Consider the following 57671-nt stretch of genomic DNA (forward strand, 5'->3'; position numbering starts at 1 on the left):
CTGCGTGGCCATCGTGACCGGCGCCGGCCGCGGCATGGGCCGCGGCGTGGCCGAGACCCTGGCCCGCCAGGGTGCAACCGTCGCAGTCAACGACTTCTTCCCCGAGCGCGCCGAAGCCGCCGCTGCCGAACTGCGCGCCGCCGGGCTGAAGGCCCTGGCCGCGCCCGCCGACGTCACCGACTACGATGCGGTGCAGAAGATGGTGGCCGCGGTGCGCGAGCAGGCCGGCATCGTGGACATCTATGTGTCCAACGCCGGCGTGCCGACCACCGGCATGGGCTACGGCAAGTTCCTCGAGTCCCGGCCCGAGGACTGGGAGCGCTTCGTCAAGCTCAACATGTACGGTCTGATGAACGGCTGCCACGCGGTGCTGCCGGGCATGATCGAGAAGAAATGGGGCCGCATCGTGGCCATCACCTCCGAGTCCTGGCGCGCGGCCGTGCCGATGGGCATCGCTGCCTATGCGGCCTCGAAGGCCGGCGTGGTCGGCTTCGTGCGTCAGCTCGCGGCCGAGGTCGGGCGCAAGGGCGTGAATGTGAACGCGCTGTCGCTGGGCACGATGAACAACTGGGAAGGCTCGGAGGAGCTCGCGCGCAAGAACTGCATCATCCCGCGCGCAGGTTCGCCCGCCGATGTCGGCGCCGGCGTCGCCTACCTCGCCTCGCGCGAGGCGGAATGGGTCACCGGCCAGATCGTGCCGCTGAACGGCGGCGGCATCACCGCCTGAGTCGCTACCTCCTCAATCGCCCCTTCTCTGGCCGGGCCCCGCCCGGTCATGCAAAACGCCCCATCGGTCCCGGACGGAACCGATGGGGCGTTGTCTTGTGGGCACGCCGACCGGCGCGCACCGAACCGCCTCAGGCCAGGCGGAAGCGTCCCGACAGATCGTCCAGCGTGCGCGCCAGCGCATCGAGCCCGGCGGCCGACTCGGCGCTGCGGGTGGCGCTTGCCGAGAGGTCGCCCGTGCCGCTGGAAACACTCTCGATGCGGCGCACGATCTCGCGCGTGGACTCGGCCTGCGCCTTGATCAGCTCGCCGATGCTGCCCACGGCCTCGAACACCGCATGAGTGCCTTCGCGGATGCTCTCGACCGACACCTCGGCGTCGCGCGACAAGCCCTGCCCCGCAGCCACCCGCTCGACGACCTGCTTCATGCCGGCGGAAACGCCGCGGGTGCGATCCTGGATATCGCTGATGGTGACGATGATCTCCTGCGTCGACGCCGCCGTGCGTTCGGCCAGTTTGCGCACCTCGTCGGCGACGACGGCGAAACCGCGCCCCTGTTCGCCCGCACGCGCGGCCTCGATGGCGGCGTTGAGCGCCAGCAGGTTGGTCTGCTCCGCCACCTCACGGATGACATTGACCACGCCGCTGATGCGTTGCGACAGCTGCTCGAGTTCCTGGACCTGGACGGCGGTGGTGTCAACCACCTCGGCCACGCGATGCATCTCCCGGGCCATGCTGCGGATGAACTGCCGGCTGTCCTCGGCGCGGGCCGAGGAGCGCTCGGTGGTCTGCAGCGACAGGCTGGCATGCGTTTCCACCTGGTCGATCGAATGGACCAGGGCATTGGCCGCCTCGGACATGCGGTTGAGCGCCTCTTCCTGCGACAGCGCGTGCTGCGAGGCCGTCCCGGCGATGCCCGACATCTGGCGCGCCTCCACGCCCAGTTGCTTCACCTCGCGGCGCAGGTCGTCGACCAGGCCGTGGAGCCGGTCGCGCATGTGCCCGATCTCGCCGAGCAGCACGCCGAACTCGTCCGAACCCAGCGCGGGCACGCTCACCGAGAGGTCGCCATCCGCGATCGAGCGGGCGACACGCGACGCCACGCCGAAGGCGGTGCGCAGGCGCCGGAGCGTACTCACCGCGATGAAGACCCCGCACAGCGTGCCGATGACCGAGAGCGCCAGATAGGCGCTTATGGTGGCGTGGTAGCGCTCCTGCGCGGCCTCGTACATGCGGGCGGTGACGTCGGTCTGGTGGGCATGGAGCGCGGCCAGGGCCTCGCCCGTGGCATCGCCCGCCGGTTCGCCGCCCTGGACGAAGGCGCTCATGTAGGTCAGGCGGAAGTGGCCGGTGCGCAGCGACGCCAGCACCTCGTCGACCTGCGCCAGCCACTCCCGGTAGTGCCCCTCGAAGGCGGTGAACAAGGCCTCTTCCTCGGGGTCGCGCAGCCGCTCGCGCTGCGCCTGCAGCAAGGTCTCGATCTCGCGCGTGTTGCGGTCGATCTGCTCGAGGTAATAGGGCAGCGGGCGCTCGTGCGCCGAGGCCAGACCGCCCTCGGGGTCGAGCTGGAAGGCGAGCGGGATCAGCCGGCGGTTCGACAGCAGCCGCAACTGGATCGCCTCCAGCCGCCCCAGGGTGGCGATGTTGATCTCGTGAACCTCGCGCAGGGACTCCTTGGCCTGGTGAAGTCCGTACCAGCCGAAGGCCACTGCCGCGAAGAACAGGAAGCCCGCGACCGCGGCCCAGATCCACAGGCGCTGTGCAATGCTGAGTTTCGTCACGTTGTCGTGCCCTCGTCAGCCCGCCGCACGCACCCGGTTCAGCGCCGGATCGTTCGGTGCGTTCAGCACGCACATGGTCCCGGCCGGGTGATAGATGTAGGGCACGCAGCGGTTGCAGTTGATGCAACCCGATGCGCGGGCCTCGCCACGCTGGAATTTGTTGACCAGCTGCGGGTCGTGGATCAGCGGCCGTGCCATCACGACCGCGTCGAAACCCTCGGCCATGGCCTGGTTGGCGTTGTCCAGCGAACGCGCGCCGCCCAGGTAGCCCAGCGGCACATCGACCGCGGCCCGGATCCTGCGCGAGTACTCGAGGAAGTACATCTCGCGGAAGCTCACCTTCGGCGTGCCGAACTGCGACAGCTTCATCATCAGCCCGGTCATCCAGCTGCCCTTGAGCACCTTCTTCATCTCGTCCATGTTGAAGTTGCTGCCGAACATGAACCAGCCCGATTCGATGTTGCGCCCGCCGGACAGCACCAGCAGATCGGCGCCGGCCTGCTGCAGCAGGCGCGCGGTGACGATGGCATCCTCGACCGTCGCCCCGCCCGGCACGCCGTCGGCGACGTTGATCTTGGCCAGCACCGCCATCTGTTGGCCGACCTTTTCCTTCACCCGGCGCAGCACCTCGACCGGGAAGCGTGCGCGATTCTCGGCGCTGCCACCGTACGCGTCCTTGCGCTTGTTCGAGAGCGGCGAGATGAACTGGTTGAGCAGGTAGCCGTGCCCCATGTGGATCTCGACCGCGTCGAAGCCGGCCTGGCGGCACAGCTCGGCCGCGTCGACGAACTGCTGGACGACGAGATCCATGTCGGCGCGGGTCATCTCGCGCTGGAAAAGGTTGCCGCGCATCAGTCCGGCCTTGTTGAGGCCGCCCGAGGCGCTCATCGTCGGCCCGTCGACCTTGATCGAGGTGACGAAGGAGCCGCCGTGGGTGAGCTGGTAGGAGATCGCCCCGCCTTCCGCATGGACCGCGTCGGCCAGTGCCCGGAGATCAGGCAGGATCTCGGGGCGCATCCACACCTGGTTGGGCAGGGTACGGCCGACCTTGGCGACCGCGCCGTAGGCGACGGTGGTGAGGCCGACGCCGCCGGCGGCCATGTCGCGGTGATGCTTGACCAGGGCCTTGGTCGGCGCCCCCTGCCACACCATGCCCTCGTTGGCGCCGGCACGGATGAAGCGGTTGCGCAGGGTGACGGGCCCCAGCTTGAAGGGGGCGAACAGCTTGCTTGTCTCGTTCATGGATGCCTCGCTGGATTGGGCGGCATGGGCCGGTGACGGCGCACGCTCACGCAGGAACACGCACCTTGGTCCGCAGTTCGTTCTTGGCGACCTTGTTCGACGCATTGACCGGCAGCGCGTCGAAGAAGCGCACGAAGCGCGGCACCTTGTAGTTGGCCATGCGCTCGCGCGACCAGGCGATGAGCCCGGCCTCGTCCAGCGTCTCGCCGGGCCGCAGCACCACGCAGGCGCAGCCGACCTCGCCCATGCGCTCGTCGGGCACACCGATGACCGCCACCTGTGCGATCGCCGGATGGGTGGTGAGCGCGGCTTCGATCTCGGCCGGGTAGCAGTTGAAGCCGCCGACGATGAACATGTCCTTGAGGCGGTCGGTGATGCGCAGGTAGCCGCGCTCATCCAGCGTGCCGACGTCGCCGGTGTGCAGCCAGCCTTCGGCGTCGATGGTCTCGGCTGTGGCCTTGGCGTCCTCGAAGTAACCCTGCATGACGTGGAAGCCGCGCAGGCAGATCTCTCCGGCCTCGCCCGCGGACAAGGGACGATTGTCGGCATCGACGATGCGCACTTCGGTGCCCGGGATGGCGTGGCCGCTGGTCAGCGCCACGGTTTCGGCGTCGTCGTCGGCCGCGCAGATGGTGGCGAGCCCGCCGCATTCGGTGAGGCCGTAGGCCGTCAGCACGACCTCAAAGCCGAGTTCGCGGCGCATGCGCTCGATCAGCACCGGCGGAATGGTGGAGGCGCCGGTCACGGCGACGCGCAGGCTGGACAGGTCGGTCTGCGCCAGCTTCGGATGCGCGAGCATCGACAGGTAGAGCGTGGGCGGTCCGGGCAGCACGCTGATGCGGTCGGCCTCGATGCGGCGGAACACCGCTTCGGCATCGAACACGGGGTGCGGCAGCACGGTGGCGCCGGCGATCAGGCAAGTGACCCAGCCGGCCTTGTAGCCGAAGGTGTGGAAGAAGGGATTGACGATCAGGTAGCGGTCACCGGCGCGGATGCCGGCGATCTGCACGTATTCGCTGAAGGCCTGGATGATCTGGCGGTGGGCGCTGACGACCCCCTTGGGGCGACCGGTGGTGCCGGAGGTGAACATCAGGTCCGACATGTCGTCGGGCTGCACCGCCTGCGCGCGCACGCGCGCCTGCGCCTCGCTCACGCCCGCCCCGCCGGCGAGGAAGCCTGCCCAGTCGGTGTCGGCATGGGCGCCGGCCTGGCCGATCGCCACCACCCGCTCCAGCGTCTCGGGGCGACAGTCGGAAAGCATCGCCGGGTAGTCGATGTCGAGGAAGCGGTCGATCACGAAGAGGATGCGGGCGCGGCTGCGCCCGATGATGTCCGCGGCCTCGGCGCCCTTCATGCGGGTGTTGATCGGCACCATCGCCGCACCCGCGCAGTGGATGCCGAGTGCGGCGATGATCCATTCGGCGCCGTTGGGCGCCCAGATCGCGACCCGGTCGCCCGGTGCGATGCCGTGGGCGATCAGCGCGCGGCTGACGGCGAACACGCGCGCGGGCAGGCTGGCGTAGTCGATGCGGGTGTCGCCGTCCTCGATGAAGGTGCGCTCGCCATGGCGTTGCGCGGCTTCGAGGACGAGTGCCGGCAGCGTGCGCGCAAACGGCGGTACGAAATGTGCGGTCATGATGTTTCCGGTGATAATGCGGCCGCTCAGATGCTCATGACAAACTGGCCGCTGTCGACGCGCAGCTCGATGCCGTTGACCGCGCGCGAGGCGTCGTCGGCCAGGAACAGGATCGCGGCGGCCACGTCCTCGGGCAGACAGGCGCGGTTCATCGGGTCGGCGTCGATGGTGAAGCGCGTCGGGTCGATGCCCTTGGGGTACGAGCCCGCGGTCATCGGCGTCATGATGCCGTCGGGGTGGATGGAGTTGCAGCGGATGCGGTACTTGGCCTTGCGGCAGTGTGCGGCGACTGCGCGCGTGAGCCCGGCGATGGCGGCCTTGGAGGCGCCGTAGGCGGCGTAGTCTTCCTTGGCGGCGATGCCGGCGATCGAGGACATGTTGATGATCGAGCCGCCACCGCCCTCCTTCATCAGCGCCACGCCGGCCTTGCAGCCGAGGAAGACGCTGTCGGCGTTGATCCGCATGAGGCGCTGCCAGTCGTCCAGCGTGGCGTCCTCGATCGAGCCCTTGACCAGGATGCCGGCGTTGTTCACCAGGATGTCGAGGCGGCCAAAGCGCTCGCGCACCGTCGCCATCACTGCGTCCCAGTCGGCGGCCGAGGCGGCGTCCTGGCGGATGAAGACGGCCTTGCCGTCAAGACCGGCGGCCAGCGATTCGCCCGCATCGACGTTGAGGTCGGTGAACACGACCTGTGCGCCCTCGCGGACGAAGCATTCCACCGTCGCGCGCCCGACGCCGCTCGCACCCCCGGTGACGAGCGCCACCTTGCCTTCGATTCGTCCTGCCATGTGCAATGTCTCCTGAATTACGGTCAAGCGTTGGCTGCGATGTGGTGTGCCGCGATGTAGCCGAAGGTCATCGCCGGCCCGATGGTGGCGCCGGCGCCGGGATAGGCGGTGCCCATCACCGAGGCCGAGGTGTTGCCGATGGCGTAGAGCCCCTCGATCGGCGTGCCGTCGGCGCGCACCACGCGGGCCTGCGCATCGGTGAGCAGACCGCCCTTGGTGCCGATGTCGCCCGCATCCATGCGCATCGCGTAGAACGGCCCTTTCTGGACCGGCGCGAGGCAGGGGTTGGGCTTGACGTTGACGTCGCCGTAGTAGCGGTCGAACACGCTGTCGCCGCGGCCGAAATCGGCGTCCTTGCCGCTACTGGCATAGGCGTTCATCTTCGCCACGGTCTCGCGCAGTCCGGCCGGGTCGACGTCGATCTGGCGTGCCAGCTCATCGAGCGTGTCGGCCTTCCAGTACACGCTGCCGAGCCACTCCTTGCGCAGGCGGCTGTCGGGCATGATCTGCGCCGGCATCAGCGGGCCCATCGCATAGTTGAAGCGGAAGTGGGCATCGAAGATGCACCACGCCGGCACGTTCTTGCCGCCGGTGGCGTCGCGGTCCTTGTACATCGCGTCGCCGAACTCGAGATAGCCCTGAGCTTCGTTGCAGAAGCGCTTACCCAGGCTGTTGACCACGATCGCGCCGGGGAAGGCCCGCTCGGCAAACACGCCGCGCGGCTTGTCCTCGCCGACCACGGCAATGGTCGGCGCCCACCATGCCCATTCGAGCAGGTCGGTGGCGGCGCCGGCAGCCATGCCCGCCTCCAGCGCGGCGCCGGTGTTGTTGCCCGGCGGCGTGGCGCTCCAGGCGGTCTTCGTCGGCTGCGGCAGGTACTTCTCGCGCAGCGCCTGGTTCTGCTCGAAGCCGCCGGCGCCGAGGATCACGCCACGGCGCGCCGTCAGCGTCAGCGCGCGACCTTCGCGCACCACACGGACACCGATGACCCGGTCGCCATCGAGCACCAGCTCGCGGAAATCCGTCTTCAGCCACAACGGCACCTTGCGGTCCAGCAGCGAGGCGCGCAGCGCGCACACCAGCGAGCTGCCGAGGCCGGCGCGGCGGTCGAACTTGCTCTTCTTGCGCCACTTGAAGTCGAACTTGTAGCGCAGCATCAGGCCGAGCACCTTCAGCCGCCAGCCGCGCTCGCGTGCCATGGCGACGTGGGCGTCGCGCGCGGTCCACGCGATGCGCCCCATCAGCAGCGTCGAGGGCGAAGGCCGGCGCAGGTTCTCCAGCTCGTCGCCGAGCGTGCTGGTGTCGAACAGCTCGGGGTCGAGCGAGCGCCCGCCGGGCAGCGCGCCCGGCAGGTGCTGGTAGTAATCGGGGTACTTCTCGGCCACCGCGTAGCGCACCCGGGATTTTTCCTCCAGGTACTTGATCATCTCGGGCGCATGGTCGAGATAGGCGCGCACCTTGGTCTCGTCGGCCTTGCCGCCGCCGGCGGCGAGGATGTACTGCAGCGCCTTGTCGTAGCTGTCCTTGCCGCCCTTGGCCGCAAAGTAGTGGTTGTTGGGGATCCAGATGCCGCCCCCGGAGATCGCCGAGGTACCGCCGAACTTTTCGCTCTTCTCGACGACGAGGACCGAAAGGCCCTGATCGGCAGCGACCACGGCCGAGGTCATCGCACCTGCTCCCGAGCCGACGACGATGACGTCCCACTCCGTCCGAGACTGATCTTGCACGCTCACGCTCCACCCCTGATCTTGTTGGAATGTGAGCGATGGTGGCGGCATGGCGGGCGGGGATCATCGTCAATGCGGACTAGACGACGAACGTCAGCCGCCCGCAGGAAAGAATCGTTCAATCGGAGGATGCACCGCCGCAGCCTTGCCGGGATCATCGTGCACGCAGACACACACGACAAGGAAGCCCACATGAGCATGAACACAGCCCCCTCCTCCCACGCCACCCCCACCTACAGCCCCGGACACCCCTGCCCCGTCGAGGACGTGCCGCAGTGGGACATCGAGACCGACGTGGCAGTGATCGGCTTCGGCGCCGCCGGTAGCTGTGCCGCCATCGAAGCGCGCGCGGCCGGCGCCGACGTGCATGTGTTCGAGGTCGCGGCCGCGCCCGGCGGCAGCGCCTCGTGGTCGGGCGGCGAGGTCTATGTCGGCGGCAGCGGCGGCACCCGGGTGCAGAAGGCCCACGGTTTCGAGGACAGCACCGAGGATCTCTACACCTACCTGATGATGGCCGGCGGCCCCGGCGCCGACGCCGAGCGCGTACGCGTCTATGCCGAGGGCGCCGCGGCCCACTTCGACTGGCTCGAGGCGCAGGGCGTGCCGTTCAAGGGCACCTACCTGCCGGGCAAGTGGATCGAACCGACCACCGACGACACCCTGCTGTGGTCGGGCAGCGAGGCCGCCTGGCCGTTCAGCGCGAAGGCGAAGCCGGCACCACGGGGCCATACCGCGCAGTTCAAGGGCTGGGGCGGCGGCAAGATCCTGATGGAAAAGCTGTGCGCGCGGGCCGAGGCCCTGGGCGCAGTGGTCCACTGCAGCAGTCGCGCCCTGTGCCTGATCGTAGACCGCGCGCGCGCGGTGGTCGGCGTGGTGGTGCGCATCGAAGGCGAGACACGGTACGTGCGAACGCGCAAGGGCGTGATCCTGTGCGCGGGCGGTTTCATCGTTAACCGCGAGATGGTCGAGCGCTTCGCGCCGGCCGCGCTCGCCTGCAGCGAGGTGGTGTCCGGCGGCAACGATGACGGCTCGGGCATCCGCATGGGCATGAGCGTGGGCGGCGCCACCATCCACATGGACCAGTTCTTCGCCACCATCCCCTTCTTCCCGCCCGAATCGCTGGTCAAGGGCATTTTCGTCAACAAGCGCGGCGAACGCTTCATCAACGAGGACGCCTACCACGGCCGGGTCGGCCATTACGTGCTGCGCCAGCCGGAGGGCAAGGCCTGGCTGCTGGTGGACAACGAGATCTTCGGTCGCCCGGTGATCCAGCCCGACATCGAAGTCGCCGCGGTCGGCGAGACCTGGGAGGAAGTGGAACGCGAGCTGGACCTGCCCGCCGGCAGCCTGGTGCGCACCGTGACCGAGTTCAACCGCCATGCCGCCGAAGGCCAGGACCCGCTGTTCCACAAGGCATCGAACTGGCTGCGCCCGCTCACCACGGCCCCTTTCGCGGCACTCAGCTACTGCGTCGGCGACCTGAAGGCCCACGCCTTCACCATGGGCGGCCTGCACACCCGGCCGAGCGGCGAAGTGCTCGACGCCGACGGCCAGCCGATCGCCGGGCTCTTCGCGGCCGGCCGCAGCGCCTGCGGCCTGCCACGCTGGGGCGAAGGCTACAGTTCGGGCATGTCGCTGGGCGATTCGACCTTCTTCGGCCGCCAGGCCGGACTGGCCGTCGCCACCCGCCAGGACACCTGAGGGATCCGGGCCGCTCGCCGATGCACCCGCGCATTACCCGAGCGCTCTACCCTACTCCCAGGCCGGGAACCAGGGAACCGTGCCCCTTGATGCCCTGAGAGGCCGCCAGAGCAAGCAACAGCGTCGATCGCCCGCTGGTGGCCTCGACCGGTCACTTGCTCTGGCGACGGGCGAAGAACAAGGCTGCTCCGAACGCCCGGGCTAATCCGCGCGCCTCAGCCAAAGCGCAGGCCAATGCGTCGCCCAACAGCAGCGATGATCGAACCCCGGCACCACATCCACACGAGGTCGCACGGCGGCGGGGAATCGATCGGCAAAGGCGTTAACCAGCGCTGGGGTAATGTTGCGGTCGTCCTCGCCGACCAGGTGGAGTTGGGGTACGTCGACCAGTCGGCCCACTCCATCGGCAGGATTGAGCGAGGCCGCCAGCGGCTCCAACCGATGCAGCATCGCCCACGCCGCGTGGTCGAGATTCCCAGCCACTGTTACCAGTTCATTGACATCATCGCGTCGTGCCGCCACCAGCGCCGCCAGCCCGCCGCCGCCGGAATAGCCGACCAGGACCAGCCGCCTCGCGCGGAAGCGTGTTTTCAGCGCATCAATCGCGGCACTGGTCGCCGCAACCACTTCAGGCGCGAAACGGGCTTCGGCCCAGTAGCGACTGGCGCAGCCCCTTATTGCAGGAGCGCCGTACTGGCAGGGGCGCGCAAGATAGGCCGCCGCGCCATCCGGCTGGGACAGCGCCAGCCGCAAGGCAAGGGGATCGCGCGGGCTCGGATCGTCGGAAAGCTGCGAGCTTGAGATCCAGGCCAGACCGTCGCCTTCTAGGTAGACCGTCAACTCATCGGCGGCAACGGGTAGTGGAGGTAGATAAGCGACCAGATCGAAATCGCCTGCAGGCAACACAGCCGCCACCCAGCCTTTCGCCGCGGCCAGCGCATCTGCATGGTCGCGTCGCGCAGCCGGCGACGGGATCGCTGCGCAGGCGGCAAGCAGCAAGCAACAGATCGACGCGATCAATCTCATTTGCCCCCCTCGTCCCCAGGCCGGAAAAACAGGGAGCCGGGGCAAGCCCCGGCTCCCTGTTGCACGAGCATGAAGGATCAGAACGTCCAGCGTGCCTTCACCGACGCGGTCTGGTTGATGAAGCTCTCGCGGTACTCGGCATCGTAGCGACCTGTGATCTCGACCCCTCCGGTCCTGAACACGGCGCCAAGGCCGCCACGCACGAGCCACGGCTCAAGCTCGAGGCCACGGGTGACGAAGGCCGCTCCCGGCGCACCGACGAACGCGGCGGTGACAGTTGCCCGTTCGTTGATCGTGTCATAGCCGACGCCCAGGTTGGCGAGCAAGGACGCACGCTCGCTGAGGCGATGCTCGAGCTTGCCATCCACGCTGATCACCAGCGCCTCGGTACTACGGCTGTCCACATCGAGGTTCAGCACCCCTGCACCCTTTTCGGTGTAGGCGTCGTCCTTGATCCAGCTGTAATCGACGCGGACCGACGGCGTCAGGCTGGTTTGGGCGCCGAGCGCGTAACGACGTCCGATGCCGAGGCCGAGGTAGGCGGTGTCGCTGGTGAAATCGGCCTCGGCCACACGCGCGGCAAAGGTGATCTTGCGACGCCCCTCGTTGCGGTTGCGGCCAATACCGGCCAAGAAGTCGATCTCCGTGCGCTCGTCGAGGCTGTAGCTGCCGTAACCGGTGAGCTGGAAAACGTCGATCTCGGCACTTTGCGGCGTAGCGCTCGAATTGCCGTCAACGTCGCCCTTGGCGTACGCAAAGGCTGCGCCGACGCGCAGCGCCGACGACAGTTCGCCATCGACCCCCAGCGCCACGCCATAGGTCCGAGCCTCGTAGCCCGTTACCTCGCGGCGGTCCTTCTGGTCTGCCCAGGAGCCGAAGGGCTTGAGCCAGAGGTGCTCGTCGCCGAGAAATTCGTCGCCGGAAGAGAGGCCGCGCCGGCTGTCGATGCGCGACTGCAGCACCCGGCCGATATCCCCCATGACGTTTTGCGCCGCCTTGGTGGTCCCACCACTGAGCAGCGGCAACGTCTGGCTAGCCGCAACCGCAACGTCCTGCTGGGTCGTCAGCGGCACGAACAACAGGGCCAATGGGCCTGTCGGGTTGGTGGCCAGCACGTTGTCAAGCACGTGAGCGGCGCCCAGCGCGGGTGAATTACCGAACGCGTTCACGCTACCGACGATCGTGGCTCCGCCTCCGCCACCGGTATCTCCACCGCCGGTATCTCCACCACCGGTATCTCCGCCGCCACCGACCGTGGTCACGATCAGGCTCACATCGTTGGCGCCATAGCTCACCCCAAAATCGAAGAGCACACTGTTGTCCGACACCGAGCTGAAGCTGCCGCTTACTCCACCGTCGGCGTGTATCACCGAGGAGAGCGTGCCATTGGTGAGACCGACCGCCGACGCTGCATCGACGGTGAGACGACCACCGAGTATGGCTGTGCCTGCAGCGTCTATCTTGCCGTAGCTACTCATGCTGCCCACTGCGACGCTCAGGGTATCGGTGGAGGAAAGGTTACCGCCCACCATCAGCGTCTTGCCGGCCGCAACGGACAAGGTGCCGGCATTGCTGAGATTGCCACCGATAGCGACGGAACCCACGCCGAGGCTGCCCCCCGACAATACTGCAACCGCACCGGCCAGACCGGCACCATCCGCCAGGTTCAAAGCGCCACCATTTACGTTAGTAGCGCCGGTGTAGGTATTGTTTGCCGTCATCATCACCGTCCCACCAGCGACCATCACGCTGCCGCTGCCGCTGATCGCATTGGCAACGGTGATGACATCCGAGCGATTGAAGGTGAGCGTGCCGTTGTTGCTCACCACGCCACCACCCAGTGCACCGCTGGTGCCGCCGTTGCCGACCTGCAGCGCCGCGCCGCTGTCGATGGTGGTACCACCGCCATAGGTGTTGGCACCGGTCAGCGTCACCACGCCGGTTCCAGTGGCGACCACCGCACCGCTGCCGCCAATGGCGTTGGCAACGGTGATGGCGTCCGAACGATTGAAGGCGAGCGTGCCGTTGTTGGTCACCGCACCGCTGCCCAGTGCGCCGCTGGTGCCGCCGTTGCCGATCTGCAGCGTGGTGGCGCTGTCGATGGTGGTGGCACCGCTATGGCTGGTACCGGTGACAACGGTCGTGCCGGCGCCGCTGAACGTCAGATGGCCGCTACCGGTGAAAGCGCCGGAGAAGACGTCGGAGTGCCCCCCGTTGTCGATGGAGCCACCGCTGGCGCCCACCGAGATCGCACGGGAACTGGTGAGGTCCGCGGTCGTCAGCAGCGTGCCCCCGTCCAGGGTGAGCGCGCTCCCGGCCGCACCGAGCGCGCTGTCGGCGGCGATGCTGAGCGTGCCCTGTTTGACGATCCACGGCGTCGCCGCGGTAGTGGTATTGACCAAGGCCCAGGTGCTGGTCCCGGTCTTGGTGAAATTCTGGAAGCCTTTGAACTGTGCGGAATTGCCGATCTTGGAGGCGTCGAAGCTGCCGTTGGTGCCCCCGCCCAGCGTGAGCGTGTCGCCGCCGTTGGTGCTGCCACTGGTGCTGACGACGTTGCCGGTGAAGGTGCCGCCGGACAGGATCACCAGTTCGTTGCCGCCGCCCGAAAGCGACACCGCATTGGCCCGCGTTACGCCATTCCCGTGCAGCCCGCCGCTGATGACGCCGCTGTTGGTAATGGTCGAATTGCCGGTGGAAATGACCCCGGCACCACCCGCCCCCGCCGCACCCGAATAATAGCCCGGCCCCCAGGTACCGATACCGGCGACACCACCGGCGCCGCCATTGCCGCCGGCCAGACTTCCACTATTGATCAAGGTGAAACCCGCCCCGGCCACCGCAGCAGCACCCGCTCCGCCGTCACCACCATATCCGCCGTACTTTGAGCTGGTGGCATTACCGCCTCGACCGCCGTCGCCGCCACGCCCGCCAGTCACGTTCGTGGCGTTGGTCAGGGTGAAGCCGGTGCCTGTAATGCCAGTAACGCCCGCCCCCCCCGCGCCCCCTATTCCACCCGATCCACCGTCTGATCCCGCCGCGCCGGCAGCGCCGTTGCCCAGTGCCCAACTACCGGCGCCCGACAGCGTCAGGTTGCTGCTGCCTGCACTGATCGACTGCCCGGCAACCACGGCCGTGCCAGCGTTGGTGATCGTCGTGGTCCCGGTAAGGGTGGGCAGCGGGCTGGACGGTGTCAGGTCGAGCGAGCCGCTCAATTCGATCGTGCTGCCCGCATCGGCGTTGGCATCGGTGATCGCCTGGCGCAGCGAACCGGCGCCGCTGTCGTTATCGTTCACCACAGTGTAGGTCGCCGCCGTGGCCGCCTGGGCGACCAGCGCCAGCAGGCCCAGCGACAGTGCCCGGCACACCGGCTTCAGCAGCGGACTGGCGGCCGGTCGGGCGATACCGGCGAACACCGGGCGCGATGCGGGCGAGCCGCCGGCGCAGACGTGCGCCGATTCGGGCACGGCCTGAAGGATGCCGGAACGGCGATTGCGGACGAGGCGGTAGGCAAGCTTGTTCAACTTAAACTCCTTTGGTTTTCTTGTTGCGTCGCTGTTGTGTGCTGCCCGGCTTGTAGGCAGGGCTTAATCTGCTTTGGGGAATTCAGGCGTGCGGGCGCTCAGGCATCGTCGAAACGGCGGCGCCACACGCTGCGGCCGTGGGCATCGGTGCCGAGCAGGGCCAGGCCGCTCTGGCGGATCACGCGCAGCCCGGCAGGCGTGTCGAGCTTCGGGTTTTCCATGGTCGCGACCACGCCTTCCGGCGAGCCCGGCTCCCCGCCGTAATCAGCGGCCAGGGTCGCAAAGGTGCAGTCGAACAACTGCAGCGCCAGGCCCACGATGCGGCTGTCGGGCCGCACGAAGGTGCGGTAGAACCAGTAGGGCCGGCCGTCGGCGGGCAGGATGTCCGGGTAGAACGACGACACGCCGGCAATTTCGCCGTGCACGTCGAGCGCCACCGCGCCCACCTCGAAGGTGCGCCGCCAGGCGGCGAACGGGGTTCCGATGGCGCCGTGGTCGGCCCAGAAGCGGGCGAGCGCGGCACGCGTTTCGGCCGTGTTCCCGCCGCCGAACAGCCAGACGATGGAGTAACCGCGAAACGTGCGCAGCCTGCGGGCGGAATCGCTGAAAGGCATGTGGGACGGAGCTCCGGTCATGGGGCAGAAGCGACGGCGGCGAGACCGTCGTCGTTGAGGAAGAGCGCGCACCACACCCGCCACATGCGGATCGCCCGCGCCAGCTCCTGCGGCCGGCGCAGCGAACGGGTCGCGCGCGCCAACACGGTGGCATAGCTCTGGGCGTAGAGCCGGCATGAACGGCAATCGACGTTGGGCGTGCAGCACTTTTCGCTGCTGGCGCTGAAATCGGTGTTGTAGTGGCGTAGCGCGTTGGTCAGCCGCACGGCGCAATCGGCCGCCACGTCGGAACCGGGCAACAGTTCCGGGTACAGGCCGGCCGGGTCGTGGATGAGCGCGTTGTATTCATGGCTGTAGACGACCTTGCAGGTGGCGTCGTCCATCAGCCGCGCGATCGCGTCGTGTGCGCGGGCGAGATGCACCGGCTGCAGCACCAGGTTGTCGGCCGCGGAGCTGATCGCGTGGTAGCGGTCACCCGGGCCTTCGCCCTGTATGAAGCGGCTGTAGCGGGCGGTGGGGCTGTAGTGGTTGAAGGTCAGCGCGAGGTCGTTGTCCGCACACATCGCCGCGACCTCGCCGATCTCGTCGATGTTGCGCGCATTGAGCGTCATCACGAAGACCGCGCGCGGGTCGCCGCGGTAGTTGCGCACCTGCTTCTGCTGGACGTCGGCACCGCGCAGCGCCTTGTCCGTGGCCGCCCCTCCCCACACCGACACATGAATGCGGTACGGCACTTCGGCGGAAATCCGCTGGATCCCGTTGGTGAAGACCACGCCATAGGGCAGATGGCGGGCGGCAATCACCAGCTTGTGCTGCACCAACGACGGTTCGGCCCCGCTGAAATAGCCGTAGCGCACGCCCCGCGCCGCCTCTGCGGCGAAGAAGCGCTCGACCCCGCCCCCCTCGTCGGCATCGACATGGCCGAGGTAATCGTTACCGGAAAAGTAGAGACAGCCTTCGCAGCGCAGATTGCAGCGGGAGGTCAGGTCGTACTGACTTGGCCTCAGCGGCAAGGCGCGTTCGCGCAATGCCCGCCAGAACGCGAGATCGGCGGTAGAGGGCGCCTCCACCAAGGATGATCGCACCACCCCACTCACCAGGACATCACCGCAACGCGTCATACGATCCGCACCTTGCGGGTGTTCAGTGCCGGATTACGCCAGAAAGCGTCGTTCTGGAAACGCTGGAAGATATCCGGTGGCAGCACACTGGTCCGCGGTGTGGCCACCACGCGCTGCCGCACCGCATGCAGCCCCGGCGTGCCAGTGCGGGCGTCGAACTCGTCAGCCTCGAAGCGGACGTTATCGAAATCGTGGCGGAAGGCAGGTTCGCCGATGAAGTCGTAGATCGCATCGAGGACAAGCTGCGGCTTCGCCACCAGGGTGTCGTACTGGACCAGCATCAGGTTGGCCGCGTAATCACCGAAGAAGGCTTCCTTCAGCGCGTTGTACGCGTAGCCCACCAAGCCCTCACCGTTGGCGATGCCTTCCGCCCGGGAATACACGGTGCCGCTGGTCTGGTAGTTGAAGATCGACGACGGTGACAAGGCGTTGCGCTGGATCAGGCGCTCGACGCTGTCGATGATCCAGGGCAGGTCGCGCACGCAGGCGATCACCTTGCCCTGCGGAAACAGCGTGCGCAGCAGCGACATGCGCGCGCACCACACGCGGTTGGTGTCGAAGATCACTGCGGCCTCGTATTCCGGGCCGTAGTAGTGCTCGAAAACGCCGCGCAGGATGCGCTCGCGCTGAGCGTCGCTGAGGAATACCGCGTACTCGTTGCGCGCGCTCATTTCTTGTTGCAGGACACTGAGCATGCCACCCACGGGCCCGCTCATGCCGGCGTGAACACGGGGATTCTGGCGCAGGAGCGCAGCGAGCAGAGTGGAGCCGGAGCGAGGCAGACCCGATATGAAATGGATTGCAGACACGACAGGCGAAATGCAATGGTTGTTCGGATGGGTGGCACCGACACCTGCGCTCCGCCGCCTGACCCTTACAGGTGCAGCCGATTGCCCATGTCGGGTACAGCCCACGCAGTGTAACCAAAAGTGTTCGACGCGATGCTGTCGCAGCCGATTTCTCTACACATTTTAAATACTCGATATGTGATCAATTCATATGACGAATCGACTTTGCCGCCCACACGAGGTCGTAAACCGAGGCGGCCCAGTGACGCCCCATCTCGGCGAGCGCGCGCCTGCCGGAGCAAGCGCGCAGCCCTTGGAGGCTCGTGTCGGCCTTTGCCACCATGGAAACACCCAAGCGGATACGCCCCCGGGAGATGCCCACCCCACCACGTTCTTTGAGCAAACGCCGGAGAACTCACCCGCACTCAGCGGGTCACCTGCGCCTCCATCATCGCCAGGAACTGATCGGAGTACGGCGGCAGCAGACCCCACTCGCGGCGCGGATCGTAGGCCGGCGCCTTGAACACCGTGCGCGCATGGCTGAATTCGAGAAAGCCCTCGCGACCGTGGTAGTGCCCCATGCCGGAGGCGCCCACGCCGCCGAAGGGCGCGTCTTCCATCGCGGCGTGGAACATCGCCTCGTTGATCGTGACGCCACCCGACAGCGTGTGCTCGAGCACGCGCTTCTGCTCGCCCTCGTCCTCGCCGAAGTAGTACAGCGCCAGCGGACGCGGACGGCTGTTGATGTCGGCGATGACCGCGTCGATCGCGTCGTAAGGCTTCACGACGACCGCGGGACCGAAGATCTCTTCCTGCATGATCATCGCGCTCGACGGCGGATCGATGACGATGGCGAGCGGGCGGCGGCGCCCAGCCGCATCGGCCGCCAGCGGCGCCGGCGCGCAGTCCACCCGGGCGCCGGCACGGGCCGCATCGCTGACATAGGCGTCGACCCGGGCCACGTGGCGCTCGTTCACCACCGCGACCATGTCCGGGTTCCCCGCCACACTCGGGAACAGTTCGCCGAAGCTGCGCTTGAGCGCGGCGACGAAATCCTCGAGCTGCTCGCGGGCCACATAGACGACGTCCGGATTTACGCACAGCTGCCCGCCGTTGCTCGCCTTCGCGGCGGCGATGCGGAAGGCCGCGGTCGGGAGATCGGCGCTTCGGGCAACGATGGTCGGCGACTTGCCGCCCAGCTCCAGCGTCACCGGCACGAGGTTCTGGGCGGCGTTGCGCATGACCGCCTTGCCGACCTGGGTGCTGCCGGTGAACACGATGTGATCGAAGGGCTGAGCGGTGAAGATCTCGCCCACGTCAGGGCCGCCGGTGACGACGCCGACCTCGAGCGGATCGAACATGTCGACGACCGCCTCGGCCACGACCTGGGCCGTGCGCGGCACCACCTCGGAAGGCTTGAGGATGGCGCGGTTGCCGGCAGCGAGCACACTGGCGAGCGGACTGAACAGGGTGAACAGCGGCGCGTTCCAGGTGCCGATGATGCCCACCGTGCCCTTGGGCTGGTACATCACCCAGGCCTGGGCGCCCAGTTGGTCATAGGGCGGGAACGGCGTGCGCGGTTCGCTCGCCATCCAGGGCTCGAAATGATCGCGGGCATACTTCAGCGAGGTCAGCGAACCGAGCACATCGTTCATCAGCGAATAGCCCTTGGGACGGCCGCCGAAGTCCGCGTCCATGGCCTCGACCAGGGGCTTGTGGTACTTCACCAGCAGGTCGATCGCCGTCTGGATGCGGCGCTTGCGCTCCGCGGCACTGACGGCGCCAGCGGCATCGAACGCGCTGCGTTGTTGCTGGAGCAGGCCGACCAGGCCTGCGGCGGTAGTGATGATCTCTTTCGTCACGGCAATCGCTCCGGGTTGAGAGGCGGGATTTGACGCAGTTGCGCACGCTGCGAACTTAACCCGCGAACCCCGAAGCCGCGTAGTCCGATCGGACGATCGCCCCAGGCCGCGCCGGCAAAAAACGCTAGTCCGTTGGGACGATGACCCTGTCAGGGGCGAATTCCATACTCGGCGCCATCTTCTCTCCCGTCTTGCGAGACACGACATGACGACGCACAAGGGTTTCGACCCCCAGGCATTCCGCGCCGCGCTCGGCACCTTCACCACCGGGGTCACCATCATCACGACCCGCACCCCGGATGGCGAAGCGATCGGCATCACCGCCAACAGCTTCAACTCCGTCTCCCTCAATCCGCCCCTGGTCCTTTGGAGTCTGGCGAAGAATGCCCGCAGCCTGCAGGCCTTCTCGAGCGCGAAGCACTGGAACGTGCACGTGCTGTCGGCCGACCAGGAGCCGCTTTCGGGCCGCTTCGCCCGCCAGGGGGAAGACAAGTTCGCGGGACTCGAGCTGGACGACGGCATCAGTAAGGCACCGCTGCTGAAGGACTGCACGGCACGCTTCCAGTGCCGCACTGCCTTCAGCTACGACGGCGGCGATCACGTCATCTTCGTCGGCGAGGTGCTCGCCTACGACCACAGCGATCTGCCGCCGCTCGTCTTCCAGAGCGGCCAGTACGCGCTGGCCGCGCGCAAGCCACGCGAGGAAGTCCGCCTCGGGGCGACGCCGCCGCCCGAGTGCAGCTACACCGAGGACCTGCTCGGCTACCTGCTGGGGCGCGCGCACTACCAGATGCTGTTCGCCCTGCGCCAGTTGCTGAACACACAGGCCCTGGACGAGCGCTCGTTCTTCGTCCTGTCGGTGCTGTCGATCCGCGACCGCCTGACGCTGAACGAACTGAACGCCTTCATTGCATACACCGGCATGCTGGCCACGGACGAGTCGATGGCTTCGCTGGAATCGCAGCGCCTGGTCGCGCTCGAAACCCACGACGGCGAAGAGCGTTACGTCCTGACGGCCGACGGCCGCGAGGCCTCGCTGCGCCAGATCGCGCTGGCAAAGGCCGTCGAGGAAGACATCGCGGCCAAGCTCGGCGCAGGCGACGCGATGGCCCTGAAACTGCTGCTCAAGCGCCTGATCGCCAGCAGCGACCCGGGCATGCCCGACCTCTGGTCGCCACGCTGAGCGCCCGCTGACGACACCCCGAACGCTTAATCGAAAAGGACATCCCATGCCTCTCATCGACCGTTTCCGCCTCGACAACCAGGTCGCCATCGTCACCGGCGGAGGCCGCGGCATCGGCCGTGCCATCGCCCTGAGCTACGCCGAAGCCGGCGCCGACGTCGTGTGTGCTGCACGCACGCTGGCCGACGTCGAGGCGGTTGCGAACGAGGTCCGCGCCCTCGGCCGCCGTGCCCTGGCTGTTCAATGCGACGTCACCGACCTGCCGCAACTGGCCAGCGTGGTCGAGGCCGCAATGAACGAATTCGGTCGTATCACCCATCTGGTGAACAACGCCGGTGGTTCGGGGCCCAACGACCCGCTGAAGATGTCGGCGGAGAAGTTCGAGGGGGTGTTCCGCTTCAACGTCAGCTCGGCCTACGAGCTGACCCGCCTGTGCGTGCCGCACATGCGCGCGGCTGGCGGCGGCAACGTGGTCAACATCACCTCGGGCGCCGCTCGCTACGCACAACCCTATTTCAGCGCCTACGGCACCGCCAAGGCCGGGCTGAGCCAGCTCACCCGCCTGCTGGCGCAGGACTTCGCCCCCGACGTGCGCGTCAATGCGATCGCGCCGGGACCGATCATGACCGCCGCGCTCGACCGTGCCCTGCCCGCCAACATGCGCGAGGGCATGATCAAGAACACGCCACTGAAGCGGCTGGGCGAAGTCCAGGACATCGCGGCCGCCGCGCTCTACCTCGCGACCCCGGCCTCCGCCTGGGTCACCGGCAAGATCATCGAGGTCGACGGCGGCGCCGAGTCGAGCGTCTGGCCGGGCTGAGCCCGCCCCGGACACACGGCCCTCCTTCATTCACGGACGCAAGCATGGACAACACCCTGATCCGCCAGCTCGGCGATGAACTCTATGACGCGCTTCGCCAGCGCCGGACGCTGGCGCCGCTGACCGACCGCCATCCCGACATCGACGTCGACGATGCCTACCACATCTCGCTGCACATGCTGTCGCGGCGCGAAGCCGATGGCGAGAAGGTGGTCGGCAAGAAGATCGGCGTCACCAGCAAGCCGGTGCAGGACATGCTGAACGTGCACCAGCCCGATTTCGGTTTCCTGACGGATGCCATGCACTACCCCGACGGCGCCACGATCCCGATCGCGAAAGCCGGCCTGATCCAGCCGCGCGCCGAGGGCGAGATCGCCTTCATGCTGAAGGCCGACCTGCGCGGCCCGGGCGTGACCCGCGAAGACGTGCTGGCGGCGACGGCCTGGGTCGCGCCCTGCTTCGAGATCGTCGACTCCCGCATCGACGACTGGAAGATCAGGATTCAGGACACGGTCGCCGACAATGCCTCCTGCGGCGTGTTCGTCATCGGCGATCGGCACACCGACCCGGCCGGCCTCGACCTGGCGGCGGTCCGCATGTGCATGATGCGCAACGGCGAACCGGCCGGCGAAGGCCTGGGGTCGGCCGTTCAGGGCCATCCGGCCGAAGCCGTGGCCTGGCTCGCGAACACCCTCGGCCGCTTCGGCATTCCCTTCCGTGCCGGCGAGCTGATCCTGTCCGGTTCGCTGGCGCCGCTGATCCCCGCTCGCGCAGGTGACCGTTTCGAGATGGAAATCGAGGGACTCGGCCGCTGTTCGGTCGCGTTCTCCTGACTTTCGCGGCTTGCAGGTGCGCGGCGGCACACCCTCCCTCTTCCACGTGCCGCCGCGTGGCCTGCATCCATCGTTTTGCTGCATCGGGACGGCCGGTCAGGCCCCCACTCGGAGAGCTTAATCCATGAGCAAGAAGATCAAATGCGCCCTGATCGGTCCGGGCAACATCGGCACCGACCTGCTGTACAAGTTGAAGCGTAGCCCGGTGCTGGAGCCGGTGTGGATGGTGGGCATCGACGCCACCTCCGAGGGTCTGGCGCGTGCGCGCGAGATGGGCCTCAAGACCACCGCCGAGGGCGTCGACGGCCTGCTGCCGCATGTGCTGGCCGACGGCGTGCAGATCGCCTTCGACGCCACCAGCGCCTACGTCCATGCCGAGAACAGCCGCAAGTTGAACGAACTCGGTGTGCTGATGATCGACCTCACCCCGGCCGCGATCGGCCCGTTCTGCGTGCCGCCGGTCAATCTGGCCGAGCACGTGGGCAAGGGTGAAATGAACGTCAACATGGTCACCTGCGGCGGCCAGGCCACGATCCCGATGGTCGCGGCGGTGTCGCGCGTGCAGCCGGTGGCCTACGGCGAAATCGTCGCCACCGTGTCGAGCAAATCGGCCGGTCCGGGCACGCGCAAGAACATCGACGAGTTCACCCGCACCACCGCCGGTGCGGTCGAGAAGGTGGGCGGCGCCAAGAAGGGCAAGGCCATCATCATCCTGAACCCGGCCGAACCGCCCCTGATCATGCGCGACACGGTGCACTGCCTGACCGAGACCGAGCCCGACCAGGCCGCGATCACCGAATCCATCCACGCCATGATTCGCGAAGTGCAGAAGTACGTGCCCGGCTACCGCCTCGTGAATGGCCCGGTGTTCGACGGCAACCGCGTCTCGGTCTTCCTCGAAGTCGAAGGCCTGGGCGACTATCTGCCCAAGTACGCCGGCAACCTCGACATCATGACCGCGGCCGGTGCGCGCACCGCCGAGATGTTCGCCGAGGAGATCCTCGCCGGGCGCCTGAAACTGGAATCCAACCGCGCCGTGATGACGGCCTGACGAAGGAGATGAACATGGAACTTCGCAACAAGAAAGTCACCGTCCACGACATGACCCTGCGCGACGGCATGCACCCCAAGCGTCACCTGATGACGCTCGAGCAGATGAAGACGATCGCCATCGGCCTGGACGAAGCGGGCATCCCGCTGATCGAGGTCACCCACGGCGACGGCCTCGGCGGCAGCTCGGTGAACTACGGCTTCCCCGCCCACAGCGACGAGGAATACCTCGGCGCGGTGATCCCGCTGATGAAGCAGGCCAAGGTCTCGGCGCTGCTGCTGCCGGGCATCGGCACGGTCGATCACCTGAAGATGGCGCACGAGATCGGCGTCTCCACGATCCGGGTGGCCACCCACTGCACCGAGGCGGATGTCTCCGAGCAACACATCGGCATGGCCCGCAAGCTTGGCATGGACACCGTCGGCTTCCTGATGATGGCGCATATGAACAGCCCCGAAGGGCTGGTCAAGCAGGCCAAGCTCATGGAGAGCTACGGCGCCAACTGCATCTACGTCACCGACTCGGCCGGGCACCTGCTGCCCGACACGGTCAAATCCCGTCTGGCCGCGGTGCGCGATGCGCTCAAGCCGGAAACGGAACTGGGCTTCCACGGCCACCACAACCTCGCCATGGGCGTGGCCAACAGCCTGGCCGCGCTCGAAGTGGGCGCCACCCGCATCGACGCGGCGGCCGCCGGGCTGGGTGCCGGCGCGGGCAACACCCCGATGGAAGTCTTCATCGCGGTGTGCGACCTGATGGGGATCGAGACCGGGGTGGATGTGTTCAGGATTCAGGACGTGGCCGAGGACCTGGTGGTGCCGATCATGGACTTCCCGATCCGCATCGACCGCGATGCGCTCACGCTGGGCTATGCCGGCGTGTATGGCTCCTTCCTGCTGTTTGCCAAGCGCGCCGAGAAGAAGTACGGCGTGCCCGCGCGCGAGATCCTGGTCGAGATGGGCCGGCGCGGCATGGTCGGCGGGCAGGAGGACATGATCGAGGATACGGCGCTGAATCTGGCGCGGGCGAGACAGGCGGCACACGCCAGGGCATGACGACCAAGGCCATGGACACGCCTGCCACCGTGTCGCCGTGGAGGAGCCATGGCCTGCTGCTCCTGCTGGCAATGATGTATGCCGACAACTTTGTCGGCCGACAGATCATCGCGGTGATGATCGAGCCGATCAAGCACGAGTTCGGCGCCAGCGACACCTCGATGGGGCTGATCTCGGGCCTCGCCTTCGCAGCCGTCTTCGCAGTGCTCGGGCTGCCAGCCGGGCGACTCGCCGACCGTGTGCCGCGCGTCCTCCTGCTTTCGGCATCCTGCATCCTGTGGGGCATTGCAACCATCCTGTGCGGGCTGACCGGCAGCTTTCTCCTGCTCGTTCTCGCCCGCATGGCCGTTGCCGCCGCAGAAGCGCCTTCAGCGCCCGCGGCGCTGTCGTTGATCGCAGACCTCTACCCTCCTCAGCGGCGCGCATTCGCCATCAGCGTGTTCACCACCGCACCGACCTTTGCCGCAATCGTCGCGCTCAGTCTGGGCGCGTGGCTGGTCGACGCCTATGGCTGGCGCACGAGCTTCATCGTGGTCGGCCTTCCGGCAATGCTGATCGGGATCTTGCTGGCCTTTCTCGGACGCGAGCCCGTGCGCGGGCGATGGGACGCCCCGGTCACACACACGGCCGCGTCGGACATGCGCTCCACAGTCAAAGGACTGTGGGCTGACCGGCCGGTGCGTTACCTCATTCTCGCCAGTGCGACCGCAACCCTGGGCGGGACCTCTTTCGGCATGTGGAACGCGACCTTTCTGGTGCGTTCGCACGGCATCGCGCTGCAACATGCCGGGCTGCTGACTGGCCTCGTCGGCGGCATCAGTGCCGGCCTGGGTGCGATGTTCGCTGGCTGGCTGGCGGACCGCGCAGGCGGCCGTGGGCCGCAATGGCGTATCCGCATTCCTCTCATCGGGCACCTGATTGGCGTGCTCTCCCTGATCACCTACCTGTTCTGGCCCACTGACCTCCTGACGACCATTCTCGGCGTCCCCGTGCCCGAGGCCATGATCTGGTGTGCGCTGAACGGCTTCGCATCGGTATGGTGGCTCGGCCCCTCGTTTGCCCTCCTCACCACCTTGACCGTTTCGCGCAACCGAGCCGTTGCCTTCGCGCTTCAGACCTTGCTCAGCACCTTGCTGGGCCTGGGGATCGGGCCGCTTCTGACGGGGCTCATCAGTGACATCCTGCTACCGCATTTTGGCACCGACACACTCCGCTATGCCCTGCTGGTCAGCTGCGTCACGGCGGCATGCGCAATGCTCCTGCTGCTAAAGGTCGCCAGGGCGCTGCATTCGTCGGAAACAATCATGGGCCGCAAGTCGACAAGCGCAGCCTAAGGGCAAGCCCGTGGTTGGGATGAGCCTGCCTGAGCAGGCTCGCCGCCCCATCGACAGCGGCAGATTGGCAACGGTCGGCGCACAGACTGTGTTCCCTTGGGACACGAGGAGGCACTCCGCCCCTTGCTCGAAGAACGAGCCCTCTGCGCGCCTTGATCCGCCATGCAAGCTGCCCCGCGAATGGCAGCTGCCTCCCGCTGACCCGGTACACGAGTGCTTACCTCGTCGTTCCCGGACCTCTGGCAAGATCGCAAGCCCGGTGCACGAATTACCCGAACCACTGATCACGACTGGAGCTGCCAGGTTCTGTTTCGAGACGCCTTGCCAGCACCCATGAAAAAGCCCACCAACACCCGACGTGAGCAGGGTAGTGATGGGCTTCTCAGACTTCAGATCGGCTAGACCACTTAATGCGATTAGCTTCTAACCGACTGATTTATAAGGCTGGCGGAGACGGAGGGAGACGTTAGATTGAATGAAATTACTCTTTCAATTCAATGCCTTGAAGACATCTACTCAATGCCTTGTAACACCATCCTGTAACACCAGAACCAGCAGTGCTGGCGATGATGCCAATGATCTCCAGCAAGCGCAAGGGCCGTCGTGATGGTTTTAATTCGCATCAACGGAACGAACGCACCTTGTACAAGGGGAATCCGTCCTTTCGGAAGGGAACACCACGCTTCGACTGGACGCAGACTGCGCGGGGCCAATCAGCCCGCTGGCGTCCAGAGTCGCAAAAGTTCATCCCGCGCCACGAACCCTCGCCGTGCGAGACGCACGCAGGCGAGGCTGCGCATCTCGGGTGAGCGCCAGTGGATTGATGCTGGGCACCGGTGCAATCGTTTGTAGCCATTCTTGCCGTCCCAGAGCCCGAAGCACGCGCAAGAGCGTCTTGAGTGTCGAGCCCTGCCCGGCCTCCAGATTACGTAACGCGCGAACACTCACACCCGCGCGCTCCGCCAGTGTTTTTTGGTCCAGGTTGCGATAGAGGCGGAGGGTCTTGAGTTTCTCGCCCAAGTCGGTCTCCATCTCCTGTGGCGTCATGTGGTTCATCGCTATGGGTCCCCGAAATCCGTAACACAGCAACCGGAGCATCCTCTCACTGCCCCCCAAGGCACAGCCGAATGCGCTCCCCTCCGGCTTTTTTTGGTTCATCGCGCCTTTCCGGGGAAGGCGGCCTTGATCTTCAGGAAGAAATAGGCTGAATCCCGGAACCCGTAGGCCATACGCTTGATGACCTTAATGCGGTTGTTGACGCCCTCGAGAATGCTGGTGTTCAAGGGAAAGATGGCTGAGGCGAGGATGCCACGCCGGTACTTTCGGAGTCGCTTTGCAAAGGCGATCGCCGGCGCGATGCCGCTTTCGATCGCCAAGCGGTACCAGTCTTTCCATCTTCGGGCGCCGTCTCTGACCGATGGCGCAAACCAGATTTCCTTGATGGCGGTCTTCAGCAGATAGACGGTAGCCAGCGGTGCGTTGGCCGCCAGCAGTTCCTCGAGCTTGACCGCCTGCTCGTTGCCCAGGTTGTCGCGGTTGCGCAGCAGCAACCAGCGCGAGCGCTTGATGACCTGACGTTGTGCGGGCGCACTGCGCAAGGCATTGGCCTGATCGACGCGCACCCGGTCGACGACCTCCCGACCAAAGCGGGCGACGACATGGAACAAGTCATAGACGACTTCGGCGTTCGGGCAATGGGCGCGCACCTCCAGATCGAAGGCGGTGTTCATGTCCATTGCGACCGCCTCGATGTGCTGACAGCCCTCTTTGCCCAGCAATTCGAAGAAGGGCCGGATCGCCTCGCGGCTGTTGCCTTCGCCGACCCACAACACGCGCATACGTTCAGCATCCATGATCACCGTCGCGTAGCGGTGCCCCTTGTGCAGCGCGAACTCGTCCATCACCAACCGACGCACGCCCTGCGCATCGAAAGCGCCATACCGGGTCTGCAGACGCCGATGGTCGATGCGCTTGATGGTGTGCCAGTGCAAGCCCGTGAGTTGGGCGACGTGGGCGATCGGCAGGATCTGCACCAGCGCCTCGATCCAGGCGCGTAATCGGTGTGTGATGCGCTCACCCGTGTCGAGCCAGCTCAGGCGCTCGGCCGCCCGTGCGCCACACTGGTAACAGTCGAGGCGGCGAATCGGCACATCCAGCCAGACGCGTCGATCGAACCAGTCTCGATCGCGCACCCGGCGTCGCCGGCGCTCGTGGAGCAGAACACCGTCGCTACCGCAGCGCCCACATCGCGGGCGGTGTGAGGGGTCTTCAGAGAGGGTGAGAAGCAGCGAACCGTCGGCTCGCTCCTGGCATGAATCGACGAGGCGGCCTTCCCAGAAGACCACGCCCAACATAGCATCGCACATGACGGGGAAGAGGAAGGGGATCGGTTTGTTTGGCGACTGCCAATCTACCAACCTCAGAACCGTCAACCACTACTACCCCCAGATCGCGCGAAGAACCCTTTTTTTTGACGAAGTCACTCAAACGTATAGCAGGAGCGCAATAACAGGCAGCTTTACGCCTCTAGTCCAAGTTTATCCGCTTTTATAGGCAATATTTCGCCGCTTGTAGCACTGAGCTGCCCTACGTTTTCCGCCTTCCAACTTGCCGTCCTCATGCTGCCATTTCTTGCTGATCCTGCCGTTCGATCCAGTTCTGCAAGAACGTGGTCGGCGACAGATATCCCAAGCTGGAGTGGCGGCGGCTCCGGTTGTAGAACACGGCGATGTATTGGAACAGATCGCTCGTGGCCTCGTTTCGGGTCGCGTAGCTCACGCCATGCACTCGCTCATTCTTGAGGCTGTTGAAGAAGCTCTCAGTCGGTGCGTTGTCCCAGCAGTTACCCTTGCGCGACATCGAACCGCGCATGCCGTAGGCAGCCAGACGGGCCTGGTAAGCCTGGCTGGCGTACTGACTACCCCTATCGGAGTGAAATAACACGCCCGGTCCGGGCCGCCGGCGAAACCATGCCATCGACAGCGCATCGAGCACCAAGTCTGTCGTCTTGTGCTCATGGATGACGACCTTGCCTGCCGGGCCACATGACGGGCACTGGCGGGATACCGCCTTCGCTTTGGCGCGGACATGATACTCAGTCGCAGTCTCCCGGAAATCGACGACATCAAGGCCGGGAAGGTTCAGGATATTGACTGGCATGGCGGCAGGCGAAAGGAGCGAATTTTAGCGCTTTTGACCCGCTATCCCGTAGACATGAAAAAACCCCGGTAGCAGAACTGCACGGGGGTTAAAGTGGTTAAATGCCTTGAAACAAGATGTCTAAGGCTTGAACTATTTCAGTTCTTTTGTCCACAAGCGACGCAACAGGCCGCTTTAAGATTTGGCCTGGAACAGCCGCAAGACCTTGGGTAGCCATAACTACCAGTTCGCCTTCAATTTCAAAGACGGGGTTCAATGTCTTGGCATAGTCAGGAATTTCATCCTGAGCAACTAGCGGAACAACTACGCGAGTCGAAAAGTGGCTGATGATGTCTGATTGGACATCAAGCAGATACCCCGCTCCGTCAATGTTCCGATAGACGGTGTATTGCGCCATTAAAAACTCCTGTACTTTGCCAAAGGCAAGCCGTTCTTTTCAACGTACGCATTCCAGCAGTCGAACGCTTTCGCATTCTCGGCTACCCACTGTTCAGCACGCTTTGCAGCAACGGCTTGTGCAACACCGGCTTCAGCGGCCTGAGAGACGTTGATACGCAGCTCCTTGGCTTCCGCCAAAAGCGGTTCCGCCAACGAAACATTCGTAGCTTTCTTGGCTGCATTGGCATATGAGGCGGGATGTCGCATGATAGGCTCCTTTCCTACAGTATAGGATTAAGCATACTACGCATGCGCATTTAATTCAATATTGACGATGCGCATTGCGCTCGACAGGCTATTAACCCGGCAATCAAATAGATTTTGATATAATTCGGGCATGGAAAGGATCGATGCCCGCAAGCTTCCGCCCGAAGCCCTGGAACACATTCGTCGCCAAGCATTTGTACTGCGCAAGCAAGGCTACACATGGACGCACATTGCTGAAGTGTGTGGGGTTCATGTTGGGACCGTTTTGAAATGGGCACGCCGCGCGCAGGCCGACGACCTCGACGCCGTCATCAAGGGCGGGCAACGTGGTCGGCGCCATGGCTCGGGACGAACTCTGACGCTGGTTCAAGAGGAGCAGCTGCGCTTGAAGATCATCGGCTCGAATCCCGCCCAGCTTCAGCTTGAGTTTGCGCTGTGGAATCGTCGCGCAGTGATGCTCGCCATCAAGCAGCTCTTTGGCATCGACATGCCCATTCGCACCGTCGGTGAGTACCTTCGGCGGTGGGGTTTCACGCCGCAGCGGCCGGTCAAGCGTGCGCTTGAGCAGGATCCGGCCCGGCTCAAGGCGTGGCTTGAGGACGAGTATCCGAAGATCGTTGCGCGCGCCAAGACTGAGGATGCCGAGATCTACTGGGGTGACGAGACCGCCATTCGCCAGGACTCGCACTGGGTGCGCGGCTACTCGATGGCGGGGCTGACGCCTGAGCTTCGACTGCCGGCCGGTCGCCATGGATCGACATCGATGATCTCGGCGATCACCAACCAGGGCTTGGTGCGCTTCTCGTTCTTCGAGGGCGCCATTGATGCGGACCGCTTCATCGTGTTCTTGAAGGGCCTGATTCAGGATGCGCAGCGTAAAGTGTTCCTGATCGTCGACAACTTGCGCGTGCACCGCGCCAACCGTGTCCGCGAGTGGGTTGCCGAAAACACCGAGAAGATCGAGCTGTTTTACCTGCCGCCGTATGCGCCGGAACTCAACCCCGACGAGTATCTGAACCGGGATCTGAAAACGACGATACGCTCCGGGCCGATTGCCAAGACCGCCGCCGCACTTCTTGAGAAGGCGCGTACGTGCATGGAACGCATCGCTGCGATGCCGGATCGTGTGCGGTCGTATTTCAGCCATGAGTACGTTCGCTACGCTCAGTAATTTGGCTATTTGATTGCCGGGCTCGCGCAGGTGGTGCGCGTGTTCGGCCAAGCGCAGCCGCATCACGCCTACCTCTTCAGCAACCGGCGCGGCACGCGCTTGAAGGTGCTGGTCCACGACGGCTTCGGGGTGTGGCTCGCGTGCCGGCGCCTGAACCAGGGCCGCTTTCACTGGACCGAGGGCCAGGGCGGTGTCGCACTCACCCGGACGCAGTTCGACGCGCTGGTGCTCGGGCTGCCGTGGCAACGGCTGGGGGACGGCGGTGTGATCCGAACACTCTGAACACGCGCTATCGGCGGATGCCCCGATGGTGGCGGAGGCGTGCATCGGACATGATCGATCCATGCCGCTGCCCGCCGACCTCGATCAACTGGATGCCGACGCCTTGCGTCGCCTGCTCATCAAGCAGGAGCGCGAACTCGTGTGGCGCCAGACCAAGATCGAGCGGCTCACGCATGAGCTGGCGCTGCACAAGCGTCATCGCTTCGGCGTGAAGGCCGAGCGTCTGTCTAGGTTCTGTTCACATATATCGATATGAGATCACCGCACAAACGATCCGCACGAATGCCATGTAGCTGCATGCGAGCTTGTCGTAGCGTGTGGCGATCCGACGGTAATGCTTGATACGGTTGAAGAAGCGCTCGATCAGATTTCGCGCGCGGTACGCACAGCGGTCGTAATGCCTGGGGGCAATGCGGTTGGATCGAGGCGGGATGACTGCTTGGGCACCGGATGCTTCGATACTCATGACCAAGGCGTTGGCATCGTATCCTTTGTCGGCAACCAAGCTGGCGCACGGCATATCGGCAATCAAATCGTGCGCACACTCGATGTCGGCGACCTGTCCTGCGCTCAGAATCATGCGCAGCGGTTTGCCCAAGGCATCCACGGCAAAGTGCAACTTGGTCGTCACTCTGGCGACGGGCATGTACCAGGCATCTCAGAAGTGTCCGGACGGAAAACGTGCGCCGCGCGTTTAGATGCGACCGAGCGACTCATCGCTGCCAGTGTCGGGGATGCGGTTGCCGCCCTTCGACAACGTGCCGCAGTCCCGAAGCAGGCGTAGCCCCCGCCCTTCAGCAGGCCGTCCCGGGTCCACGCGGCCCGGTCCCAATGCTTGCATCGCGCTGCACAAGCCCTAGACTGCAATAACGCACCCCACTCAGCCAGCAGTCAACCGAGGCGCAGTATAGACACCATGCGTGATCGCCCCACAGCCGCCTCAACAAGGTTCGAATTGCTCGCTCGCGAGCTTGAGCAGCAGATCGCTGCCGGCGTGCTGCGCGCGGGGGATCGCTTGCCTTCCGTGCGCCAAGCTTGCGCCAGTCGGGGCGTGAGCCCCAGCACGGTGTTCAAAGCCTACTACCTGCTCGAATCTCGGGGCCTCGTGCGCGCCGCGCCACGGTCGGGCTACTTCGTTGCCGCACGCGCGGGCGGCGTGCTGCTCGCCGAGCCGGAAACGTCGGAGCCCCAGTCCGGATCGCAGCCCGTCGAGGTCAACGACCTGGTCTACGCGATCCTTGGCGCCGCACGCGCACGCGACATCGTGCCCTTCGGTTCCGCGTTCCCGAGTCCCGTCTTGTTCCCTCTCGATCGACTGCGTCGCGCGCTGGTCTCGAGCACAAGGCGGCTCGAACCCTGGAGCATGGTCGATGATCTGCCGCCGGGCAACCTGCGGCTCAAGCGCGAGATCGCCAAGCGCTATCTGCTTCAGGGCATGACTGTGGCTACCGACGAGATCGTGCTGACCCACGGTGCGATGGAGGCGCTGAATCTGTGCCTCAACGCGGTGACACGGCCGGGTGATGCAGTGGTGGTCGAGTCGCCGACCTTCTACATGGCGCTGCAGGCGCTGCAGCGCCTGGGCCTGCGTGCCATCGAAGTGCCAACCCATGTGCGCGAGGGCATCGATCTCGGACGCCTGGCGCAAGTGATCGAGCTCTACCGCCCGCAGGCCTGCTGGCTGACGACGACCTTCCAGAACCCGCTCGGCAGCCTGATGCCCGAAACGAAGAAGCGCGACCTCGTCGAACTGCTCGCCCGCCACGACCTGCCGCTGATCGAAGACGACGTCTGTGCGGAGCTCTACGAAGGCAACGTGGCGCCGCTGCCGGCCAAGGCCTACGACCGCCGCGGTCTGGTGATGCACTGTTCGTCGTTCTCGAAGTGCCTGGCTCCGGGCTACCGCGTCGGCTGGGCGGCGCCCGGCCGGCTGGCGCGCGAGGTCGAACGGCTGAAGCTGTTGACGAGCCTGTCCGGCTCGATCCCGGTGCAGGCGGCGCTGGCCGAGTACCTGCAGGAAGGCGGTTACGACCGCCATCTGCGCAGCCTGCGTGCGTCGCTGCAGGCGCAGCGCAACAGCCTGTTCGACGCCGTCAACAGGCTATTTCCTGACGGCACACGGGTGGTACGGCCGGCCGGCGGCTACTTCGTGTGGGTCGAGTTGCCCGTCGGGGTGGACGCGATGGCCCTGCACCGTGCCGCGCTGGCACAACGCATCAGCCTGGCCCCGGGGCCGATGTTCTCGGCGCGCGCCGAGTTCCAGCACCACATCCGGCTGACCTGCGGCCAGCATTGGGACGAGGCGCTCGAGCGCGCCATGCGCACGCTGGCACGGCTGGTCGATGACGCACCGCGCGTCGATACACCTTCGCATTCGTTGATCTGATCCGGTCGTCGGCGTTTCCAACTGCTCACACCACCGGCGCAGGCCGCTAGGCAGACTGAGGGCATGTTCAACCCACCCTTATCTGCGTATGCCGCATCACGATGCCGCGCTGACGCTGGTGAGCGCCCACCGCGTGCCACCCGCCTCCGAACGCTCTCTGCACGAGGTGCTGGACCGATTGGGTCCCTCGGTCTTTGCCGGCCTGCTCGATGCCGACGGCACGCTGCGCTACGCCAACCAGGCCGCGCTGCGGGCCATCGGCAGCACGCCGGCGCAGGTGCTCGGTCAGCGCTTCGAAGCCACCCCTTGGTGGCAGAGCTCCGAGTTGTCGCAGCTACGGTTGCGACAGGCGCTAGTCAGTGGAGCGCGGGGTGAGGCCTCGCGCTTCGACGTGCGCATCGCCACCCGCAGCGGCGACACGCTGGCGATGGACTTCTCGTTGCTGCCGCTCTTCGGTCCCGACGAGCGTGTGGCCTGGCTGATCGCTTCTGCGTGCGACGTGAGCGCGCGAGACAAGGTGCAGAGCCAGTTGCTGCTGACCCGCCATGCCGTCGAACAGGCCAACGACGCCTTGCTCCAGGTTGGGCCGGACGGCGCCGTTCGCGATGTCAACGCCGCCGCCTGCCGGCTGCTGGGCCTGGAGCGCGAGCAACTGCTTCGGCTACGTGTGCCCGACATCGACACCCAGATCGACGAGACGCAGTGGCCGCAGCGCTGGCACGAGTTGTGTGAACGCGGCTCCTTGCGTTTCGAGTCCAGCGTCCACCACCACGACGGCCATGAGATTCCGGTCGATGTCTCCGTCAGCCTGGTGACAAGCGGCGACACGTCCTTCTCCCATGTCTGCATCGAAGACCTGCGCGAACGCCGCGCCGCCGAGCGCCGCATCCGGCAACTGCTGCAGTTCGACGAGCTGACAGGGCTGCCGAACCGCCAGCTGCTGTTCGAGCGCCTGGGCGCAACCTTGCAGACGGGCGCCCAGACCGTGGTACTGGTGTTGGAGCTCGACCGGTTCAAGCGTATCAACGACGGTCTCGGCACCCACATCGGCGATGCCGTGCTGCGCGAAGTGGCACAGCGTATCACCGCCACCGTGCGCACCATCGACCTGGTGGCGCGTAGCGGCGGCGACGAGTTCGTGGTCGTGCTGCCGACCTCGTCGGTGCCGCCGATGCACACGGCGCAGGCGCTGCTCGACGGCATCGCCCGGCCGATGGCGATCGAGGGAAACGAGATCCATCTCACCTGCAGCATCGGCATCACCACGGCGCCCGCCGATGGGGACAACGCCGACACCCTGGTGCGCCGCGCCAACGCCGCCCTGCACCAGGCCAGGCTGCTGGGCCGCAACCAGATCTGCGTCTATGCCGGCGCACCGGACGATGAAGACCCTGCACGGCTGGCGCTGGAGACAGCGCTGCGGCAGGCGCTGCGCGACGAGCAGCTCGAACTGCACTACCAGCCCCAGGTCGACCTGGTGCATGGCCGCATCGTCGGTGTCGAGGCCTTGTTGCGCTGGCAACACCCGACGCTGGGCCGCATCGGGCCGGATCGCTTCATCCCGATCGCCGAGGAGACCGGCCTGATCGTCGCCATCGGCGACTGGGTGCTGCGTCGCGCCGTCGAGCAGGCAGCGGCCTGGCAGCGTGCCGGGCTGCTGCCGCTGCGCATGGCGGTCAACCTGTCGGCGCGCCAGCTGCTGCAGCCGGACCTGGCGCGGCGCATCGAAGGCCAGCTCGCCGCGAGCGGCCTGAACCCGCGACTGTTCGGTGTCGAGGTCACCGAGAGCATGCTGATCACCAACTTCGATCAGGCGGTGCAACACCTGCGAGCGCTGCGAGCGCTCGGCGTCGAGATCTCGCTCGACGACTTCGGCACCGGCTACTCGAGCCTGAGTTACCTGCGCCGGCTGCCGGTGGACGTGGTCAAGATCGACCGCTCGCTGGTGCCCGACGCCACTGCCCCGGCAGAAGATGTGTCGATCACGCGCGCCATCATCACGATGGCGCACCAGCTGCAGATGAAGGTACTCGCCGAAGGCGTCGAAAGCGAAGGCCAGGCGGCCCTGCTAGCCGCGAACCAGTGCGACCAGATGCAGGGCTACTGGTTCAGTGCCGCACTGCCGGCGGCAGCGGTCGAAACGATGCTGCGAGAAGGCCGGCAGATCGATCCGGCGCTGCTGGGGCGGCGGTCGCGCGAGCGCACCCTGCTGCTCGTCGACGACGAGGAGAACATCGTCGCCGCGCTGCGCCGGCTGCTGCGCGCCGAAGGCTGGCGCGTGCTGAGTGCCACCAGCGCCGAGCAGGCGCTGCAGCTGATGGCACGGCACGAGGTCGACGTGATCCTGTCCGACCTGCGCATGCCGAGCATGACCGGCGTCGAGCTGCTGCGCCGGGCCAGGCAGCTGTACCCGGAAACGATCCGGATGGTGCTGTCGGGCTACACCGGGCTGCAGTCGATCACCGACGCGATCAACGAGGGGGCGATCTACAAGTTTCTCGCCAAACCCTGGGACGACGAACAGCTGCGGACGCACTTGCGCGAGGCCTTCGCGTTGAAGGAGATGGCCGACCAGAACCGCCGCCTCGACCGGGAGGTGTAGGCTGCCAACCGGGAACTGGCTGACTTGAACCAGCGGCTGCAGACGCTGCTGAGTGCGCAGCGCGAGAAGAACGAGCGCGAGAAGAACGAGCGCGAGGTCGGCAGCCGCGAGGCGGCGCAGGAACTGCTGGATGCCGTGCCGGTGCCTGTGTTCGGCGTCGACGACGAAGGCCTGCTGGTATTCGCTAACGCGCCAGCCCAGGCCTTGCTCGGACTTGAGGGCGACCTGCTGGGCCGACCTGCGACCGAGCTGCTGCCGCAAACCTTCCAGCACCTGCTGCAAGGTGCCTCCATGCCGGTGATGCTGGCGAGGCGGCGCTGGTGGGCGATGAGCCAGCTGTTGAGCGGCAAGGCGCGCGGCCGCCTGATGGTGTTGCTGCCGCAAGCCGGAGCGTCGACATGACCGCCCCCACAACTCACGATGCGCCGCCGGTGGCGCTGACACACCTGTTCCGTCACAGCCTGCGCGACGGGCGGGTGCATCCGCAGATGCACATCGTGCAGCGCTATCGGCAGGAGGCGCCAAGATGACCACGGCCTGTCACCACATCGCCCGCGACGAGTTGATTGCTGCGCTGCGCGATCTGCCCCCGCTGCCTTCGGTCGTGCTCGATCTGATCACGTCGCTGGGCCATGAGGAACTCGGCACCTCGCAGTACGCCGCCAAGATCTCCCGCGACCAGGCGCTGGCTGCCAAGACCTTGCGCTTGGCCAACTCGTCGTTCTACGGACGAGGCAGGCAGGTCCGCTCGGTCTCCGAGGCGATCACCGTACTCGGCCTGCGCACGGTGCTGAGTTTGCTGGGGCGCCCCGGAATCGGCTTGGCCAGCAATGCGTTCTGCCCGCCATTGGCAAAGTCGGCGAGCCACCGGAAAACGCTGCGCTCATTCACGCCATACGCCGCCGCGACGCTTTGCACTGTCTGCCCCTCACGCACTGCTTTGACAGCCTGCTGCCGCATCACCTGCAAGGTGTGATGATCGAGGGCACGGCCGTCGGAAGGTCGTTTGCATTTCATGGGGCATATTATCGCTCACATGACACTACTTACGGGAACGTTAGTAACTGCAGCCATGTCCCCTCTTCGCGTCTGACATACTCGGCCGCGTTTGTCGAGGAGGCGCGGAAACGCCTGTATGCAAAGAACAGCAAGATCGCGGCAAACGCGTACTTGACGGCGGCTTCTCCGAGAGATCGAGGACTGGCCAGCAGCAGAAACCAGAGACCTGCAACGCCATAGAGGACTGCAACGACTCGATGCATGGGTATCCATTCCTTCCCGCGCGAGCAAATTCAGAATGAGAACGCCGAAGGCGAAGGCTACTCGAAGAAGGCCATCAAGGCAGCCTGCAGCGGCGAAGCTCAGCAACGGCAAGGGTCTCACCTATTGGTCGCCGCAACGATTCTGGCCACGTTCGGGGAGATCGCCCGAACTCACGCGGCAGCCAGGATCGAACATGGCCTCGTCACGAATGCTTTCAGGCTCCTACTCCGGGCCCGGAGTAGGAGCCTCCAACTCGTCTGGGGCGACGCACTTTCCTTTCTCCCCGTGAGCGAATCCGTACTTCGCGAACCGAGTCAGCATTGGGAGCTTCTTGCTGTCAGAGCTTGGGGGCCATTCCTCGACTCTGTAGCTTCTGAACAGCTTCCGCCTTCAACTGCTCCACCCACTGAATCGATTTACGGTTCGCAGTGACCATGCCCCCCTGATCGACCAGCCAAGCCTCGAAACTGCGGACAGGCTCACTCCCCCACTCGTAGCGAAGGACGGTACCGCACTTTGAAGCGTCCCGCGACGCGCCAAGGGCATCGCGAAAGACATCCTGCCGAGCATACTGCTCAAGTACCTTGACCGCATTCGGCGGAACCAAGGTTCCCATGGCGTTCGATGATGGGCCCCTCTGGCCGTTGCGCTCCTTCGACACGATGCACTGCGCCCTGCCCTCCTCATCCCAATGCACAACAACACCACCTCCCGCTCGGGGCGCCGAGCGGACGTTGAACTGACCGTGCTTGGCCGTCAGCGCGGAAAGCATCTGTTCGCTGCTTGGGGGCTGAGCCGGACTGCCTCGACGCATGACGGCAAATACACGTGGCTCGGATGGCGGCGAAGCGAACCACACACCGATACCCGCATCCGCCGTCCGAAAGCTGATTTGATCCAGGAACTCCGGAGTCTGCAGGTCATTGATCCCGTCGAAATACGGAAAGTAGGCGACCGACCTACTGGTCATTTCCGCGCTGGAATCGAAGGCCTGAACGGCCTTGACCACCTCAGCCTCGGTCATGCCGATACGCACGCCTGCAATGTCCATCTTGGCCAAGGGTGTGACAGTCTGCGCCAACACTGGTGCAGCCCATGCGAGCGCAAACGCCCATAAGATGGAGCGACCGAACAGAACGCTTTTCATGCGTAGCTCCTATTGGAAAGTCGTCCTGAGAATTGTGATACGTTATGAATAGGAACTCGTCTCCCAAATAGGGTAGGAATCAGGCAATTCCCCATGTTCCGTGAATCCCGCCTTTCAGCGCTCGTTGCGCGTCTCTACGATGCCGCGATGGACCCTGCCCTTTGGCCGGGGACCGCATCGCAAATCGCGCAGGCCTTGGGTTCGACCAGCACAGTGCTCAAGCTGCATGGAGGCGGTGGCCAGGTAAGCCTGCTGGAGTGCACCAGTAACCTCGTGGTGTCCGAACGCGACCAGGCATGGGCTGATGACTGGCACAGACGTGATCTTTGGGTGGAGCGCTCTGTGGCCTACGGGATGTCGCGCATCATCACTGACGAGGAATTGGTGACATCCGAAGAGCAGGCTCGCAGTGGTTTCTATCAAGAGTGGCTGTCTCATCTGGGTATCCACCACATGCTGGGAGCCGTCTTTCCAACAGCGCCCGGTGTAGTCGGCGTCCTGGGGATTCATCGGCCGCGAGATGCCGGAAGCTACTCAGACCTAGAGCGCCGGCAGGCGGCCTTGGTGTTGCCGCACCTTCAACGTGCGCTTAGGCTCGGTCAGCGATTTGCGGGACTATCCCATCAGCATTCAGTGGCCTTGCAGGCACTCGACCGGCTCGATAGCGGAGTCCTCGTGGTGGATGCTGACGGCCACATCCTTCAGGCAAGCCCACTTGCCGACACCTTGCTGCGTCAAAACCCGAAGCACCTTGCTGTGATCGGCGGACGGCTTTCATTTCACCATCCAGCCCTGCAGGGCAAGCTGACAGCCCTGATCCGCGCTGCGTTGGAAACCGCGCGCGGCGGCTTAGGCACGCCAGGGTCTGACCTACTCATCCCCCGACCTCAGCAGCTGCCGTTGGCGCTGGAAGTTGTTCCCTTGCGACCTGCAAGCGTCGCCTTTGGTGAGCAGCGCCCAGCAGTGCTGATTTTCGTCCGAGACCCTGAAGCGCCACTCGAAGTGGCCAGACTGCGTGAGCTGTTTGGGTTCACGCGCACGGAAGCGGCCGTCGCTGGCGCTCTGGGACGAGGACAGTCACTGGAAGTCATCGCGATGCAGATGGGCATAGGCCTTGGAACGGTGCGCACGCATCTCAAGCGCATCCTCTCGAAAACAGGCACGCATCGGCAGGCGCAAGCCGTGGTGTTGCTCGCTCGATGCATTACGACGGCCGCCCCTCAGTGATCCCCTGTCCTTGATCTCAAGCCTTGGAGGCTGGCGTGCTGATGCAAAAGCCAGCAATACATCGCCGGCATCGAACGTAGTCGGAGGAATTTAAGGGAAAAACGTGCGGGTTAGGGCTTCTGCGCCCATCATAACCCCATGCTCTGAGGGTAAGCGCCGTTCGAACCTAGCTCTATCAGGACCATCGATCTTCGTGGGTCACCAGGCGGCGCCGGACCAAGCGCGCGTCTCTCGACCCAACCCCGAAGAGACGTTCATGTTCTCGGTACCCAACGGCTGTTTTCTGAGAAGAGCAGTTGCACCAACGACAACCGAATGAGTGCTCATCGGCCTCAGCTGCCGGTGTGTTGATGGCGCAGTCAGGCAGCAATGTGCTGTTCATCTGCCGTTCGAGCGTCAGGCGACGGTGAACGGCGGCTTCCCCATTCTGCCAACTGGAAGTACCGACCCAATCCTGCCTTTGGGCTCTTGGGAAAGCTGTCGTTCAAACTAGACGGCATCTTCGCCGGGCGGCTTTATCGCGCAGCGTTCGTGTGGACTGTCAAGTAGGACTCTATGCTGAGATCTGAATACGATACTGGACAAGAAGATCGCCTTTAGCTAAGCGAAGCTTTCCATCCCGATGCGGACGCTTCCGCTTTACTACTTCACTAGGAATGCGATACACCACATATGGCTCGGATAAGTCAGCCACACGCATTACGCTGTTGGGGCCGAGAATCACAATCAAATCGTCGTAGGCTGTCGGATCACCGACGTCTATCGTAATACTTTTTCCGCCATTGAATTTGACTTGAACCTTTTTCCCGTCGATGTAACCATCGTGCCCAGGTTCTCGTAGGCTTGAGGTCATTGCCATGCCAAGTTGAGCCTTTGCAATAAACTCTGCGATGTCTCCGAGATAGCGGTCCGACCGAATGATTTCAAGCTTTTTAAGACGATCTGTGGCGGTGAAAAATTCGCCAATCGCCGCAATCTGTTCGTCAGTCATCGGAACGGGGCTCCCCTTTGACACCCAACGTTAAAAACACATGGCTGCTTAGCCGCTTTGCAGCCAAGCAGCCTCAGGAAAGCAAAAGCAAGAAAAGATTGGCAATATCGCGTAATCGAAAAGATTTCACTCAAGAAGACCCTTTATATTTTCTTTTTGAACTTCCTCATCCAATTTCTCCCTCTGTTTCGAAGACATCATGCCTAGCTGTTTAAGGTGTTTCCACTCTGCATCGCTGGCGTTTGAATAAGAAAGTTCGATTCCACCTTTCCACTTGAGATCAGATATTGAATTTGAGCCATATGGTTGAGTAATTTGCGTGTATGCCGTCGCCTTACGATTTCCTGATAAATTCCAATGTTCGAACTCCATTTTGTGGCCATCCATTGCTAGTCCAAGGAGCCGCTGAGGCTTAGAGTATATGCTGTCCTTACCATCTGGAGCTCGCCCCATCTTTTCTTGCAACGAGGATTTGATTTTTAAAATAGCATCTGAGTCTGTCGACGTTAAATAGATACGGTCAATCTTATTGTCGATAATGCTACAAGAGACATAGATTGTATGACCTCCGGTAGTTTTAGATTGGTGCTGGTTTCTTAAAACGTCAATCGCGTCAACTGGATCATCGGGGTTTCGTGCCTCGGATTGCTTTTTCGTGAATTTCGACCCTGTGCAGTCTTGACCCAAGCGGAACCCAGCGATCGATTCAAACGAATCGTCCGCGAAAGAAAATGAAAATACAGCTAGCCCGCACACCATAGCCACGGCCTTGAGACTCATTGATGACTCCTTGTGGATCCAATCGGGCTGACGGACAACTGTGAACCGTGGCGCCCAACGATTAACGTTAGATCGTGATCCCGAAGCGAGCCACGATCTAACGTTAATCGTTATTGGTTAACGAGCTTGGCGATCTCGCGCTTCAGTTCAGCACCAACCATAACGCCGCGCTGGTAGCTCGCTGAGTGGGTTTCGTGTGTGGCTGCCTCATTGTCTCGGCAGTCGAGCAAACCATCAGCGACCCCCTTCTTGAAGGAAAGTCCATGACCGTGTGGAATTCCTGGGATCTCAATTCTTACTGTAGTCATTTTAAACCTCATATTTAACGCATTCTTGGCCACACCCTTACCTTTTTGCCTCCGTTTTATTTTCTACCGATCAATTGTCTCAGCGGCACGGCCGTTCTGATAAGCGACTTTTCCGACTTTGCCTTGGACGGTTATGCGGCAGCCAGTCATGACATCGCCGCATCGCTAGAAAAGCAGCAGCCGACGTCATAGTGGGGTGATGCGACCGATGTGGAACATAGGCTGAGAGCATACCGCGTCGCCTAGATGGCCGCTATCCGGATCGGGCGGTGACCGGCGGCTCCTGGCCGATAGTACGCTGTGGGCATCTTCCCCGATAGCCGCCGCACGCCACGGGCTCAAGAATCAGACTCCGATCAACAGCAAGGAGCCTGTCATGGAAACCCGTGAACACCCGCATCGGGAAGCCTGGAACAAGGGGAAGTTGGTGGGCCAGAAGGCGCCGCTCAAACCCAAAGACATCTGGGCCATCCGTATTCATCTGCAGAACGCGCACGAAGTGCGCGACCTCGCCATGTTCAACCTCGCGATCGACAGCAAGCTCCGAGGGTGTGACCTCGTCAGCCTGCGGGTGCGCGACGTGACGCATGGAAACCAGGTGCTCTCACGCGCCATGGTCGTGCAGCGGAAAACGCATCGGCCTGTGCAGTTCGAACTGACCGAGCCGACGCGCACGGCCGTGGCTGCCTGGATCGCAAAGGCCGCCTTGAGGTCGGAAGACTTCCTCTTTCCGAGCCGCCTGCACGACTCACCGCATGTCTCTACCCGTCAGTACGCGAGGATCGTCGAGCACTGGGTGGTGGCCGCCGGCCTCGATCCGTCCGCCTACGGTACGCACTCGATGCGACGCACGAAGGCGACATTGATCTACAAGCGCACGAAGAACCTGAGGGCCGTTCAACTCCTACTGGGTCACTCCAAGCTCGAGTCGACGGTGCGGTACTTGGGCATCGAGGTCGATGATGCCTTGGAGATCTCTGAGCAGACTGAGATCTGAACCCGGCGCGGCTGCCCGCCAAGCGCCTTTTGCCGGCGGGCGGCTGCTTACGGTGATGATGCTGAGAGGGTACTATCGGCCAGAAGCAGCCACTCACCACCCGCACCAGATAGCGGCCATCCAGTCGAGGCTGTATGCTCTGCGCCTACATGCCAAATGGATCGTATCGCCGCGCTATGCCGACCGCTGCTGCTTTCCGTGTCCCGTTATGTTGGCTTGCGCGTAGGTTTCTGCTTCTAAACCGTAACTTGCAGAACATGTTATTTCCCACTTCTACGTCATGCGGCAGAACTGTCGCCAGAAAGCAGATTTCGAACTCACAGATATGCCTGTCCACATTCACGCCGCTTTGAACCCCGATGATTTGCTCGCCACGCTTCGAAGGATCGACATTTCCGTTCCGGCTCGGACTGATGGGCGAACGACGGACCATGCTGAGACATGGACAATTTCACGGCTCCTATCCACGCTCACGAAATATAACCTGCTCGAATTTCCGCTATCGGTGATGCATCGTGATCGACCAGATAGCCTCATTCAGTCCAACGGCCGACAGATCGGAGTAGAGATAACCGAGGCCATCTCGCAACAATACGCAGCCTATTGCGCGCTCGCCGAGCGAGAGTTTCCCGAGCTTTTTCTTGAACCAGCTCATTTTCGCTGGGGTGCGCCAGCAATGACCGTCAACGACATGCGCAATTTGCTGCAACAGAGCAATCTGAGTTCGATGGGTTGGGCGGGTAATCGACCAGAACAGGAGTGGGCTCTATTCATTCGGAGTGTCGTTGATTCGAAGCTCACCAAACTCGAACGCGCCGACTTTGCCAAGTATTGTCAAAACTGGCTGGCTATCTACGACAATCTGCCTCTCCCAAATATCAATCTCAGCACTGCTGTTGCATGCCTTCAACCTCTGCTCCATGATCAATGGGGAAAAAAACCTGGCTTTGACACGCTTCTCGTCGAGCACGGTCCTGTTATTGTGCGAATCACTTCATCCGGTTCCGAACACTTGGCGCTTAACGACCTATGGGAGTAAGTCCTAACCCGGCACCGGAGCAGATCAACAAACAGCTGCGCATTTACCTCCGCTGAATTCTCACGCTATGCGTAGGCAATTCGGGACGAAATCTACATTCTCAATCTGTGAGACGCGATCTTAAGATCGCGGCCGCTGCGTCAGTGTTTGTTTTCGTTTTTGTTAGGTGATACAGGAAGAACACATCCCGGTCGATGCCTATTACCCTTATCTCGCCTTGGCAATCCGATGCCACGAGAGGTAGTATTGCAAGGCGGCGTCATTTTTCGAAATAAAGCCACTATGAGGGGTATTCATCGGGGCTGGCTTGTATTGTTGAAAGCCTGAGAATCTTTGCAGGTTGATCGCAGCTAACGTACATGCCAATGGACAAAACGGCGAATATGAGTTTACGTTATGACTAGGTTATTTTCATGCTTAAGCCAAAAACAGGTTCACAGAAACCCTTAATAAGGTTTTAAATCTAGCTGTTGGAGATTCTGATGAAAGCAAGCATCGGCATATTTGTCGTTGCCCTAACATTATTGTCTGGGTGCGAAAAATCAGTAGATGAAGCGAGAGTGGAATGTCTAACTGAGGCTAGTGAAGTGCCGACAGACGCGGGGGTCAGGCAGCGTGTAATGCTGTGCCATCAGCAATACCCAAGGGTCACCAACACAAACAACAAGCCAGCAAACGCGGGGGGCGGGTGGCAAGAAAATGAGGATGCGGTTGACTGGAGCAAGTTCAAGCCAACGGGCGAAATTGTCAATGACGACGCCCAGTACGGCATCTCGGTCACCAGGCCGAGCGAATGGCTTCCACAGGAACGCCCCTCTCCGGAAGTACGATTCATGTATGGGTTCAAGGGTAACGGATATATTGGCAACTGTAACGTTGTCGTTCTGCATTCACCAAGCACAACAGGCGCCAGTCAAAAAGGGGTAGACCAGCAAGAGAATCTACGACAGTTGCCCGCTTCATTTTTTGAGGATCGCCTACGAACTTTAGGCATTGATGCGAAGGTATTGAACGTCCAGCAAACCCGCCGTGGAGCGTATCTCGGTCATTTGGTCAACTACACCTACCATTCATTCAGTCCGAGTTTGAATGCTGTTCTGCATTTTCGTGGAGAGCTTTTTTCGCATTCACGTCCTGGAAGAGTTTATACAATTACGTGCCTCACGGGCGCAACGTCACCTGACGCTGCGCAGATGGGCTTCGAAAAAGAACGTAATACATTCGAGAATTTTTCAGCAGGTCTTCGGGTCGGAAAATATTAACCGGCCCAGAGAATGGTTCGTTTGAAAAAGCGAGTGGTCCATGCATGCTTAGAGGGTAGGTTTCGTCATGGCGGGTGAGAGTGTCCCCCCTAACTCAGCCCCAAAACGGGGCGGTACTCGCGGCCGGACGAGCTCGGGGGCAGGCGGCGCTGGGCTTTTCCTGGCGCAGGCCATCAAGCGTAGGGATGATGCTCTCAGCATCGAGGGTTCGCTTTGCCGGGCTCGGCCCGCCCTTGACCCGGCCATACTCACCGTCTTTGGAGCCCATTCACCCGCTCGGAATTAAAAGAGACAGAATTTTCACCGACTGTTTTCGGCTGGCTCCGATGGCGGCATCGGGTCGGGTCGAGACGGTCGCAGTTGGTTCGCAGCGTTCCCGCGCAGGAGGGGCCGAAAGTCTCAGTCCGGCCACGACCCGCCGTTCGGCCTGCAGGAAGAGCTGCCGCTCGAACGGCAGCTCCACTTGGGCTGCAGCCATTCGGTCAGTTCCCTATCCTTTTTTTCCAGAATGCGGAAAGAAAGACGGGGCTGAAGTAGCGTCGCTGCTGGGGGTGGCGTCCGAAGATCAGACAGAAGGGTTTATTCTTCCCAACGAGTCACTTCAAAACTTCAACAGGCCATCCGAAGTAGCTGTACAAGTACTCTCCTTCCCCCTCCCTGTCCGTGAGCTTGACGCGAATTTTGAAACGCGTACCCACGGGGTAGTCTCGGCTCAGGCGCTTCGCACATTCGACCTTTAGTGCCTGCGAGTAGAACTGATTTGGTGCAGGCCGAATATGTACATCGCCATGCAATCCGCTAGTACTCGTCGCCTTGTACGACTCGACGATGATTTCCTTGTAGTCGCCGTGCTGTGCCATTTCCTCTCCTCCCATTTATCTAGGCTATATCGATATTCACTTCGGCTTGAACGCACTGCCCGGTGCGCGTGGCATCCAGTCAGTGAAACCGGATTTTTTGTGCGCAAGCTCGATCCGCTCGGTGCACTTGCGTGCATAACAGGCATCCCACAACTTCACTCGTTCGCGAATCTGCAAGTCGGCCTGCTTCATCTTCTCCAGCTCCCGCCGACACTGATCTTCGATGAGCTTGAGCGCAGCGCGTTCAGCGTCCGACAGATCGAGATACGCCCCCAACCGTCGCGCTGTTTCAGGAAACTGCGTGAGAACAGCGTTTTTGGATGGGGTGAGCGGTAGAACTCGCCCAGTGGTCCGCCCGCCAACCTTGCTCCTGCCTCCCATATCGCCCCTCTCAGTCCAAAAATGACCGCAGTTTCTCGATCGCCGCACGTCGCTGCTCGCGCTGCTCCGGCGTTTCCTTGTCCGCCGACTTCACCGTTTGCCGCACGATGTTCGGAGGCAGTACCCCCTTCTCGATCAACCGAGCCTGATCTGCCTTGAGATGCTCCGCCATGAGTTGCGCGCGTGTGCGTTCGCCCTTGTTCATGACCTACTCTTCCTTCTCTCGCTGCTGCTTGACCGTGACGGGTAAATTGGCACCAATTCGAACAGTTGAGCACCAATCAGACTCCCACAACTCCGCTGCCTAGTCATGCTTGCTCATGTTTCTCAAGCTCTACAGCATGTCATGGGCCTATTATCCGACTGAGTGCTCTTACAAGGTGTTGACGGACGAGTTATGTCAACTACAGAGACGACTAGCGACTCGCTTGAGTGAAGCACACCTATTACCATCATGCTCGACGGCTCAATATCTCTTTCGTATAAATTCACCGAGAGCCTGCTCAGTTGTACGACCGCCCTTCTTCCTACAGGCCGCCAAGCGCTCGAGTTATGCTTAGTGACACTGCTACTTTCTAGATATGCGAAATGGACATTGACGACTGCGAAGACCTGCCCTCAGAAGTTTCAGGCAACCTAACCGAAAACCTAGGGGCTGTTCACATTTGATGATTTGTGTTTACATCCTGATCTTTGGGCGGAGATCGGGATGCTTCGGATGGTGCTGACAGATGAACAGTGGCAGACAATCGAAGGGCTTCTACCCGGCAAGCCCGGCGATAGAGGGCGTTCGGCCAAAGACAACCGGCTGTTCGTTGAGGCGGTCCTTTGGTTGGCACGCACAGGCAGTCCGTGGCGCGACCTTCCGCCCGAGTTCGGCAACTGGCATTCGACGTATGTACGCTTTGCGCGTTGGCGCGATGCAGGCGTCTGGAATCGGGTCGCCCTCGCACTGGCCGGCGAGCGCGATCTGGGGCGGGTGTTCATCGATTCGACCATCGTTCGCGCCCACCAGCACGCCTCAGGCGCCCAAAAAAAGTAGGACCGCAGGCGCTGGGGCGCTCGCGTGGAGGCCTGACGACCAAGCTGCACTTTGCCGTCGATGCCTTGGGCAAACCGCTGCGCATGATTCTGAGCGCAGGACAGGTCGCCGACATCGAGTGTGCGCACGATTTGATTGCCGATATGCCGTGCGCCAGCTTGGTTGCCGACAAAGGATACGATGCCAACGCCTTGGTCATGAGTATCGAAGCATCCGGTGCCCAAGCAGTCATCCCGCCTCGATCCAACCGCATTACCCCCAGGCACTACGACCGCTGCGCGTACCGCGCGCGAAATCTGATCGAGCGCTTCTTCAACCGTATCAAGCATTACCGTCGGATCGCCACACGCTACGACAAGCTCGCATGCAGCTACATGGCATTCGTGCGAATCGTTTGTGCGGTGATTTCATATCGTTATATGTGAACAGGACCTAGAAGGAGACTACGGACCTTTAGGGACAAATCGCTCTTATGACGAGGATAAACGCGATGCCGTAACAGACGTAAGGAACGCACTGTATCGAAGACAGCTTTCGGGCGATAGCACGCCGATAGTTGACCTTCTTTCCCTTACAGCGCCCGCAAAACAAAGCTACTGGACAGAAGTCGCGCAAGAACTCCACTACCAAAAAGAGCACTACGAGGCATTATACGCTTGGGATCATGCGGCAGAATTCAAGCCAGACGAGTCGAGCGAATTTTCTTTCGAGGAAATGGGCTGGGCGCTTTGGAATGCGAGTGACTTCGGTGCAGCAGATACTTACCTTGCTGAACGCGCAGCACAAGCTTTTGCAATAAACGAGGTATGGGTGGCAGTCGCTGCAATAAATCAAGCTCTGGGTAAGCCAAAAGAGGTGATCATCGGGATCATCGAGACTGCTTTACGGACATCAGGAACGTTTGAGCTTGATGATTGCTGGCACATCGATGGCGGTATCGGAGGACTCGCATTCAATGAGCCTTGGACATGGGAAGACTTAGCTTATGCATATAAATTTCTCAACAATCTCCCGAAGGCATTTGAATCTTGGGCAATGGTTGCTCGCGAGGATGAGAACAAAGCAATTACATCAGCAATTGAATCCTTAATCTACGAAGCGCGCGACCGCGGATACTCAGACGAGGATGTTATTCCTCCTCCGATCAATTAGCAGAAACCGATTCTGCCCTACAAACGAAAATGCTACGCTGGACGCCAAGCTTCTAGATTATTGCTGTCTGATTGACTGTGCCAGTCGAATAGCAGCAAAGGTCGAGCGGCTCGCAGCCAGCCACGACTCTTTGCGACGGCTTCGCTCAGAAAACCGCCGCAGGGCCAGCGAGGCCACGAATGTCTCTTACGGGTCGGTACTTCCAGTTGGCAGAATGGGGAAGCTGCCGTTCGCCCTCGCCTGACGCTCGAACGGCAGGTGACCAGCACATTGCTGCCTGACTGCGCCATCGAGCCACCGGCAGCTGAGGCCGATCACCAGCCACTCACCGATGTCGCACACAGCCGAAGGCTCCCCGCTCGGCGATCCATGCGCAAATCGGTGGTCGGAGACCTACAAATCCACGCAATCGGGATAGGGGCGGCCAAGTTTCCTGACCGTTCCCCTCCCACACAACCCGGCATGCGGGTCCGCACCGGGCGGTTCGAGTCGTTGAGGTTATGAGAGCCGAGGCACACCGAGACGGTCGAAGTAGGCGATAGGCAGCGCGCGGTTCAATCGCATGCGGCTGTTATGCCACCAGCACCGACTGTTCGCCGCCACCTTGCGGGCGTCCGTCTCCGAAGCGCCCATCGCTTTCAACTCCCGATACATCGTTGTGCCCCGACGCCATTGCTTGAGCTGCACCACACGTAGCCGGTGCCTGATCCACTCGTCGAGTTCGCGGAACACCTTGGGTGTCTGCGCAAGCTGGAAGTACGCCTTCCAGCCCGGCATGTAGGCCCGCAGTCGTTCGGCAATCTCGGACAGGTTGCGCCCACCCGAGCGACGTGTGAGTTGCCGAATGCGTTGCTTGAAGGTCTTGAGCGCCTTGTCGGCCACCCTGCACTTGACCTGTCCGCCTGAGCCGTACCAGAAGGCATAGCCCAGAAACTTGCGGCGCGAGGCCGGCGCGACGGCCGTCTTGGCGTCGTTGACCTTCAGGTGGAGTCGATCATAGAGCTTCGTCAGGCCCGCCAGCACCCGTTCGCCCGCCCGGCGACTGCGCACATATACGTTGCAGTCATCGGCGTAGCGCACGAAGCGGTGACCCCTTCGCTCCAGTTCCCGATCCACCTCGTCGAGCAGCACATTGGCCAAGAGCGGCGATAGCGGTCCGCCTTGCGGCGTCCCCTCGTATCGCTCCATGACCACGCCGCCATCCATGATCCCGGCCACGAGGTAACGACGGATCAGCCGCAGCACGGCCTTGTCCTCGATTCGCCTCGCCAACCGTTCCATCAGGATGTCGTGGTTGACCCGGTCGAAGAACTTCTCCAGATCCACATCGACCACCACCCGGTAACCGTCTTGCACGTAGCGCTGTGCATCGAGCACCGCGTCGTGCGCACGGCGTCCCGGACGAAAGCCGTAACTGTGTTCAGAGAACGTCGGATCAATCCTGGGCTGCAGGACTTGCAGCAGGGCTTGCTGGATCAGCCGATCCGTCACCGTCGGAATCCCCAGTTCGCGCACCCCACCATCGGGCTTCGGGATCTGGACGCGGCGCACCGGCACAGGCCGGTAGCTGCCATCGAGCAAGGATTCCCGAATCCGGGGCCAGTGCGCTCTCAGGTACTCCGCCGTCTCGGCAATCGACAACCCATCCGCTCCAGCACTACCGCGATTGGATTTGACGCGTTTCCACGCCGCCTCCATGTTCGCTTTCGCGAGCGCCTGCGCAAGCAGGTCATCTCGCCCTGGGCTTCCAGTTGCATGCCGCGCCGTCCGTGCTTCATCACGCACCGCTTCAGGCTCGGCTTCACCTCGCCCTCTCGCGTTGCGCCCCAGTTTCCCAGGCTTCTGATGTATTGCACGTCCGAGCGACACGGCCTTCGGCCCTCCTACTCGTTCGGCCCTTCGCCCCAAACCAGCGACTACTACGGCCTCTGCTGACTTCTCGCTCCGGCTCAGCGCCGTCGCCCTTTCAGGCACAAGGCGAGATCTCCCCAGGTAAGAACGCACTCCTTCGCTGCACAACCGCCGGATTTACGCCGCTTCGCCTTGATCACGAGAGCTTCGCGGCTTCTTGCCCGCTCGCCCTGCTCGGCAGCGCCTTCTATCCGATTCTTGTCCATCGGCTCGCAGCTTATGCTCCACGCTTCCTTCCCACGCTCGGTCGCCCTCACGCAGTTGCGCTTCACTTCGTTCGCTGTGATCAACTTACGGCGGGACTTGCACCCGCAGGAGTGCGCCCATGCTGGGCGCACAACAAAAACGCCCGGACGAGATGCCCGGGCGTTTTCAACTTTATTGCCACGTTTTCGACTGAGCTGCCCTACGTTTTCCGCCTTCCAACTTGCCGTCCTCATGTTGCCATTTCTTGGTGATCCTGCCGTTCGATCCAGTTCTGCAAGAACGTGGTCGGCGACAGATATCCCAAGCTGGAGTGGCGGCGGCTCCGGTTGTAGAACACGGCGATGTATTGGAACAGATCGCTCGTGGCCTCGTTTCGGGTCGCGTAGCTCACGCCATGCACTCGCTCATTCTTGAGGCTGTTGAAGAAGCTCTCAGTCGGTGCGTTGTCCCAGCAGTTACCCTTGCGCGACATCGAACCGCGCATGCCGTAGGCAGCCAGGCGGGCCTGGTAAGCCTGGCTGGCGTACTGACTACCCCTATCGGAGTGAAATAACACGCCCGGTCCGGGCCGCCGGCGAAACCATGCCATCGACAGCGCATCGAGCACCAAGTCTGTCGTCATTCGTGGTTTGATCGACCAGCCAATCACTTCACGGTTGAATAGGTCGATCACGACCGCCAGATACAGCCAGCCCTCGGCGGTGGCGATGTAGGTGATGTCGCCCGTCCAGACGCGATTGGGGACCTCAGGCGCGAACTGGCGCTCGAGCACATTCTCTGCCACCGGTAGGTGATGCCTGGAGTCGGTCGTCGCCTTGTAGCGCCGCTTGTGCCGTGCCCGGATGCCGTTCTCGCGCATCAATCGCTCGATGCGCGGCAAGCCGATCCGGTAGCCACGCCCACGCAACTCAGCGTGGATGCGTCGTGCCCCGTATGCCTGCCGGACCTCCTGATGAACCGTCCGGATCAGCACCAGGGCCTGCGCATCGGTGAGTCGCTTGCGGTCCGGTATGCCCCCTCTCCGCCAAGCCCGAAAGCCGCTCTGGCTCACCGATAAGGCGTCGCATAGCACAGGCAACGGAAAGGATCTGCGTTGCGTCTCGATCCAGGCATATTTCACAGCAGATCCTTCGCGAAATATGCCGCCGCTTTTTTTGTGATCTCCAGTTCCATCTCGAGCCGCGCGACCTGAGCGCGCAACCGGGACAGCTCCATCTGCTCGGCAGTGATCTGCTTGGCGCCGGCTGGATTGAGCTTGCCCGCCTTCGCCGCTTTGACCCAGTTGCGCAGCGTCTGCTCAACCAACCCCAGTTCTTCGGCCACACGGCCGATGCTGCCGACCTCGTCAGCTCGCTTGACGGCCTGCTCCTTGAACTCGGCCGTGTAGTCCTGCTTCGGGATGCGCTTCACGTCGTTGCCGCTGAACGCAGTTTCAGGACAACGTCGGAGTTCCTGAGCCCCTTCTGACCTGCCCCGTCTTTGATACCAGCGCTTGGTTAGCAGAGTCCCGAAACTTCACTCCTTCGAGTGGTGCTTGGTTTGCCCGTCATCGGGTGAGTTCACCCGATGACGGGCAAACCAACTCGACCTGGGTCATGTCGTCGCGTGCGCTGTGCGGAATGCCCCGGAGGGCTTGCGCGAAGTCCATGGTGGCCTGCAGAAACTCTTCAATGAGGGGCGTCACATCTTGAAACGAAAATTTAATTAACCCTTTGATCTATATATTTTTTGTCAAAATATAACAAAAACATTTTTAGCTCATGGTGGTCCCAGAAAGCGCAAAATCCGTTCTTGGAGAGCGGCGTTGAAAAATGCCGTCTCCCAACGGCTTGACTCTGGGGCAGACGCCGTTTACGCGGGTATCGCGCAATCCTCGTCCATCACGTGTGCGGTTTCAGCCAACTCCGAAGTGGTGGCCAACTCCCCGACCTCAACGGACTCCTCAATGACATTCCACACGACCGGGCGACGCGCACTACCAATGAGCCTCACGCGAATCACCGCGCGCTCGTCAAGAATCGGAGCGGAGTCCGACAACCAAGCCACCGCAGCACCGGGCGCAAACTCGATCTCGAAACGCGCGATGTAACGGGACTCCCTGCCGAGAAAGACAAACCTCGGAAACAGCTTGGCGAGCGCCGCGCGCAGGTGCTCAGGCGGCAACTTGCCATCGAGCAGCTTTTCCGTGAGCGCACGCGGATCGACATCGAGTTGTGCCGCAATGTCCCGCCGCGCCACACTGACTTTTGTTGCTTCGAGTGCCTTGATCTGCCGTTCCGTGTCCGCCACGCTCTTGGAGTTCTTGGCGTACTCTTCATCAAGCAAGGGGTCCGGCTGCTCGCGCTGATAAATCAACCTCAGCAAATGCTGACCAACTTTCACAAGCCGATCCCGCGTCTTACGCAATTCCGCAAGCTCGCCATCCGCGCCCTGCGCCAGACGCTCCCGCAGCCGTGCCCGCAGCGCTTCGATACGCTCATCATTCAAAACCCGCTCCAGCGCAAACGAGAGCACTGCGTTCAACCCCGCAACCGAGATTGTCGGCACAGCCAAGACCTGAGGGTCGCCCACAAGGCGGTTGGAATTGCAGCTGCCACACGTAAACGCCTTGCCTTTCGCCGTGCTCGACAGCAAGTTGCCGCAGTGGCCGCACTTCAAAATGCCCGAGTACGCTTGGCGGCCACCCCCATAGCCCGAGCGGCTGACCTTGCCCGATTGCCCACAATGCCAAAGTTCGTCGGTGACAATACGCAAGTGCGGGCGCTCAAAAAAGTGCTCCTTGGTGCTTTTCCCATGAACAGACGCAGGGTCCAGCGACTCCTCCGTCCACGCGACCTCCCCGCGATACACAGCGTTCGAAAGCATGCGCTGCACCCCAGCAGAACGCCACAACCGACCGCCCCTTGCAGTTGGCACAGCCGTCTCATTCAGCCAGCGCGCGATTTTGTCGAACGCTGCGCCATCCCGCCGCATCTCGTACATGCGCTGCACGATCTTCGCTTCCTCAGGCACGATGTGCCAGGACGTGCCGACCGCGCGTCCGGACTCATAGTGTCGCTCTGCGCGATAGCCGAACGCAGGAGCGGCCATCATGTATCCGCGAATCAGTTGACCAAGCATCCCGCGCTTCACTCGATAACTCGTACTGCGACTCTCCTCCTGCGCCATAACCCCTTTGATCCCAAGCGCCATGCGCGAACCTGAGTTGGCGGAGTCGATGCCATCAGCACAGATTAATCGCACTTGCGTACTATCAAGGCGTTCGAGAATCTCCAGTTGCTGACGCGGATTGCGCCCCAGGCGCGAGAATTCGTCCGCCACCACAATATCGAACGCGCCTGCATCCCAAGCAGCCATCATCGCGTTGAAAGCGGGTCGTGCGTAGGCTTCACGCGTCTTGTAAGCAGACACATCCTCGTCAATGAAGCGCTCCACCTTTGTCGCCTCAATGCCGATCCGGCTCAAGTAGTCTAGTGCGCGGCGCATCTGATCCTCAACGGACATCGGACTCTGCGAGTCATCCGAATATCGGGCATATACGCCGACCGCTGCCTTCATTTTCATGCGTTCTCTCTCCTATCGTCGGGCGTCGCAGGGCATTCCTTGCCGCTTGCGATGACCCTGGCGGCGTGATGCTGCCCCACCCTTGAGTCACGTCCCGTATAGCCACCGTCTGCACTTTGCCGGCCGGGTGCGTTCGATCTGCTCGTCTCTGTATCTGGCGCATCGATGAGCAGTCGAGCGACAAGGGCATCCAAGAGGTAGTCAATCGCGGGCGGCAGCGGTTGCAGGGCCGCGTTACGCATGGGTGTTTGTTTTTTCATTGATTGCTTCCGTGATATTTGTCACAGGCAGATAAAAGTGAACGGGTAGGCGGTGCTTACACTCTTCACCAGCAGCTCATAAACGACTCAACAGGGCCGATCTGCTGGGACGGACCTGTTGCGCAGTGCCTCCAGCATGAGCCGCACCAAGAATCTGACCTACGATAAGAGTCGAAAACGCTACATCTTCCAGATCCGCGTTCCGCTGGACCTAACAACAGCGTTTGGTGGCAGAACGCACATCAAAGCCGCCCTCGGTCGCATCGAGGGCGCCGCCGCAGTCGCGAAAGCTCAAGAGCTCAGTGCTCACTGGACCGGAAAGTTCGAATCGACCCGGCAGCAGCGAACTCGGCCATTTCAGGCCATCGGCAACGCCAAGGTCACACTGACGCTCGATGACGCGTTGTTCCGCAGAGCCGTCGCAACGCGCCGTTCGATCACGCTTCGTGGGCTGCAGCAAAAGCTCTCGGCACTCCGGCAGGGGGCTGACGATGCTTGGGACGTCGCCGTGGCGGAGGCGCAGGATTGGTTGAAAAACTCGCGACGACGGCTGGCCCGAGGCGCGCTGGACGATGCGAAGCAGGCGCTTGAAGACATCGCCGCGAACTACGGCGTATTGCTCACACGCAAGGAGTGTGACTTCGAGGCGTTCGCAGATCTGATCAATGCCGACACGGTAACGCTGGCAAGCGCGTGGCTTTCGGCGCTGAACGGCGAATGCGGTCTTGATGCGCTTTGTCCGAAACCCAGTGACCTTCTGCCGTTGACGCGTTTCTTTGGCACTCCTGCAGCGTCCTTGATAAGCGCGTGGCAAGACCGGCTCAAACTGGTCGGCAAAGAGACTCGCCCGAAAACAGTCGCCAAGTACGCATCGATCATCGAAGATCTCGCAATCGTTATCGGTGAAGCTCCAGTCGAGGCTCTGAACGAAAGTCAGGTCAAGGCATTGATGGCACTGTGGCAGGAGCGCGGAAACGGATCGAGTACGATCGTCGCGAAACTGACAACGGTCATTACTCTCGTAGCGCCTGTTTCGGCTGACGCGGCCGCGTGCTGTCGCTCGATACTGCCGCGTACGCGGATCGATCGCGCCAAGCGCCTGCCGCTGACTGCAGCGCAGCTTCATAAGGTGCGGGAGGCCATCGTCGCCGATGAAGTCACCACGGATGACGACACGATGCTCGTCGATCTTATGATGCTCACAGGCGCGCGACTGGGCGAGATGATGCAGATGCGTGTCGGCGACGTGATCCAGCACGACGGCCTCTGGCATCTCAAAATCGGTGGCCACGCAGATGCTGTGCTCAAGACAGTCACGTCTTACCGGACTGTGCCCCTTAGCACCACACAGACACCCGAGCTTGAGCGATGGCTGTCGCTTCGGACCCATACTGCCGCTCCGAGCGAGTTCCTGTTCGGGGATGCACAAGCGGATGGCTTCGGATGCTTTGGCGGACCTGAGAGCAAGCGTTTGAACCGCGTGATTCGGTCGCTCCACGATGACAAGAGGATTGTTCTGGAGAGCATTCGCAACACGGTCGCGAGGACTTTGCGCGCCGAAGGGGTCGATCCTCGCGTGCGCCGCGCGATACTGGGCCATACTGATGTGGATATTCATGAGAGGCATTACGATCCCGAGGCCTTGATGACAATCGAGGACTTCATGGAAGCCGTCCCCGTACTTGAAGCGCTCGCTGCGAAAGCACGTGGCAAATGCCGCGCAGCGAGCTGACATCACCGATCGTCAGGAGCGCTTTTTGGCTGCCTCGGGCGGCGAGAGCTGAATGAACGCCGATAAACTGAGCGAGCCAAGACTGTCAGCTGCGCTCACACCGACCTCGGCTAACGACTCGACCACATGGTGCAGAAATGCGACCAGCCAACCGGGAGAGTCAAGCAGTTGCTCGTCGACGAGTACGACGCGAGGCGTCGCCGTCGACGCCACTTCGTACTGTGAGTGGCGTGGATCTCCGAATCCGAGCACGACACTGGCGCGTGTCAGATGAAAGCCACCGGGGTATGCTGCACGCGCTCTTGGATCGCGAACGGAGTCAGGCACTTCAAACGCAATCCGCGAATGCTCGAGCACGCGTGCGACGATCAGTGACGGAAGGTCAAGCACCCAACCCCCGGTGGTAGCGCAGCCTTCTTCAGGCATCATCGGGAGCAGGCTCCTGAGATGCGCTTCTCCTCGAGCGTCGAGCGTGCGCTTGACGCCTTCAAAATCGAGCCTTAGCCCCGCTTCGAGGGAGCCGCGACTATGCAGTTCGGTGTCTTCGAGCGCGCTGGCCTCATCCTCAGTCGCCTCAGCGACGCTTGCATGCACTAATGCGCAAGCGTCGTGAAACTTGCCTTCGACGTGCATGAGATGGCACGTGCGTGGCGCGTATTGCCACAAGCCGATCGCACAGTCGGCGCCGAAATTCAGCAAGGTAACGCCGAGACTGTTTGCTGATTGGGTCTGGATCGCATCCCGGCTGAGCCGCAGTGGCCAACCGCAAGCCTGTGCAATCGTTCTGCGCGCCAAGCCCTGTGCGCGAATCACCGACCAGACTTCAGGCAAGCGCAATGCAACATCAACAAACGAAGCACACTCTACGCGGCGGATCTCTTCGATCCAGGCGATGATCGACGCTAGGGGCGGGTTCATGTTGTCAGTCATGATCGTCCCCTTCAGACGTCGATGCGCGGGAGCGCAACGGGCAGTTTGATCGCGTGGATCGCTTGGACAAGCGGGCCGATCGGCATGTCGCCATAACGCCTGCTGACACTCGACGACACATGCCCTGTCAAGGCGTCATGCACTTCTTCGCTGATCCCCGCTGCGCGGCACAGCGTCTTGAACGTATGCCGAAAGCTGTGAAACACAACTCTGGGGTCAGTGAGGCCGACTCCCCGCCGTCCGCGGAGATAGCGCTGAAACCACTTGCAAAAATTCCCGCCTCGCCGACCGTCGTGGTCGGGGAGCAGTTCAGGAAAGAGCCACTTGTGCCCCGACTCACGCACCAGATCGACATAATCCGGGAAACCGGCCCGCAAGATCTCGGGGTGCAGAGGGACGATGCGGCGGGAGCCGATCGTCTTGAGCCGCTGCGTCTCCCCTTCGTCCGTGATGCGCATCAGCAGTCCGTACTCAGGATCCTCGATGATGTCGTGTGTGAGCAGTTGTGCGATTTCCTCGAGTCGGGCGCCAGTGACGAGGGCAAGCATCGGCATCCAGACGCACGCAGGACCACAACCGGCCACAGGCCGAAAATCTTCGGCGTACACCGGAGACGTGAAGATCCTCTCCAACTCCTGCGCGGTGAACGCCCGACGTTCGAGGGTCGGCACTTCCGCGCGCGGGACCTTGAGCCCCCTTGCCACGTTCTGCTTGAGGAGGCCGGCATCATATCCAACTTGCAGCAACGTCGAGATGAGGCCGATCCGCTTGGCGACCGTGCCCCTGGCAAGACGCTTGCTGAGCAAGTGGTCGCGGAAGTCGGCAATGTCCTGTCGCTCGAGCGAGGCCCAAGGCTTGCGACAACGCGACCGGAACTCCTTGATGGCCGACTTCATGTCCCCGATCGTCGAACTGGCTCGAGTCACGTCGATGCGGGCCCAGGCGTCGAAAAGCGCCTTGTCGGTGAGTTGCTTCGTCGGACTCGATTTTTTGGGCGGAACCTCAGCGACGACAATGGGCTGTTGAGCCACCTGCGCCACGTGAGGAAGCACATCCTCCGCTTTCGGGACAGCGTCGAAATCTGGAGACAGATCGCCGGTCGGCGCATAGGCCGGAACGGCTGCGAGTGCATCGGCTTCCTGGAACCGACTCAGCCACTCGCTCGCCAAGCGCAGCGAAAGAACTCTGGCAAGCGCAGGGTCACGCGTCTGAAGATTGACTCGGACAACCTTGCCATGGAGTCTTTCAAGACGGGCGGGCACTCGAATCTGGAACCAGAGAGTGCCATGATGGGCGGTTACGTACGACATACAGCTTCTCCAAGAATTGAGATAGCTGCTGGTACGGTGTACACCACTTTGTAACACCATCGCAAAACCCTGATGTTGCTGAATCCCTTATTTCAAGCGGATTCAAGGGCTTGCGGTGTTACTGGCGGAGACGGAGGGATTCGAACCCTCGATACCGTTTTTGACGGTATGCTCCCTTAGCAGGGGAGTGCCTTCGACCTCTCGGCCACGTCTCCATCAGGAAGGCGCGATGATAGCGAGTTCGCGCAGTCCGG

Annotated in this window: 49 protein-coding genes, 1 tRNA gene and 4 pseudogenes (1 of these 54 only partly in view); 23 read left to right on the top strand and 31 right to left on the bottom strand. The window is 62.9% G+C overall.

Annotation, left to right across the window (positions count from 1 at the left end):
- Positions 1-727: the 3' portion of an SDR family NAD(P)-dependent oxidoreductase gene (locus tag AC731_RS08820; protein WP_048705302.1), read on the top strand. 29 nt of this gene lie to the left of the window's left edge; only the last 727 of its 756 coding nucleotides appear in the window; its start codon lies beyond the left edge, outside the window; its stop codon occupies positions 725-727.
- Positions 728-857: 130 nt separating this feature from the next.
- Here the strand turns inward: AC731_RS08820 and AC731_RS08825 are convergent, their stop codons facing one another.
- Genes AC731_RS08825 through AC731_RS08845 form a run of 5 tightly spaced genes read right to left on the bottom strand, consistent with a single transcriptional unit; the run spans position 858 to position 7900 of the window.
- Positions 858-2507, bottom strand: coding sequence for a HAMP domain-containing methyl-accepting chemotaxis protein (locus tag AC731_RS08825; RefSeq protein WP_048705305.1), 1650 nt, complete (start codon positions 2505-2507; stop codon positions 858-860).
- Positions 2508-2522: 15 nt separating this feature from the next.
- Complete coding sequence (locus AC731_RS08830; protein WP_048705308.1) at positions 2523-3749, bottom strand: NADH:flavin oxidoreductase; 1227 nt, start codon at positions 3747-3749, stop codon at positions 2523-2525.
- 46 nt (positions 3750-3795) lie between these two features.
- The gene (locus AC731_RS08835) at positions 3796-5385 is read right to left on the bottom strand and encodes a FadD3 family acyl-CoA ligase (protein WP_048705310.1); all 1590 of its coding nucleotides are present in this window, start codon (positions 5383-5385) and stop codon (positions 3796-3798) included.
- 26 nt (positions 5386-5411) lie between these two features.
- Positions 5412-6173, bottom strand: a complete 762-nt coding sequence (locus tag AC731_RS08840; protein WP_048705312.1) for an SDR family oxidoreductase — start codon at positions 6171-6173, stop codon at positions 5412-5414.
- A 23-nt stretch (positions 6174-6196) separates the two neighbouring features.
- Entirely contained in the window at positions 6197-7900 is a 1704-nt protein-coding gene (locus AC731_RS08845) for an FAD-binding protein (RefSeq protein WP_237266632.1), read from the bottom strand.
- Between the two features lie 192 nt (positions 7901-8092).
- On the opposite strand from AC731_RS08845, the gene AC731_RS08850 reads away from it, so the two are divergent.
- A complete protein-coding gene (locus AC731_RS08850; protein ID WP_048709912.1) occupies positions 8093-9601 on the top strand; it encodes an FAD-dependent oxidoreductase in 1509 nt (502 codons plus the stop codon).
- 201 nt (positions 9602-9802) lie between these two features.
- Here AC731_RS08850 and AC731_RS19540 read toward each other — a convergent pair whose 3' ends face one another.
- The 6 genes from AC731_RS19540 to AC731_RS08880 form a co-directional block, all read right to left on the bottom strand.
- Positions 9803-10627 (bottom strand): dienelactone hydrolase family protein, encoded by an 825-nt coding sequence (locus tag AC731_RS19540; protein WP_082794282.1) that lies wholly within the window; start codon positions 10625-10627, stop codon positions 9803-9805.
- A gap of 77 nt (positions 10628-10704) precedes the next feature.
- Complete coding sequence (locus AC731_RS08860; protein WP_048705320.1) at positions 10705-14148, bottom strand: autotransporter outer membrane beta-barrel domain-containing protein; 3444 nt, start codon at positions 14146-14148, stop codon at positions 10705-10707.
- Between the two features lie 98 nt (positions 14149-14246).
- Positions 14247-14762 carry a hypothetical protein gene (locus AC731_RS08865; RefSeq protein WP_048705322.1) on the bottom strand — a complete coding sequence of 172 codons (516 nt, stop codon included), beginning with the start codon at positions 14760-14762 and terminating at the stop codon, positions 14247-14249.
- Between the two features lie 17 nt (positions 14763-14779).
- On the bottom strand, positions 14780-15847 hold the full coding sequence (locus tag AC731_RS08870) for a radical SAM protein (protein WP_156480674.1): 1068 nt from the start codon (positions 15845-15847) through the stop codon (positions 14780-14782).
- 32 nt (positions 15848-15879) lie between these two features.
- Positions 15880-16797 (bottom strand): sulfotransferase family protein, encoded by a 918-nt coding sequence (locus tag AC731_RS08875; protein WP_335338865.1) that lies wholly within the window; start codon positions 16795-16797, stop codon positions 15880-15882.
- A gap of 299 nt (positions 16798-17096) precedes the next feature.
- Positions 17097-18533, bottom strand: a complete 1437-nt coding sequence (locus AC731_RS08880; RefSeq protein ID WP_048705328.1) for an aldehyde dehydrogenase family protein — start codon at positions 18531-18533, stop codon at positions 17097-17099.
- Positions 18534-18738: 205 nt separating this feature from the next.
- On the opposite strand from AC731_RS08880, the gene AC731_RS08885 reads away from it, so the two are divergent.
- The 6 genes from AC731_RS08885 to AC731_RS08910 all read left to right on the top strand — a co-directional run bounded on the left by AC731_RS08885 (position 18739) and on the right by AC731_RS08910 (position 24809).
- On the top strand, positions 18739-19716 hold the full coding sequence (locus tag AC731_RS08885; RefSeq protein ID WP_048705331.1) for a flavin reductase: 978 nt from the start codon (positions 18739-18741) through the stop codon (positions 19714-19716).
- 46 nt (positions 19717-19762) lie between these two features.
- Positions 19763-20536, top strand: coding sequence for a glucose 1-dehydrogenase (locus AC731_RS08890; RefSeq protein ID WP_048705334.1), 774 nt, complete (start codon positions 19763-19765; stop codon positions 20534-20536).
- A 44-nt stretch (positions 20537-20580) separates the two neighbouring features.
- Entirely contained in the window at positions 20581-21369 is a 789-nt protein-coding gene (locus tag AC731_RS08895) for a fumarylacetoacetate hydrolase family protein (protein WP_048705337.1), read from the top strand.
- A 124-nt stretch (positions 21370-21493) separates the two neighbouring features.
- Positions 21494-22420 (top strand): acetaldehyde dehydrogenase (acetylating), encoded by a 927-nt coding sequence (locus tag AC731_RS08900; protein WP_048705340.1) that lies wholly within the window; start codon positions 21494-21496, stop codon positions 22418-22420.
- A 14-nt stretch (positions 22421-22434) separates the two neighbouring features.
- Positions 22435-23475, top strand: a complete 1041-nt coding sequence (gene dmpG / locus AC731_RS08905; protein ID WP_048705342.1) for a 4-hydroxy-2-oxovalerate aldolase — start codon at positions 22435-22437, stop codon at positions 23473-23475.
- The gene (locus tag AC731_RS08910; RefSeq protein ID WP_048705344.1) at positions 23472-24809 is read left to right on the top strand and encodes an MFS transporter; all 1338 of its coding nucleotides are present in this window, start codon (positions 23472-23474) and stop codon (positions 24807-24809) included. The genes dmpG and AC731_RS08910 overlap by 4 nt, the downstream gene beginning before the upstream one ends.
- A gap of 744 nt (positions 24810-25553) precedes the next feature.
- Here AC731_RS08910 and AC731_RS08915 read toward each other — a convergent pair.
- The 5 genes and pseudogenes from AC731_RS08915 to AC731_RS19545 all read right to left on the bottom strand — a co-directional run bounded on the left by AC731_RS08915 (position 25554) and on the right by AC731_RS19545 (position 28613).
- Complete coding sequence (locus tag AC731_RS08915; RefSeq protein ID WP_205626647.1) at positions 25554-25865, bottom strand: helix-turn-helix transcriptional regulator; 312 nt, start codon at positions 25863-25865, stop codon at positions 25554-25556.
- Between the two features lie 98 nt (positions 25866-25963).
- Positions 25964-27163 carry an ISL3 family transposase gene (locus AC731_RS08920; RefSeq protein ID WP_156480675.1) on the bottom strand — a complete coding sequence of 400 codons (1200 nt, stop codon included), beginning with the start codon at positions 27161-27163 and terminating at the stop codon, positions 25964-25966.
- Positions 27164-27425: 262 nt separating this feature from the next.
- Positions 27426-27830 (bottom strand): annotated as a pseudogene (locus AC731_RS08925) (IS3 family transposase); the annotation flags it as partial.
- A 235-nt stretch (positions 27831-28065) separates the two neighbouring features.
- Positions 28066-28365 carry a CcdB family protein gene (locus AC731_RS08930; protein WP_048705349.1) on the bottom strand — a complete coding sequence of 100 codons (300 nt, stop codon included), beginning with the start codon at positions 28363-28365 and terminating at the stop codon, positions 28066-28068.
- Positions 28365-28613 carry a type II toxin-antitoxin system CcdA family antitoxin gene (locus AC731_RS19545; protein WP_082794283.1) on the bottom strand — a complete coding sequence of 83 codons (249 nt, stop codon included), beginning with the start codon at positions 28611-28613 and terminating at the stop codon, positions 28365-28367. Before AC731_RS19545 ends, AC731_RS08930 begins: the two co-directional genes overlap by 1 nt.
- Positions 28614-28743: 130 nt before the next feature.
- Between AC731_RS19545 and AC731_RS08935 the strand changes: the two genes are divergently transcribed.
- From AC731_RS08935 to AC731_RS08945, 3 genes are all read left to right on the top strand, one after another.
- Positions 28744-29784, top strand: a complete 1041-nt coding sequence (locus AC731_RS08935; protein WP_048705352.1) for an IS630 family transposase — start codon at positions 28744-28746, stop codon at positions 29782-29784.
- Positions 29785-29793: 9 nt separating this feature from the next.
- Positions 29794-30066, top strand: a complete 273-nt coding sequence (tnpB, locus tag AC731_RS08940; RefSeq protein WP_048705354.1) for an IS66 family insertion sequence element accessory protein TnpB — start codon at positions 29794-29796, stop codon at positions 30064-30066.
- A 61-nt stretch (positions 30067-30127) separates the two neighbouring features.
- Complete coding sequence (locus AC731_RS08945; RefSeq protein ID WP_156480676.1) at positions 30128-30322, top strand: hypothetical protein; 195 nt, start codon at positions 30128-30130, stop codon at positions 30320-30322.
- Here AC731_RS08945 and AC731_RS08950 read toward each other — a convergent pair.
- Positions 30305-30712 (bottom strand): IS5 family transposase, encoded by a 408-nt coding sequence (locus AC731_RS08950; RefSeq protein WP_082794284.1) that lies wholly within the window; start codon positions 30710-30712, stop codon positions 30305-30307. The two genes, AC731_RS08945 and AC731_RS08950, sit on opposite strands and share 18 nt — an antisense overlap.
- 270 nt (positions 30713-30982) lie before the next feature.
- Here AC731_RS08950 and AC731_RS08955 point away from each other — a divergent pair, with 270 nt between their 5' ends.
- The 5 genes and pseudogenes from AC731_RS08955 to AC731_RS20240 all read left to right on the top strand — a co-directional run.
- Positions 30983-32452, top strand: a complete 1470-nt coding sequence (locus AC731_RS08955) for an aminotransferase-like domain-containing protein (protein ID WP_048705359.1) — start codon at positions 30983-30985, stop codon at positions 32450-32452.
- A gap of 88 nt (positions 32453-32540) precedes the next feature.
- Positions 32541-35054, top strand: coding sequence for an EAL domain-containing protein (locus AC731_RS08960; protein ID WP_048705361.1), 2514 nt, complete (start codon positions 32541-32543; stop codon positions 35052-35054).
- A 24-nt stretch (positions 35055-35078) separates the two neighbouring features.
- Entirely contained in the window at positions 35079-35456 is a 378-nt protein-coding gene (locus AC731_RS08965; RefSeq protein WP_048705364.1) for a PAS domain-containing protein, read from the top strand.
- A complete protein-coding gene (locus tag AC731_RS20320) occupies positions 35453-35584 on the top strand; it encodes a hypothetical protein (protein ID WP_257721761.1) in 132 nt (43 codons plus the stop codon). Before AC731_RS08965 ends, AC731_RS20320 begins: the two co-directional genes overlap by 4 nt.
- A pseudogene (locus tag AC731_RS20240) lies at positions 35581-35796 on the top strand (HDOD domain-containing protein); the annotation flags it as partial. The gene AC731_RS20320 and the pseudogene AC731_RS20240, both read left to right, overlap by 4 nt.
- A gap of 47 nt (positions 35797-35843) precedes the next feature.
- Here the strand turns inward: AC731_RS20240 and AC731_RS19855 are convergent.
- Together AC731_RS19855 and AC731_RS08980 are read right to left on the bottom strand one after the other, a co-directional pair.
- Positions 35844-36071: pseudogene (locus AC731_RS19855) on the bottom strand (helix-turn-helix domain-containing protein); the annotation flags it as partial.
- Positions 36072-36654: 583 nt separating this feature from the next.
- Entirely contained in the window at positions 36655-37464 is an 810-nt protein-coding gene (locus tag AC731_RS08980) for a hypothetical protein (RefSeq protein WP_048705372.1), read from the bottom strand.
- A 93-nt stretch (positions 37465-37557) separates the two neighbouring features.
- On the opposite strand from AC731_RS08980, the gene AC731_RS08985 reads away from it, so the two are divergent.
- Entirely contained in the window at positions 37558-38691 is a 1134-nt protein-coding gene (locus AC731_RS08985) for a helix-turn-helix transcriptional regulator (protein WP_048705375.1), read from the top strand.
- 553 nt (positions 38692-39244) lie between these two features.
- Here AC731_RS08985 and AC731_RS19860 read toward each other — a convergent pair.
- Entirely contained in the window at positions 39245-39682 is a 438-nt protein-coding gene (locus AC731_RS19860) for a DUF6998 domain-containing protein (protein WP_156480677.1), read from the bottom strand.
- A gap of 126 nt (positions 39683-39808) precedes the next feature.
- Positions 39809-40462 carry a hypothetical protein gene (locus AC731_RS19865; protein ID WP_156480678.1) on the bottom strand — a complete coding sequence of 218 codons (654 nt, stop codon included), beginning with the start codon at positions 40460-40462 and terminating at the stop codon, positions 39809-39811.
- A gap of 684 nt (positions 40463-41146) precedes the next feature.
- On the opposite strand from AC731_RS19865, the gene AC731_RS08990 reads away from it, so the two are divergent.
- From AC731_RS08990 to AC731_RS19875, 3 genes are all read left to right on the top strand, one after another.
- Positions 41147-41767, top strand: coding sequence for a tyrosine-type recombinase/integrase (locus AC731_RS08990; RefSeq protein ID WP_062450091.1), 621 nt, complete (start codon positions 41147-41149; stop codon positions 41765-41767).
- Positions 41768-42047: 280 nt separating this feature from the next.
- Positions 42048-42806, top strand: a complete 759-nt coding sequence (locus tag AC731_RS19870; RefSeq protein ID WP_156480679.1) for a hypothetical protein — start codon at positions 42048-42050, stop codon at positions 42804-42806.
- A 482-nt stretch (positions 42807-43288) separates the two neighbouring features.
- Positions 43289-44068 (top strand): hypothetical protein, encoded by a 780-nt coding sequence (locus AC731_RS19875; RefSeq protein WP_156480680.1) that lies wholly within the window; start codon positions 43289-43291, stop codon positions 44066-44068.
- Positions 44069-44336: 268 nt separating this feature from the next.
- Here the strand turns inward: AC731_RS19875 and AC731_RS19880 are convergent, their stop codons facing one another.
- The 4 genes from AC731_RS19880 to AC731_RS09010 all read right to left on the bottom strand — a co-directional run bounded on the left by AC731_RS19880 (position 44337) and on the right by AC731_RS09010 (position 45514).
- The gene (locus tag AC731_RS19880) at positions 44337-44546 is read right to left on the bottom strand and encodes a hypothetical protein (RefSeq protein ID WP_156480681.1); all 210 of its coding nucleotides are present in this window, start codon (positions 44544-44546) and stop codon (positions 44337-44339) included.
- A 118-nt stretch (positions 44547-44664) separates the two neighbouring features.
- On the bottom strand, positions 44665-44928 hold the full coding sequence (locus AC731_RS09000) for a hypothetical protein (protein WP_048705382.1): 264 nt from the start codon (positions 44926-44928) through the stop codon (positions 44665-44667).
- 36 nt (positions 44929-44964) lie between these two features.
- Entirely contained in the window at positions 44965-45120 is a 156-nt protein-coding gene (locus AC731_RS09005; protein ID WP_156480682.1) for a hypothetical protein, read from the bottom strand.
- Between the two features lie 199 nt (positions 45121-45319).
- Positions 45320-45514, bottom strand: a complete 195-nt coding sequence (locus AC731_RS09010; RefSeq protein WP_048705387.1) for a hypothetical protein — start codon at positions 45512-45514, stop codon at positions 45320-45322.
- Between the two features lie 513 nt (positions 45515-46027).
- On the opposite strand from AC731_RS09010, the pseudogene AC731_RS19550 reads away from it, so the two are divergent.
- Together AC731_RS19550 and AC731_RS19885 are read left to right on the top strand one after the other, a co-directional pair.
- A pseudogene (locus AC731_RS19550) lies at positions 46028-46776 on the top strand (IS5 family transposase).
- Positions 46777-47065: 289 nt separating this feature from the next.
- The gene (locus AC731_RS19885; protein WP_156480684.1) at positions 47066-47503 is read left to right on the top strand and encodes a hypothetical protein; all 438 of its coding nucleotides are present in this window, start codon (positions 47066-47068) and stop codon (positions 47501-47503) included.
- Between the two features lie 498 nt (positions 47504-48001).
- On the opposite strand, the gene ltrA is transcribed toward AC731_RS19885, so the two are convergent.
- The 3 genes from ltrA to AC731_RS09040 form a co-directional block, all read right to left on the bottom strand.
- Entirely contained in the window at positions 48002-49372 is a 1371-nt protein-coding gene (gene ltrA, locus AC731_RS09025; protein WP_062450093.1) for a group II intron reverse transcriptase/maturase, read from the bottom strand.
- 478 nt (positions 49373-49850) lie between these two features.
- Positions 49851-51031 (bottom strand): IS3 family transposase gene (locus tag AC731_RS09030; RefSeq protein WP_156480685.1). Its coding sequence is split into 2 segments (ribosomal slippage): positions 49851-50779 and positions 50779-51031, totalling 1182 coding nucleotides; the frame shifts between segments, so codons are not numbered across the junction.
- 441 nt (positions 51032-51472) lie between these two features.
- Positions 51473-53185, bottom strand: coding sequence for a recombinase family protein (locus tag AC731_RS09040; RefSeq protein ID WP_048705403.1), 1713 nt, complete (start codon positions 53183-53185; stop codon positions 51473-51475).
- Positions 53186-53581: 396 nt separating this feature from the next.
- Between AC731_RS09040 and AC731_RS09045 the strand changes: the two genes are divergently transcribed.
- A complete protein-coding gene (locus AC731_RS09045; protein WP_048705406.1) occupies positions 53582-55177 on the top strand; it encodes a tyrosine-type recombinase/integrase in 1596 nt (531 codons plus the stop codon).
- 12 nt (positions 55178-55189) lie between these two features.
- Here the strand turns inward: AC731_RS09045 and AC731_RS09050 are convergent, their stop codons facing one another.
- From AC731_RS09050 to AC731_RS09060, 3 genes are all read right to left on the bottom strand, one after another.
- On the bottom strand, positions 55190-56107 hold the full coding sequence (locus tag AC731_RS09050; protein WP_048705408.1) for a hypothetical protein: 918 nt from the start codon (positions 56105-56107) through the stop codon (positions 55190-55192).
- 11 nt (positions 56108-56118) lie between these two features.
- A complete protein-coding gene (locus AC731_RS09055; RefSeq protein ID WP_048705410.1) occupies positions 56119-57417 on the bottom strand; it encodes a site-specific integrase in 1299 nt (432 codons plus the stop codon).
- A gap of 122 nt (positions 57418-57539) precedes the next feature.
- Positions 57540-57632 (bottom strand) — tRNA-Ser (locus AC731_RS09060).
- Positions 57633-57671: the final 39 nt, after the last annotated feature.

It is taken from the genome of Thauera humireducens, from assembly GCF_001051995.2.
Lineage (GTDB): Bacteria > Pseudomonadota > Gammaproteobacteria > Burkholderiales > Rhodocyclaceae > Thauera > Thauera humireducens.

Bases quoted from the DNA above. Each gene is read 5' to 3' on its own strand.
- AC731_RS08895 (WP_048705337.1), top strand. From the start codon at position 20,581: ATGGACAACACCCTGATCCGCCAGCTCGGCGATGAACTCTATGACGCG.
- AC731_RS09050 (WP_048705408.1), bottom strand. From the start codon at position 56,107: ATGACTGACAACATGAACCCGCCCCTAGCGTCGATCATCGCCTGGATC.
- AC731_RS19545 (WP_082794283.1), bottom strand. From the start codon at position 28,613: ATGCGACATCCCGCCTCATATGCCAATGCAGCCAAGAAAGCTACGAAT.
- AC731_RS19540 (WP_082794282.1), bottom strand. From the start codon at position 10,627: ATGAGATTGATCGCGTCGATCTGTTGCTTGCTGCTTGCCGCCTGCGCA.
- AC731_RS19885 (WP_156480684.1), top strand. From the start codon at position 47,066: ATGGGCTGGGCGCTTTGGAATGCGAGTGACTTCGGTGCAGCAGATACT.
- AC731_RS08990 (WP_062450091.1), top strand. From the start codon at position 41,147: ATGGAAACCCGTGAACACCCGCATCGGGAAGCCTGGAACAAGGGGAAG.
- AC731_RS08890 (WP_048705334.1), top strand. From the start codon at position 19,763: ATGCCTCTCATCGACCGTTTCCGCCTCGACAACCAGGTCGCCATCGTC.
- AC731_RS09040 (WP_048705403.1), bottom strand. From the start codon at position 53,185: ATGAAAATGAAGGCAGCGGTCGGCGTATATGCCCGATATTCGGATGAC.
- AC731_RS19880 (WP_156480681.1), bottom strand. From the start codon at position 44,546: ATGGCTGCAGCCCAAGTGGAGCTGCCGTTCGAGCGGCAGCTCTTCCTG.
- AC731_RS19870 (WP_156480679.1), top strand. From the start codon at position 42,048: ATGCGGCAGAACTGTCGCCAGAAAGCAGATTTCGAACTCACAGATATG.
- AC731_RS08910 (WP_048705344.1), top strand. From the start codon at position 23,472: ATGACGACCAAGGCCATGGACACGCCTGCCACCGTGTCGCCGTGGAGG.
- AC731_RS20320 (WP_257721761.1), top strand. From the start codon at position 35,453: ATGACCGCCCCCACAACTCACGATGCGCCGCCGGTGGCGCTGACACAC.
- AC731_RS08840 (WP_048705312.1), bottom strand. From the start codon at position 6,173: ATGGCAGGACGAATCGAAGGCAAGGTGGCGCTCGTCACCGGGGGTGCG.
- AC731_RS08915 (WP_205626647.1), bottom strand. From the start codon at position 25,865: ATGAACCACATGACGCCACAGGAGATGGAGACCGACTTGGGCGAGAAA.
- AC731_RS08885 (WP_048705331.1), top strand. From the start codon at position 18,739: ATGACGACGCACAAGGGTTTCGACCCCCAGGCATTCCGCGCCGCGCTC.
- AC731_RS09000 (WP_048705382.1), bottom strand. From the start codon at position 44,928: ATGGCACAGCACGGCGACTACAAGGAAATCATCGTCGAGTCGTACAAG.
- AC731_RS08960 (WP_048705361.1), top strand. From the start codon at position 32,541: ATGCCGCATCACGATGCCGCGCTGACGCTGGTGAGCGCCCACCGCGTG.
- AC731_RS08955 (WP_048705359.1), top strand. From the start codon at position 30,983: ATGCGTGATCGCCCCACAGCCGCCTCAACAAGGTTCGAATTGCTCGCT.
- AC731_RS09005 (WP_156480682.1), bottom strand. From the start codon at position 45,120: ATGAAGCAGGCCGACTTGCAGATTCGCGAACGAGTGAAGTTGTGGGAT.
- AC731_RS09055 (WP_048705410.1), bottom strand. From the start codon at position 57,417: ATGTCGTACGTAACCGCCCATCATGGCACTCTCTGGTTCCAGATTCGA.
- AC731_RS08900 (WP_048705340.1), top strand. From the start codon at position 21,494: ATGAGCAAGAAGATCAAATGCGCCCTGATCGGTCCGGGCAACATCGGC.
- AC731_RS08835 (WP_048705310.1), bottom strand. From the start codon at position 5,385: ATGACCGCACATTTCGTACCGCCGTTTGCGCGCACGCTGCCGGCACTC.
- AC731_RS09010 (WP_048705387.1), bottom strand. From the start codon at position 45,514: ATGAACAAGGGCGAACGCACACGCGCGCAACTCATGGCGGAGCATCTC.
- AC731_RS19860 (WP_156480677.1), bottom strand. From the start codon at position 39,682: ATGACTGACGAACAGATTGCGGCGATTGGCGAATTTTTCACCGCCACA.
- AC731_RS08920 (WP_156480675.1), bottom strand. From the start codon at position 27,163: ATGTTGGGCGTGGTCTTCTGGGAAGGCCGCCTCGTCGATTCATGCCAG.
- AC731_RS19865 (WP_156480678.1), bottom strand. From the start codon at position 40,462: ATGAGTCTCAAGGCCGTGGCTATGGTGTGCGGGCTAGCTGTATTTTCA.
- AC731_RS08865 (WP_048705322.1), bottom strand. From the start codon at position 14,762: ATGCCTTTCAGCGATTCCGCCCGCAGGCTGCGCACGTTTCGCGGTTAC.
- AC731_RS08935 (WP_048705352.1), top strand. From the start codon at position 28,744: ATGGAAAGGATCGATGCCCGCAAGCTTCCGCCCGAAGCCCTGGAACAC.
- AC731_RS19875 (WP_156480680.1), top strand. From the start codon at position 43,289: ATGAAAGCAAGCATCGGCATATTTGTCGTTGCCCTAACATTATTGTCT.
- AC731_RS08980 (WP_048705372.1), bottom strand. From the start codon at position 37,464: ATGAAAAGCGTTCTGTTCGGTCGCTCCATCTTATGGGCGTTTGCGCTC.
- AC731_RS08985 (WP_048705375.1), top strand. From the start codon at position 37,558: ATGTTCCGTGAATCCCGCCTTTCAGCGCTCGTTGCGCGTCTCTACGAT.
- AC731_RS08945 (WP_156480676.1), top strand. From the start codon at position 30,128: ATGCCGCTGCCCGCCGACCTCGATCAACTGGATGCCGACGCCTTGCGT.
- AC731_RS08830 (WP_048705308.1), bottom strand. From the start codon at position 3,749: ATGAACGAGACAAGCAAGCTGTTCGCCCCCTTCAAGCTGGGGCCCGTC.
- dmpG (WP_048705342.1), top strand. From the start codon at position 22,435: ATGGAACTTCGCAACAAGAAAGTCACCGTCCACGACATGACCCTGCGC.
- AC731_RS09045 (WP_048705406.1), top strand. From the start codon at position 53,582: ATGAGCCGCACCAAGAATCTGACCTACGATAAGAGTCGAAAACGCTAC.
- AC731_RS08850 (WP_048709912.1), top strand. From the start codon at position 8,093: ATGAGCATGAACACAGCCCCCTCCTCCCACGCCACCCCCACCTACAGC.
- AC731_RS08930 (WP_048705349.1), bottom strand. From the start codon at position 28,365: ATGGCGCAATACACCGTCTATCGGAACATTGACGGAGCGGGGTATCTG.
- AC731_RS08950 (WP_082794284.1), bottom strand. From the start codon at position 30,712: ATGCCCGTCGCCAGAGTGACGACCAAGTTGCACTTTGCCGTGGATGCC.